Genomic DNA, 55,355 nt, shown 5'->3' on the forward strand with positions numbered 1-55,355 from the left:
CTGGCCGGCGTGCTGGACGTCGAGCACGTGCCGGTGGACGCCAACTTCTTCCACGACCTGGGCGCGGACTCGCTGGTCATGGCGCAGTTCTGCGCCCGGGTGCACAAACAGCCGGACCTGCCGCCGGTGTCCATCAAGGACATATACCAGCACCCAACAATCTCGGCGCTGGCCGTGGCCCTGGCACCGGCGGAACAGACATCGGCGACGTCCAGCCAGCCTGCGGTTGCCTCTACACCGACGTCACGCGTAGCAGGACCGGAAACGTCATCCGCTCTCGCGTCCACAGTGACCTCTGCGAGCGAAGCACGGCGTGAGCGCCATAGCGCTCTCCCCGCGGTGGGGGCACCGGCCACGACGACCGAGTACGTGGCATGCGGCACACTGCAGGTGCTGATATTCCTTGCCTACACCTATGTTTACGCAGTGCTCTTCGAGGGCGGGCTGGAGTGGGTCTGGACGGGCCCGACTTTGCTCGACATCTACGCAAGGGGCGCTGGCTTCGGTGCCGTCACCTTCGTGCTCATGTGTACGCTGCCCATCCTGGCCAAATGGGTACTCATCGGACGCTGGAGGCCTCAGGAGATCCGCATCTGGAGCTTGGCCTACGTGCGGTTCTGGTTCGTCAAGACAGCAGTGATGGCCAACCCGCTGGTCCTCTTTGCCGGCTCCCCGCTGTACCTGCTCTACCTGCGTGCCCTGGGAGCCAGGGTCGGGAAGGGCGCGGTCGTCTTCACACGGCACATGCCCGTCTGCACCGACATGCTCACGATCGGCGAACACACGGTCATCGACAAAGACACCTTCCTCAGCGGCTATCGCGCGATCAACGGCGTGATCCAGACGGGTCCGGTGTCCATCGGAAAGAACGTACTCATCGGCGAGAAGGCGGTGCTGGATATCCGCACCTCGCTCGGCGACGGGGCCCAATTGGGCCACGCCTCGTCCCTCCACGAGGGCCAGACAGTACCGGCCGGGGAGAGCTGGAACGGGTCGCCCGCGGGGCGCGCGAGCACCGACTATCGGATGGTACCCCCGGCTCAATGCGGCACCTGGAGGAGGGTGAGGTTCGCCGTTCTGCAGCTGGCGAACCTCCTGCTCGTGACGCTGCCCCTGGGCTTCACGTTCGTGGCTGTGGTCAGTACCTACGTGCCCTGGGTCGGCGACCTCCTCGAGACCCAACACCTGTCACTCAGCTGGTCGTCCCTGAGTGATGTTCTGGGGCTGTCCGTGACGCTGTTCTGGGGAATCATGCTCTTGAGCCTGATCTTCGCCATGACCGTCCCTCGGCTTCTGAACTTGGCGCTCAAGCCGGATCACGTTTACCCGTTGTACGGGATCCACTACGTCGTGCACCGGACGATCGGGCGCATCACCAACCGGAAGTTCTTCAACACGCTCTTCGGTGACAGCTCCTTCGTTGTTCACTATCTGCTGTCCCTCGGATACAGGCTCTCCCCGGTGGTGCAAACCGGTTCCAACTTCGGCAACGAGGTGAAGCACGACAACCCGTACCTGAGTGTGGTCGGTCGTGGAACCGTCGTCGCCTCCGGTTTGTCGTTTATCAACGCCAACTACTCCAGCACGTCTTTCATCGTTTCCCGGAGCACCATCGGAGCGAACAGTTTCCTCGGCAACGACATCGTCTATCCCTCCCAGGGCAAGGTGGGCGATAACTGCCTCATCGCCACCAAGGCTCTCGTCCCGATCGACGGAGAGGTCCGGGAGGGGGTCGGCTTGCTCGGCTCACCTGCGTTCGAGATCCCCCGGACAGTGCAGCGGGACAGCGTCTTCATCCGGATGGCACACGCGAGGAAGCTCCCTCGCCGACTTGCCGCCAAAAACAGGCACAACTTGGTGACCATGGCGCTGTTCCTGCTGTCGCGCTGGACTTACTCCTTCGTCGTGCTGCTGTCCACGCTGACCGCCGCGGACCTGGTCCAGCAGTTTGGTGCATTCGCGATCATGGGCCTCCCCCTCGTGCTGCTGGTGTTCACCGTGCTGTATTCCGCCTTCGTCGAGCGAGCATCCACGGGATTCCGGGGAGTGCGGCCAAAGCACTGCTCGATCTATGAGGTCGACTTCTGGCGCACCGAGCGTTTCTTCAAGCTATGCGCCCGGGCTAACGTGCACAGGCTGTTAAGCGGCACACCCTTCAAGGCCCTCCTGTGGCGGCTCGTCGGGGTCCGCGTGGGCAAGCGGCTTTTCGACGACGGGGCCGGCATGTCCGAGAAGAACATCATCACCCTGGGAGACAACGTGATCCTCAACGCCGGGTCCTTCATCCAGTGCCACTCCCAGGAGGACTACGCCTTCAAATCCGACGCCACCACGATCGGTTCGGGCTGCACCCTCGGTGTGGCGACGATGGTGCACTACGGGGTCACCATGGACGACGGCGTGGTGCTCGCGCCGGACTCCTTCCTGATGAAGGGTGAGGAGATCCCGGCTTTCGAACGTTGGGGAGGCAATCCTGCCGAAGCATTGACCGATTCGATATCTGGCCGGCACCCGCGGACACTCGTCGCTGGCTCGCCAGTGCCGAGCGGCGGAGCCACAGACCCAGTCGCAACGTACTGATACAGGAGAGCAAAACGTGGACATGCCGATTACCCAGCAACGCGACTTTTGGCGGGGCATGCTCGACGGGGGCGGACTGGCTATGATCCCGCGATGGACCCTGGATCCCCATCCCGGCGTCGGCGAGCACCAAGAGAACATCCCCGGCGATCTGGTGGGGTCGTTGCGCCGCTTGGCCGACAGCCTGGGGACGACCCTGGACGCGGTGCTGCTGACCGCTCACGCCAAAGTGCTCGCCGCGTTGGCAGGGGAGCGGGAGGCAGTAACCGGGTATGCCGCAGCTCCTGGGCGCCAGCCGCTGCCATGCCGGCTGACGACCGAGCCGACTTCTTGGCGCGCGCTCCTGACAGATGTGGGCCGCCTGGAGCAGGAGTTCCGGCGGCACACGGGGAACGCCGAGTACGAAGATCCCCTCGACGGGCTCCGCCGAGAGCTGAACCTGAACCGACCGCTCTTTGAGACTGTTTTCGACCCGTGGGATGCCTTGAGGGAGCCGGTCGAGAGCACGGTCCTGCAGGTGGCAATGTCGTTCGACGTCACCGGCGCACAGTTGCGGCTGCGGTATCGCACCGATGCGCTCGACGCTGCCGCCGCCGCGCGCATTGCCGGCTACCACGTGGCTGCCTTAAAGGCGATGGCGGCGGACCCCGACGCAGAGCACGCTCGTGCGTGCCTGCTTGCCCCGGAGGAACTGCGCTTCCAGTTGGAGAAGCTCGCGGGTCCGAAGCGTGAGCTTCCGGACCTCCGCGTGCACGAGATTATCGAGCAACGGGCGGAGTCTGACCCGGAAGCGGTCGCTGCTATTCATGGTGGCAACCGCCTGACATACCACGAGCTGAATGCCCAGGCGAATCGGCTGGGCAGGGCGCTACTGGCCCGGGGACTTGACCGAGAGACCGTCGTCACCGTGGTGATGGAGCGCAACTTGGACTGGTTGGTGACCGTCCTAGCGATCTGGAAGGCCGGCTTGACCTACCTGCCGCTCGAACCGCATTTCCCGCCCGGGCGCATGTCCACTGCGATCTCCCAGGCGGAGTCGCCCTTGGTCGTCACCGAACGCGACAGTACTGCCACACTCGACCAAGCGCTGGCCACCCTGCACGGCGTCAAGGAGCTCTTCGTCGGGGACCTCGCTGCGGAGGACCACCCCGAGGGAAACCTCGGCGTGGACGTTGCCCCGGACCAGCTCGCCTACATCCTGTTCACCTCCGGGTCGACTGGACAGCCCAAGGGTGTGATGTGCGAGCACGCCGGGATGCTGAACCACATTTATGCCAAAATCGACGACCTCGGAGTGCGCGAAGGCGAAGTCATCCCCCAAACCGGTCCGCAATGCTTCGACATCTCGGTGTGGCAGCTGGTGGCAGCCCTGCTCATCGGCGGGCGGACCCTGTTCGTCGACCAGGACGCGATCCTCGACGTCGAGCAATTCGTTGACACGGTCGTGGATGGGCGGGCGGGCGTGATCCAGGTTGTTCCGTCATACCTTGAAGTCATCGTGTCTTACCTGGAGCAAAACCCACGGAAGCTGCCGGACCTGCACTGCGTGTGCCCCACCGGCGACTTCCTGAAGAAGGAGCTCGTCCAGCGCTGGTTCGCGCTCTACCCTGATGTTCCGGTCGTCAATACGTATGGGCTCACCGAGACGTCGGACGACGCCGTCCACGAGATCATGGAACGGGCCCCGGCAGGGCCACGGGTTCCCCTCGGAAGACCGATCAACAATGTACACGTTGACGTGGTCGACGAGTTCGGCAGCCCGGTACCGCTCGGCGCGCCTGGGCTGATTGTGTTCTCCGGCGTGTGCGTGGGCCGCGGGTACGTCAACGATGCAGAGCGAACCGCCGCGATGTTCGGCGCCGATCCGAACCGCGCCGGTGAGCGCGTCTGCCGTACCGGTGATTACGGCCGGTGGATGCCGGACGGAAAGCTCGATTTCCTAGGACGGCGCGACAACCAGGTGAAGATCAGGGGATTCAGGATCGAAATCGGAGAGATCGAGAATGCCCTGCTTCGAGTGCCTGGAGTGCGCGACGGTGCCGTCGTCGTGGGTGAGGGCGCCGATCAGGTCAAGTTCCTCGTGGCGTTCTACACGGGCAGACGGCCAATCAAGATCGCCCAGTTGCGCAAGCAGATGGCGTCGCAAGTACCGGACTACATGGTCCCGTCGGCGTACCGGTGGCAGGAGAGCCTGCCTCTGACCGGCAACGGGAAGATCGACCGGAAATCCCTGGCCAATATGGCGCAGGAAATCGTTCCCGAGGCCGGCAACGCCACTGACGCCCTGTCGGCCACCGAGCAGCGGCTCGCCGAGGCCTGGGCGACGGTGCTCGGAATGCCTGGAGCCAGGATCGGCGGACAGGACTCCTTCTTTGCGCTGGGTGGGACCTCGCTGTCCGCAGTGAAACTCGCTGTGCTGCTCAAGCGTGCAGTGTCGATCAAGGACATCATGCAGACGCCCGTCCTGTCGGACCTGGCAGCCCTCCTCGAGGCCTCCTCCTTGGCAGACCCTGCCGTTCCGTCCGCACCGCGTCCGGCGCCAGCCGCGGCGAAACCCGACTTCAAGGCCCCGGTGGGAGCACCGGTGTGCCATTTCCACCCGCTGCCCGTGAAACGAAAGGACCTCTGATGTCGTCGCCTTCACCCAGAATTGAGTTCGACCTTGAACGCCAAGCCGGCCAGCCACCAATGCTTGCCGTGGAATACGGCCACGACCCCGTCCAGTGGGCCGAGCAGCACCAGGAGTCCCTGCGTATGGCGGTAGCGGAGCACGGCGCTGTGCTGGTACGCGGTCTCGCCCTCCGAGATCCGGCCGAAGTTGCGGATGTCTTTCAACGGCTGGTCCCGGGCGGCCTCATGCCTGACCGGGAGGCCTTTGCCGCTAGGCAGCCCTATCTCGACGGCGTCTATTCTTCCCTGAAGTGGCCTGCTAACCAGCCCATGTGCATGCACCACGAGCTCAGCTATGCGCTCGAGTTCCCCGGTCTGATGCTCTTCGCCTGCCTTCAGGCTCCGAGCGCCGGTGGCGTGACCGGGGTGGCGGACTCCCGCGCAGTGCTCCATGCCCTGCCCCTGGACATCGTCGAGCGGTTCGAAAGCGAGGGGTGGCTGCTCGCGCGCAGCTACAACGAGGACATCGGGTCCAGCTACGAGGAAGCGTTTGGGGTGGGCGACCGCGCCGCCGTCGAGGAGTACTGCCGCGCCCACGCCATTGACTTCGAGTGGCAGTCAGACGGAGAGCTCCGCACGCGGCAGCGGCGCCCCGCCGTAGTCCGACACCCCCTGACGGGCGAGCGCTGCTGGTTCAACCAGATCGCTTTCTTGAGCGAATGGACGATCGCCCCCGAGGTGCGGGAGTACCTCGTCGACGTCTACGGTGCCGACGGGTTGCCGTTTAATACCCGCTTCGGCAACGGGGAGCCAATTGGCGAGGACATTGTTGCCCTTTTGAACGACGTCTATGAGGCTAACACGCTGCGGACCCCTTGGGAGCCCGGGGACCTCATGCTGGTCGACAACGTCCGCATGGCCCACAGCCGGGAAGCCTATGAAGGGCCTCGGGAGGTGCTGGTCGGCATGGCCGAGCCGCGCAATGTATTTGATCTCGTTAAGGAGGATGGTGCCCAATGACTGACTACGCGATTTCCCCGGCCGTTCCCGGGTCGGAGCCGAAGACGGTCCCGCCGTTCGCGGTCGTTTCCGGGGCACAGGTACAGGAGGTACTCAGGGGCCGGGAGAAGCAGGTGGTGGAGCTGGTCGAGCAGACTTACCGGACGCACGCGGCCGGCGACTCGGTAAACCCTCCGTCATATTTCCTGCGCTTTCCGGACCGGCCCTCCGCGCGCATTATCGCCCTGCCCGCCTCGGTTGGAGGCGACGTAGGAGTGGACGGCATCAAGTGGGTCTCCAGCTTCCCGGATAACGTGGCCTCGGGGATACCCCGCGCCTCAGCGGTTCTGATACTCAATGATCCGGTGACGGGCTACCCCTTCGCCTGCATGGAGAGCTCCGTCATCAGCGCCTCCAGGACGGCGGCGTCGGCCGCCGCAGCCGCGGACTGGCTCAGCCGCGGACGGGGACGTCCACGGAGCATCGGGTTCTTCGGGGTCGGCCTCATTGCCCGGTACATCCACACCTTCCTGGACGCAACCGGCTGGTCCTTCGACGACATCGGGGTGTATGACCTATTGGGCGCAAGCGCGGAGGGATTCAAGGGCTACCTTGAACGCAGCGGCACGGCATCCCGCGTGACGGTTCATGATGGTCCCGAACAGCTGATAAGGAGCAGCGACATGGTCGTGTTCGCCACCATCGCGGGCCAGCCGCACGTGCACGAGGTGGCGTGGTTCGAGCACAATCCGCTGGTACTTCACGTGTCCCTGCGCGACCTTGCCCCGGAAATCCTGTTGGCGTCGACCAACATCCTTGACGATGTCGACCACTGCCTGAAAGCCGGTACGTCTGCCCACCTCGTGGAGCAGATGGTCGGTCACCGGGACTTCGTGGACGGCACTCTGGCCGATGTCATGGCCGGCAGCGTCTCGCTGGCGGACGACCGCCCGGTGGTGTTCTCGCCGTTCGGCCTGGGCGTGCTCGACTTGGCGGTGGGTAAGTACGTCTACGACGAAGTTGCCCGTAGCGGCAAGCTCGGCGTGATCGAGGATTTCTTCTCGGAGCTGCGTCGGTATGGCTGACGTGAAACGCTCGGACACGCGGGAGGAGGCGCACCCGGCATGGGCAGAGTGACAGGCTCAGTACGCACCTACGGTTGCGAGTGGCTGCAGTACGACTACGGTCCCGGCTTGGTTCCGGAAGAGGCGCCGGGACCATTCACGATGTGGCGGTACCGCCACCTTCTGCCCATGTCTGACGGGCCGGTGCGTTATCCCCTGCCCATCGGAGGCACGCCGCTGCTTCCGGCCCCCGCGCTGAGGGGCGCGTTGGGCACACCGTCCCTGTGGGTCAAGGACGAGACCCGCGGCCCGACGGCGTCGAACAAGGACCGGGCCACGGCGCTGGTAATCGAGGACGGGCTGCGGCATGGTCTGGACACCATCACGACGGCCTCGACGGGCAACGCGGCAGTTGCGACGGCGTTCGGGGCGGCAGCTGCGGGAATGCGCGCAGCTATTTTCGTATCGATCGATTGTCAGGAGGACAAACTCGCACTGATGACCCAGGCCGGGGCATGGGTGTTCCAAGTACCCGATGGCTACGCGGCCGCCGTCGACCTGTCACGCGCAGCGGTGGAGGAGTTCGGCTGGGTGGACCGGAACACCGGGGTGAATCCCCTGACGACCGAGGCCAAGAAAACCGTGGCGTTGGAGGTCTGGGAGCAACTTGGCCGCCGGATGCCGGACGTGATGGTCGCGCCGGTGGGGGACGGCCCCACCCTCGTCGCGCTTGAGAAGGGCTTCGCCGAACTGGTTGCCTGTGGAGTCGCCGCCAGGAAGCCTCGTTTGGTCGGTGTGCAGGCTCGAGCGTGCCAACCGCTAGTGCGCGCATGGCAGGGGACCGATCCAGCACCCGATGAACTCGACCCGATGTCCACAGCCGCCGACGGGATCGCCGTGCTGCGGCCTGCGATCGGCGATGCGGTGCTCCGAGCCGTACGTTCCAGCGACGGCGCCATGGTCGCGGTGAGCGAATCGGAGCTCATGGAGGCCGTCGGTTTGCTGGCCTCGACAGCGGGCGTCGGTGCGGAGCCAGCCGGCGCCGCGTCGGTGGCTGGCTTGCGGAGTGCTCTGCGTGAGGGCTTGGTGGACCGCGATGAGACGGTCGTCGTGCTGGTTACCGGCCGCGAGATCAAGGCCGCCGGCCCCCCGAGCCGGGACAGGGTGACCGTGGCCGACCGGCTGGATGACGTGCGGCAGGCATTCGGAAGGGTTCCCCTGCCAATCCAGTCCCATCAATTCGTGCCCATCCGGGCGACGATCGAGCAAACCGAGGAGTGACACAATGCTCTCCCTACCGCAGATGCTGGGGAATGTGTCCAAGGCCTACGTCCAGTCCCCTGAGGACTGGGCCCGGTCGGTCACCGACGTCCTGCGGGACGCCGCGATCTACCACCAAGCCGCAAACGGCTTCTACCGCGCCCAGTGTGACGCCCTGGGAGTCGACCCCGCCACGATCAAGGACCTCAACGACCTGCAATCCCTGCCACTGTTGCCGGTCGGCATGTTCAAGCGTCCCGACGCCAAGGTGCTGCTTACTTGCTCCCTGGCCGACGTCGAGACCGAAACCCGCTCCAGCGGAACCCGCGGTGTCCCTTCCGTCATCCCCCGCAACAGCGAGACAATGACCCTGGCGCTGGTCGCCCTGCTCGGCACCTACCGGGCGTTCTTCAGCCTGTCCGGGGGCGCGGGACTTTTCTTGAACCCGTCGGACCCGGAAGCCTCGGAGATGGGACTGCTCAAGGACTTAAACATCCTGAACAGCGTCTTCGACCACCACGCATATCTCGTTGCCGACCAGGCGTTCGACGCCGGGGAGGCCCTGGAGCACCTGCACCGATGGGAGGGACATATGACACGCCACATCGTCAGTCCGCCGTTCCTCATCGGCCGGCTCCTCCGGTTCCTTGAGCGGGAGAATATCAGTGCGCGCTTGGACCCGTTCAGCATGATCATCACTCTCGGGGGCTGGAAGCGGCACACAGCCGAGGCCATCCCTAATGAGAGTTTTCGGGAACGGTGCCACGACTTGCTCGGCGTGCGTGCGGTGAACGTGCGCGACATGTACGGGATGATCGAGTCGAACATGCTCGCTGTCGAATGCCACCTGCATCGCAAGCACGTTCCGCCATGGTGCTACATCTCCATCCGGGACCCTGGCCAAAGCGCCAAGGTGATCGCCCCGGGGGAGACCGGCACCATCGCCGTACTGGACGCCCTCAGCACCAGCTACCCCGGTTTCCTCCTCACCGACGACATGGGCGACGTCGAGACCGGCACCTGCGGGTGCGGCAGAACCGGCCAGGTCATCAACTTCCGCCGCCGGGGGCAGGGCGGCGGGCTTGGCCGCTGCCCAGTCAGCATCGAGCGCTACCTCGGTTCGGGCACTACCGCGGACGATGAGACGCCGGCGCTTGTGAAGGCCTAACTTAGGAACCGCAAGCAGGTCCTCGACATTGAAAGTCATCAACGGGAAGGGCCATACCGTGCGGCCAGCCGCCGGGCGCCGACGCAGTCATTTCGGAATCAGAGGCGATCCCCTCCCCAGACGAGACGCCTTCACTTAGCTGCTCGTTAGGCTGGCAGACATGGATCTAACCAATAGCGCGGCAACAGTTGAAAGCCCTAAGGCTGCTCTTCATGATGATGTTCGCCCTGGTTGGTCGGCGGACACAATCTCGTGGCTGTTAGGGTCACCCTCGCCAGGACACCGACTAGCAGTTCTTGACCTGGGTGCCGGCACCGGACTGGGAACCCGCACCATCGCAACCCTCGGACACGACGTCACCGCCGTCGATACAGCGAGCGACATGCTGTCCGTGCTCAAAAGCGTACGTGAAGAGCTGCCGCATCCAGTCGCGCGGCGGATCACTACGGCTACTGGCTCGGCTGAGGACATCCCTCTAGAAAATCAGAGTGTCGATGCCATCACTTGTCTGCAGGCCTGGCACTGGGTAAACCCCGCACGGGCGATAGCTGAATGCGATCGTGTACTCACTGCAGACGGCGTGGTTGGTCTTGCTTGGCACACTTGGGACCGCAGCAGTGACTGGGTGAAGGCACTGACTGCCATCGTTGAGCCGGACGGAGCGCCCGCTGACCAAACCCGCAGCGTACCTGCAGAGTTTGCTGGACGCGGCACCTTTGAACGCAAGCTTTTTCCTTCAACTACGAGCTGCAGGTTGACCAACTCGTGCAACTTGCCAGCTCATGGACTTTCGTCTCGCACCGCTCGGACCAAGACAGGGTTTTAGCCAGAATACGTAGCCTGGGCGAAGAAGCAGCGTCACCTGAAACAGGCATTGTTCGATTTCCTCACATTACGGCCGCATTCCGCTTGCAAGGCCCGCCTGAGTTGCCCTGACGTAGGGTTCGGCTGGTGTCCTGCTACTAACGTCGGTTTGTGTCGCGTAGGGGTTGTTCAGCGGGACGCCGGATGGTGTCGCTGCGTTGAAGGACTAAGCGTTTTGTTGGGCGATGGTGTGGGCCAGCCGGTAGGAGTCGGTGCCGGTTTCGATGATGGTGCCGTTGAACGTGAGGCTGTCCACGATCGCAGCGCACAGACGGGGGTCGGTGAAGGTCTTGGTCCAGCCTTTGGAGAACTCGAGGTTGGTGGTGATGATGAGGCTGCCTTTTTTCGTAGCCGTCCGCGATGACTTGGAACAGGAGCCTGGCTCCTTCGGTGTCGATCGGCAAATATCCCAGTTCATCAATTGAGATGAGCTGGTTTTTTGCCAGGGAAGCGACGAGCTCCTTATCCAGCCGGTCCTCGTCCTAGGCGCGGCGGAGCATCATGACCAGGGCGGAGGTAGTGAAGAACCGCGCCGGGATGCCTTGCCGGCAGGCGGCTGCGACCAGGGCGGTGGCCATGTGGGTCTTACCGGTTCCGACATCCCCGTATAGAACCAGGTCCTGGGCCCGGGTGATGAACTCCAGGGATTCGAGGACTCGCGGCCGCAGTCCTCGGGGAACCTGACACTGGTGTAGTCGAATCCTTTGAGTGTTTTCAGGGCCGGGAGCCTGGCGGATTTCAGCAGCCGCTGGCGCCGTGATTCGAGCCGTGATTCGTGTTCGGCGAGCAGGACCCCGTGGAGGTATTCGTGACCATCGGTGATGACTGCGCACTCAACGAGGGATCGCTCATCCAGGGCCATTCCATGGAAGACGGAACGTTCAAGTCCGACCGCACTGTCCTGGGCAATCGCTGCACCCTGGGCGTCACAGCCTTCGTCCACTATGGGGTGACGATGCACGACGGGTCGACCCTCGGGGCTGACGGCTTTCTGATGAAAGGCGAAGACGTCCCCGAAAACGCTGTCTATGTCAGCGACCCGGCCCGCGAAGTGAGTTCGCCGCGTGACCACCGCCCAACCCCCCCCGCGGGCCCCGCCACCGGGCCGCGACGGCAACCCCCAGGAGGCCCCTGCCGCTGGCGTTGGCCGGCGCTGCGCACGGGGCACGTGCCCCGCGCCGCCACAAGGCGGTCCGGATCTGACGCGACCAGCGGCCTTTAACGCGAGCCCGAGGGGACCCGTGCGTCGTCGGGAACGTCGTCCGGAAAGTCATCGGGGACGGCCCCGGGGGCGGCCCGGCGGCCCCGCCTACGGGAACGGGCGGCACCCGCCCCTTCCTCCGCGCCGGTTCCGGCAACCGGCCCGGCCTTGGCCAGTGCTTTCCGCTCGCGCCGTCCTTCCACGAGGCGGTACAGCACCGGCACCAGGACCAGGGTGAGCGCGGTGGAGGAAATCAGGCCGCCGATCACCACGATGGCGAGCGGCTGCGAGATGAAGCCCCCGCCGCCGGTCAGGCCCAGGGCCATTGGCGTCAGCGCGAAGACGGTGGCCAGCGCTGTCATCAGGATCGGCCGCAGGCGCTGGCGGGCGCCGTGGGTGATCGCGTCCGCCACGCTCATCCCGGGTTCGCCGTTCTGCGGCCGGCGGTACTGGTTGATGAGGTCGATGAGCACAATCGCGTTCGTCACCACGATGCCCACCAGCATCAGCATGCCAATCAGTGACGGCAGGCCCAGCGGCACGCCGGTGATGAGCAGCAGCCCGATGGCACCGGTGGCCGCAAACGGCACCGAGACGAGCAGGATCAACGGCTGGATCAGCGACTTGAACGCGGCCACCATGATCACATAGACGATCGCGATGGCGGCGAGCAGGGCGAGGCCGAGCTGGGCAAAGGATTCGGCCTGTTGGGTCGTGGCGCCACCGATCTCCGCCGTGACGCCGGGCGGCAGCTGGACAGTCTTGAGCCGGGCCTGCACCTCGGTGCTGACCGCACCGAGGTTGGCGCCCGACGGCGTGATGGACACGCGCGCGGTCCGCTGCCCGTTGCTGGCGGTGATGGAGACGGGGACGTCGACCTGTTCCACGGAGGCGATGCTCACCAGCGGCACGGGACCGGCCGGCGTCGGCAGCGGCGTCTGGCGGACGGCGTCGATGCTGGTAAAGCGGGTGCCTTCGCCGATGCGGACCGGGTAGTCGTTGGTGTCGATCCGCACGGTCCCGGCCGGGATGGGGCTGATGGTCGAGGCGAGCACACCGGCCACCTGTTCCTCGCTCAGGCCCGCGGCGACGGCTTTGGCCCGGTCCACCCTGACCTGCACCACAGGCTGGCTGGCGGCCAGGTTGGTGGCCACTTCGGAGGAGCCGGGGACGCCGTCCATGGCCTGGACCATGGCATCGCTGGCGGTCCGGAGATCGGCGGTGGTGGCAGCCTTGAGGGTGATGTCCACGGTCGAGGACGTGCCGAAGCCGCCCTGCTGCGAGCCCACCGTGAGCTTGCCGGCGTCAGGGATGCCGGCAAGTTCGCTGCGGACCGTGTCCTTGAGTTTTTTCTGGTTCGCCTTTTCCTCCGTCACCACGGTGAAGCTGGAGTTTGAGGCCCCGGCCGACAGCAGCGCCGAGAAGCCGGTCTGGGCGTTGCCGGTGGTGACCTGGACGTCCTTGATGCCGTCGATCTCCCGCAGGACTTCCTCGACCTTGACGGCGGAGGCGTTGGCCTCGGACAGGCTGGCGCCGGCGGGGAGCGCCTGCCGGACGGTCATGCTGTTTTCGCCGGAGTTGCCCAGCAGGTCGGTGGCCAGCAGCGGGGTCATGGCGGCGGTGCCGCCCAGGACCAGCACGGCTGCGATCAGGGTCACCACCGGGTGCTTCTGCGTCTTGGTCAGGATCGGGAGGTAGCCGCGCTGCAGGACGGTGCGCTGCTCCGCCTCGTGGGCCTTTGCCGCGATTTCCCGGGCAGAGAATTCCCGGCCTGTGCCTTCCCCGCCTGTGTCAGCCTTGTCGGCGGGGTTCCGCAGGAACCAGTACGCCAGCACCGGCACGATGGTCAGGGAGACCAACAGCGAGGACAGCAGTGCGATGGTGACGGTCAGCGCGAACGGGCGGAACAGCTCACCGGCCAGGCCGGCCACGAAAGCGATGGGCAGGAAGACGGCCACGGTGGTGAGGGTCGATGCCGTGATGGCACCGGCGACCTCCCGGATGGAGGCCTGGATCGCCGTGATCTTCGCCTCGCCATAGCTCAGGTGCCGCTTGATGTTCTCGATCACCACGATCGAGTCGTCCACCACGCGGCCGATCGCGATGGTGAGCGCGCCCAGGGTCAGGATGTTCAGCGAGTAGCCGGTGGCCGAAAGCCCGATGAAGGTGATCAGCAGGGAAAGCGGGATGGAGACGGCCGTGACCAGGGTGGCGCGGACGGACATCAGGAACACCAGGATCACCGCGACGGCGAAGCCCAGCCCCAGCAGGCCCTCGGTGGTGAGGTCTTTGATGGACTTCTCGATGAACGGTGCCTGGTCGAAGATCGGTGTGAACCGGGCATTGGAGCCGAGCTCGGCCTCCAGCTCGGGGATGGAGTCCTTCACCGCGTGGGAGATGCCCACGGTGTCACCTTCAGGCTTCTTGGTGACGGACAGGGCCAGGGTTTCCTCGCCGTTGGTCCGGGTGATCGAGGTGCGCGCGTCCTCGGTGATGCTGACGTCGGCCACGCTGCCGATGGTCGCGGCGTTCCTGGAGCCGCCCAGCGGCAGCGCCTTGATGGCGTCGAGCGAATCGACCGGGCTGCCGATCTGCAGCGACAGCGTCTTGCCCTGCTCCTCGATGGTGCCTGCCGGAACAAGCGCCCCGTTGTTGCTCAGGGCCTCGCTGATCGACTGGATGCTCGCACCGGAGGCCGCCATGGCCTCGGGGCGGGGAAGGATCTTGATGTGCTGCGTGGCGCCGCCGGTCACCTCGGCGCCGCGGACGCCGTCGAGCTTCTGCAGCCGCGGGACCGTGAGCCGGGCCAGATCGGCATTCAGTTCACTGAGCGGCTTGTCCGAGGAGACGGCGAGGAACACGATCGGGAAGTCGCTGATGCTTCCGGCGATCGCCTGGGGCTGGACGTCGTCCGGCAGCGACCGTTTGGCATTGGAGATGGCGCGGTCGATCTGGTTCCGGGCACGGTCCAGGTTCGAACCATAGGTGAACACCATGCTGATCTGGGAGACGCCGTTGCGCGAGGTGGACGACGTCGACTCCAGGCCTTCCACGCCCTTAAGCGCGGTCTCCAACGGGCTGCTGATCTGCTTGTCCACGACTTCGGGGGAGGCGCCCGGCATCGACGTGAGGACCGTGATCTGCGGGAACTCGATGGACGGGATGAGTTCCTGCTTGAGCGAGGACATCGTGATCACGCCGAAGACCGACGCGAAGACGGTCACCAGCGCAATCAGGGCCCGGTTGGCCAGTGACAGCTTTGCGAGCCGGAACATCTCAAGGTCTCCTGATGGGTTGACGGACGTGCTTCCAAGGGATCAAACCGGCCGCAACCCGGAGCGGGAGTCAGTTGCGCTTGGCGCTGACCGGTTCCAGCTGCAGTGCCTTGGCCGTGTCGGTTTCGAGCTGGGCGGCGAGGTCCGGGTTCTCGTTGAGCTTGATGCCATAGCCGGGCATCATCTCCTTGAACCGGGGCTGCCAGCCCTTGAATTGCTTCGGGAAGGACTTCTGAAGCAGTTCAATCATGATCGGCACCGCCGTGGACGCGCCGGGGGACGCGCCGAGCAGGGCGCCGATGGATCCGTCGCGGCCGGCGATGACCTCCGTGCCGAACTGCAGCACGCCGCCCTTCTTCGGGTCCTTCTTGATGATCTGTACACGCTGGCCGGCGGTGATGAGTTCCCAGTCACCGTCCTGAGCGGCAGGGTAGTACTCGCGCAGGGCCTCGACTTTGGCACCGTGCCGCTTGGCGACTTCCTTGATCAGGTAGGCGGTGAGGTCCATGTTGTCCTTGCCCACGGCCAGCATCGGGACGATGTTGGAGGGCCGGATGGAACGCGGCAGGTCCAGGTAGGAGCCGTTCTTCAGGAAGTTCGTGGAGAAGCCGGCGTAGGGGCCGAACAGCAGGGAACGCTTGCCGTTGACGAAGCGGGTGTCCAGGTGCGGGACGGACATGGGCGGGGCGCCCACGGAGGCCTGGCCGTAGACCTTGGCGCTGTGCTGGCGCGCGAGCGTCTCGTCGGTGCAGCGGAAGAACTGGCCGGAGACCGGGAAACCGCCGTAGCCCTTGCTTTCCGGAATCCCGGAGGCCTGCAGCAGGTGCAGGGCTCCGCCGCCGGCGCCCACGAAGACGAATTTCGCGTGGATGGAGCCGTGTTCTCCGGACTGGGGGTGCTTGAGCGAAAGGTCCCAGCCGCCGTCGGACGCGCGCTTGATGCCGGAGACGTTGTGGCCGTAGTTGACCTCCACGCCGTTGTTCCCGAGGTAGGTGGTCAGCTCCCGCGTCAGGGCACCGAAGTCGACGTCGGTGCCTTCCGCGGCGCGGGTGGCGGCGATCCGCTGCTTCGGGTCGCGGCCCTTGACGATCAGCGGGGCCCACTTGGCGATCTGCGCGTGGTCCTCGGAGTATTCCATCGAGCGGAACAGCGGGTTCGGCTTGAGCGCCTCGTATCGGGTGCGCAGGAATTTGGTGTTGTCCTCGCCGATCACGAAGCTCATGTGCGGAACGGTGTTGATGAAGCCCTTGGGGGAGCCGATCATGCCGTTCGTGACGAGGTGGGACCAGAACTGGCGGGACAGCTGGAACTGCTCGTTGATGAGGATTGCCTTGGCGGGGTCCACCGAGCCGTCTTTGGCTGCGGGGGAGTAATTAAGCTCACACAGCGCGGCGTGTCCGGTGCCGGCGTTGTTCCAGGGGCCGGAGCTCTCCAGACCCGGCTCGTCGAGCTTCTCGAACAGGGAAATCGTCCAGTTCGGCTCAAGCTGCTTCAGGAAAGCACCGAGTGTGGCGCTCATGATGCCGCCGCCAATCAGGACGACGTCGGCATGTTGGGTCTTGGAAATGAAAGTCACAATCAGTCTCCGATAGCAGCGGGTCTGGCTGTCACAGAATATCCCCGGACCCGCCTCATACTGAAATTGGCTGCGTCCGTCAAGGCTTTAGCTCCACCTTCGTGAAAACTTCATTCAGAACGGGCGACGCCGGGTACTTCAGCACACGGTCCGATAGGGCCAGGGCCGAGATCGGGAAGGCGATCGGCACGGCGGGGACCGTGGCGGCGATCTGCGCGTTGATGGTCTGGTACTGTTCCGTCCGCTCCTTGCCGTCCGGCAGGCCGCGGGCCCGGGCGATCTTGGAAAAGACCTGCGGGTCCTGGTAGCCGAACTCGCCGGTGTTCTCGCCGAAGAGCGGCCCGACGAAATTGTCCTGGTCGGAGTAGGAGCCGTTCCAGCCCAGCAGATGGAGGGCATGGTCGCCGGGGGAGGTGACCTGCTGAAGATAGCCTTCGGACCAGTCGACCGGCACCGGCTTGATGTTCAGCCCGACGGCGGTCAGCTGCTTGCTGATTTCGGCATAGACCTTTTCCGGCGTCGGGAGGTAGGGCCGGGTGACGTTCAGCGGATAGTAGAACTTCAGCTCCTCGCCCTGGTAGCCGGCCTCGGCGAGCAGTTCCTTGGCCTTTGCCGGATTGTGGCCCAGGGACGGGGCGTTGTTGTTGAAGCCGCTGAGCTTGGGCGGGACGAACTGCGTCGCCTGTGCGGTGTTATCAATGAAGAACCTGCGGATCAGGGTGTCCTTGTCCAGGGCCATTTCGATGGCCTGGCGGACCTTGAGGTTCTGCAGGATGGGCACTTCCTGGTTCATGCCCAGGTACATGACGGAGAAGGGATCCCGCTGGATGATCTGCTGGCCGCGCTTCACGAGCTGGTCGAAGTTGCCTATGGTCACCGCGTCGTAGGCGTCGATCTTGCCGTCGAGCAGGGCCTGCATCCGGGTCTGGGTGTGATCGTAGGTGACGAAGTTGATCGTGCCGATCTGGCCTTTGTCCCCCCAGTAGTCCTTGTTGCTGGCGAGGGTGATGCTGTCCGGGTTCCAGGAGCTGAAGACGTACGGGCCGGTTCCCACCGGGTGGAGCCCGTAGGCGGAGACGGGCTGGCCGTCACGGCTCTGGTCCAGCTGGTCGGCGTTCCCGGTTGCGAGGGCCTGGGGCGAGGAAATGGCGAAGGCGGGGAGCGTGAGGGCCTGCAGGAACCCGGTGAAGGGCTGGGTCAGCTCGATCGTCACGTTGTCCGGAGCCGCGGCGGTGCAGCCCTTGTAGATGGAGAGCGACGCCTGACCGGCGTGGGCCTTGAAGACGCCCTTGAACGTCGTGCCCGGTGCCTGTTGCCGCAGCGTGTCGGGGAAGTTGAACCAGCGGTTGAAGTTGCTGCAGACGGCCGCGGCGTCGAACGCGCTTCCGTCCTGGAAGGTCACCTGCTCCCGGAGCTTGAAGGTGTAGGCGCGGCCATCGTCGCTGGATGTCCACTCGGTGGCCAGCAGCGGCGTGGGTTCTCCGGTGGTCTGGTCGACACCGACGAGTCCCTCCAGGACCTGGCGGGTGATCCGGTAGGACTCGATGTCGGAAACGACGGCGGGATCCAGCCCGAGCGGCTGCGAGGCGGTTCCGAAGGTGAACACGGCGCTGGGAGCGGCGGCGGTGGAACTGGCCGCGGCATCAGTGGAGCCGGCCGAGCCGGGGCCCGGTCCGGGGGTGCCGGTGCAGGCGGCGAGCGGCAGCATCAGGAGCACCGCACCGACACCGGCCGCGACGCGGCGCACTGCACGGGTCCGCACTCCGTTGGCCCGCGCTGGGCTGGCATTGCTGGGGCGCGCGGTACGGCTGGACACTGTACTTTTGGGCACTCGGGTATCACCTCGGGGGACTGGATGTACCGCCGGCTGCGGAACACGGCCATTGTAGTTGACCGGCCCGGGCGCTTGCTGTGAGCCGGGCAGGGCCGTGCCCGGAGCCCTGCCCCAGCCGTGCGCAGGCGCCACCCACGTGGCAGCCCGGAGAGCTGCCCGGAGGGAAAAACGAAGGCCCGCACCACCGGTGCGGGCCTTCGATTCTCCTAGGTGGTCCAGTGAGTCAGGCTGGAACCGCAGCAGGAGCGTTTGGTGCTGCCTACTTGGGCATCAGGACGGAGTCGATCATGTAGACAGTGGCGTTGGCGGTCATGACGCCGCCGCAGACGACGTTGGCGTCGTCGACCTTGAGGGCGTCCTTGGAGCCGGTGACCGTGACGGAACCACCCTGGACCGTGGCGTGCGTGCCGACGATCTCGTCCGGGCTGATCTTGCCCGGAACAACGTGGTAGGTCAGGATCTTGCTGAGCAGGGCATCGTCCGTCTTCAGCGTTTCGATCGTGGCGGCGTCAATCTTGGCGAAGGCGTCATCCGTCGGTGCGAAGACAGTGAACTCGCTGCCGTTCAGGGTGTCGACCAGGTCAACCTTCGGGTTGAGCTTGCCGGACACTGCCGCGGTCAGGGTGGTAAGGATCGGGTTGTTGGACGCCGCGACCGCTACCGGGTCGAGGGCCATTCCGGAGACGGAGCCGGCGCCGCTGGGGACCTGGGCGGCGTAGCCCGCGCAGCCGGCCCCGGCGAGGTTGGCGGCCGGGTCCATGGCCGCTGCCGAGCTGGCGGACGGCGACGGTGCCATGCTTGATTCCATCGGCTTGGCGGCAGGAGCCGAGGAAGCGGGTGCCGTGGTGGCTGCTCCGCCACAGGCCGTGAGGCTGAGCATGGCTGCAGCAGCGATTCCTGCAACGGAAAGAGTCGTGCGCTTGATGGTCTGCATTTCGGTTTCTCCTTTGTTGTGCCGATCGTTGCCAGCGGCGAACTGTTGCCGCTTTGGCCCTTTTCCGACTTGTTGGGCACCGACCCTTGGTTGGTGTCTCAATGGGTATTCGCGGGGTCCGGGGAAACGGATGGGTGCAGGATGAATTTCTTTTTTGTGCGCACGATTTGCCGCGGATCAGGCAGCTTAAAAGGAAGGAGCCCCGGTCCGAAGACCGGGGCTCCTTAGTGTGCGCAAGGGGGGATTTGAACCCCCACGCCCGAAGGCACAGGAACCTAAATCCTGCGTGTCTGCCAATTTCACCACTCGCGCGCGGCGCCGTCATCTCCACGGTCCTAAGACCGTCGAGGGCGGATGCCAGCCTCCATTGTACATTTCGCAGGACACGGAGCGTCCGCCGGGGCATTACGAAGAACGGGCGTCCACGCTGATATAAAACGGCAACTAGAAGCCTGCGAGGCGACGCCGGCCGCGATGCCGGAGATCAGTTCCTTCGGATTGACCGCGGTCAATCCTGTGCGCAGGGCCCCGTACTCCATCCGGTGACGCCAGGGAGGCCTGGACTTTCCGTTGAACGAGTGCCTCTACACGTCGATTTTGAGGTCCCGGCGGAGTTTGGCGACATGCCCGGTGGCCCGGACGTTGTATTGCGCGACGGCGACCCGGCCGTCGGGGTCGACGACCACCGTGGACCGGATCAGGCCTTCATAGGTCTTGCCGTAATTCTTCTTCTCACCCCAGGCGCCATAGGCCTCGGCGACGGTGTGGTCCGGGTCTGACAGCAGGGGGAAGGTGAGTCCCTCCGCGGCCGCGAACTTGGCGAGCTTGTCCACCGGGTCGGGGGAAATCCCCACCACGTCGTAGCCGGCCTGCTGCAGCGACGCCAGGGAATCCCGGAAATCGCAGGCCTGCTTCGTGCACCCCGGGGTGGCAGCTGCCGGGTAGAAATAGACAACGGTGCTGCGGCCGCGGAAGCCCTCGAGGGAGACGTCCTGCCCTTCCGGGTTCTGCAGCGTGAATGCCGGCGCCGTGTCACCGGGGATGAGTCGTTCAGACAAGTTGTGCTCCTTCTCGGGGTGGACACCGGGCGGTCCCAGGGTGGCCAAATACCAGCTTAATGAGCGTCGGTGGCGGCGCCGAATCGTACGCTCGCTATACTCTTTGGTATGCCTGATATGGATCGCTGGCCCACTGGGCGCCTATTGTCCACGGCAGCACGCCTCGTTGAACACTCCTGGAACGAAAAATTGGGGGCCATTGGCCTGACCCATGCCGGGGTTATCGCAATGGAAGTGCTCTCCGTCAACGGACCGATGACCCAGGCGCAACTTGCCCAATTGGTGCGCGTGCAGGCGCAGACCATGGGCAAGACCCTCAGCCGGCTGGAAGCCCACGGCCACATCTCCCGGCAGCGGAGCACCTCCGACCGCCGCAGCCATGTGGTGTCCTTGACCGACCGGGGCCGCGAGGCCGTTGCTGAAGCCGCGGACATGGAACGTGCCGTCCTCGCCGCCGCCTCCATTGACCCCGATGTTTTGCGGCAGGAACTCCAGGCAGTCGTCAGGGAGCTGGCAACCAGGATTTCCTCGACTGACGTGAAGACGATCGTCACCGCCGGGGAACCCAGCCTGCCGGTCGAGGCCAACTAGGTCGCGGTTGCGGCCAACGCAAGACCCGCCCGGGGTTTCTTCACCGGCACACTTTTTCGTCTGATACCGGTAATCGAACGTCGGAAACAAGTACAGGCTACTGGTTTCCAACGCGGGTTGACGGGGGACCATGGGCCTATGGCACGCTACGTCCTCGAAGCCAGATCCCTGGAGCATCGCTGTCAGTGTTGCGGTGAGATTGCTGACACGGTGTTCTGCGAAGAATGCGACCCGGCCACGGCGGAAACCAATGCATCAGCGCAATCGCCGGCTGGATCACCCCGGCACACAGCCTGGCAGCAGTCCCGATCCCGTCGCGGACGTTGAGTCCGGGCCCCACTGATCCGGGACGTCCCGTGTCCCTCGGCGGACCGGGCGCCGGCTGCGCATAGGCTCAAGGGATGGACACAAACCCGACCGTTCAGCTGGAAGGGCAGACCTCGATCAACGAGCTGCTCGACGAGCCCGTCGGGGCGTCGCCCGTGCAGCTGACGCTGCCCATCCATTTCCAGCTCGCAGCAGCGCTCCGGCGTGAATCCTGAACGGACGACGGTGATGCCGGGCCTGGATGAGCTCCTGGAGGCGAGCGGCACGACCCTGAAGGAACTCTAAGCAGGTCGAATAGGACCGGTTCGTCCGGCGGGCCGCTACGGAGCCGTCAGCCTCACGGGACGGTGATGACGATTCCGGCGACCGCCCCGGTCCAGGCCCCGGTCGGATCTTGGCGGGTCAATTGGGCACTGACGGAGCCCTTCTGCAGTTCGATGGTCTGCGTCTGGGCTCCCGAGCAGTCGACCTTAAGCACCCTGTGCTCGGTACCGCCCTTGACGTCCTGGGAAAGGAATATCTGGGTTTGCTGCGTTCCCACGCATGCCGCGATGACGGTGTGAGGTCCGGCGGTCAACACGGCTGCCGTTTTGCGGAACCCGACCCCAGGCCCGTCAGCCGGGCCGGAGTCGGTCAGGAGCACAGACCCGGGTGCCTTGGCCAGGCGCTGATGCAGCTCAGCGTAGTTGCGCGCTTCGACACCCAGAACTCCGGGGTCCTTCGCAGGGACGGCGGACGCAGACCGGCGGCCTTGCCCGGCCACCGTTGGCTGCAGGTCGTCCCCGCCATCGTAGGCGCACGCGGCCAGGCCGCCGGCCAGCAGTATGACAACAATGAGTGCCGCCGTGCAGCGGACTGTTCGTGTTCCCCCGGGGCCAGCCATGCGCCGAGTCTACGTACCGACAACCGAATGGCAAGCCCTCGGCTGTGACCTCCCCTTGAGGAGATTCTGGACAGAACAAAAAACCCCGCCTTCCTGGCCTAGGACCAGTGAAGACGGGGTTTCTTTGGTGGTGCACCCCCCGGGACTCGAACCCGGAACCCATTGATTAAGAGTCAATTGCTCTGCCAGTTGAGCTAGAGGTGCATCTGTTGTTTTCGCTTACCGCGGACTTTTTGTTCCCGCGTTGTTCTCCGCAACGACATGAAACTCTACACGAGTTTTGCCGGGGTGTGAAATCGAACCGGAAGGCGGCCCGGGAGCTAATCCGGCAGCTGCAAAACCAGCACAAAATCAGGGTTTTTGTTATTGCTTAGCACCCACAGGCGTCCGTCACGGGCCAGCGAGACGTCCCTGATCCTCCCGTACACCCGTGTGAAATAGCTCACGGGATCACCGGCGAATTCGCCGTCCAGGGGAACCGCCCAGAGCCGCTGGCCGCGGAGCGCACCGAGGTAGGCCGTATCACCTACGATCTCTAGCCCGCTGGGAGATGACTCCGACGTCGATGGCCACACCACCTTCGCGTTGATAAAACCTTCGCGGCGCGGGGCACCGGTGACCTCCGGCCAGCCGTAGTTGCCGCCGGGCACGATCAGGTTCAACTCGTCGTCGACGTCGGGCCCGAATTCGCTGGCCCACAGCCGGCCGGCGCTGTCCCAGGCGAGCCCCTGCACGTTGCGGTGGCCCAGGCTGTACACCGGGTTGTCCGGGAACGGATTGTCCGGCGCAGGGCGCCCCTCAGGTGTGATGCGCAGGATCTTGCCGCCGAGGGCATTCACGTCCTGGGGCTGCCCCCGGCGCTGCGAATCGCCGGTGCCGACATAGAGGAGGCCGTCCGGTCCGAACCGGATCCGCCCGCCGTTGTGTGTGGAGGCCTTGGGGATTCCGGAGAAGATGACCTCCGGCGGGCCCAGCTCCAATCTTCCGGCACGCTCCTCAAGGCGCAGCCGCGCGATCCGGTTGTCACCCGCGGAGGTGAAGTAGGCGTAGAGGTACCGGTCGCTCGCGAAGTCCGGGGAGAGCGCCAGCCCCAACAGCCCGCCTTCGCCGCCGGATACGACGTCGGGCACCTGGCCGATGGTGCCGGCCCGCCCGCTGCCTGACCCGGGCGGGATGCTCCGGAGCCGGGCGGTCTCGCGTTCGGAAATGACGGCTGTGCCGTCGGGCAGGAAGACCGTGGACCACGGCACCTGCAGTTCGGCGTCGATCTTCTGGGCAACCGTCGGCTGGTCGACGCCGGGCCCGTTCCCGGCGGGGGAGGTCCCCTCCGGGCCTGGGGACGCCATGCCGCCTCCGGCCGGGGGAGCGGTTGCGGGTGCGGTGCTGCCGCCCCCGTCGCCCGGGGTGCAGCCGCTCAGCAAAATTGCGGCGGCCACCGGAAGGCCCGCCCACCGCCCTGCTCCTGTCCCCATCATCGGTGTCCCGGCATCCGTTCCCCGGGTTCCGGCAGCAAGATCACCGGGCTACTGCCGCGTCCGCCGCGGCGGACGGAATCCCGCAGCCTCGGCATGCGCGGCGGACAGGAACCAGACCTCGGCGCGGGTTTCCTCGAAGGCGGGGCTGGTCTCGTCGTGGTACACCATCGAGGAGGCGTTGCCCTTGACGGTGAAGCCCTCGGGTCCGCTGCCGTCCGGCGCCGGTGCCGCCGATCCCTCGCCATACGGCTGGTCGACGGCGAGATGACCGGCGGGTTCACCGGTGTGACCCACAGCCGTCTCGGACGCCGCCGAGGACATGGCCGCCCGCCGGGTCTCGGCCTGGGCGGGGCCGGGTTCGGCCGGTGCCCGCGTCGCCGGCGGTACGGGCACGGAGGCCCCGCCTTCGGCCTTCGTGTCCAGGCCGGCCTCCGTCTCAGTCTCCGCCGCGGCGGATTCGGCGCCGGGCAGGGTGGGGGCGTGGGGCTCGGTATATTCAGGGCGGTGCACGGGAACGGCTCCGGCGGGTGCCGGGCCGGCCGCGGAGGCTTCCGTGACGTGGGCACCGGCGTCGGCGCCTTGCACAGGCTCGTGGTGGTCAGTCGCCGGGTGACCGCCGGCATGGTGTTCTGCCGGCGGCGTCTCCGACCACTGGGTTTCCCATTCCGTGCCTTCTGTCGGCGGAGTTTCGGCCGGGGCCGCTTCGCCGGCGCCCGCCGCCGCAGTGCCCGCCGCCGCAGGGCCCGGCTCCTCAGAGCCCGGCTCCTCAGAGCCCGGCTGCTCAGTGCCCGGCTCGGCAGCGCTCGCCGCCATGGCCTCCGCCCGTCGCTTCGAGCGGGCCTCGGCGGCCGCTGCATCCTCGGCTGTGGCGCGGGGGTCGGGCTCGGGTTCCGGTCCGGCTTCGGGTTCGGCCTGATTAAAACCGGCAGCCGTGGGCATCCAGGCAAGGCCGGCCGCCGACGCGGAAGCTGCAGACCCGCCGCCCGAAAGGGCGCCACGGTGGGAGGCATCGTGGTCGACGTCGTGCAGGTGGGGAGGGGCGGAATCGTGGGTGGCGGCGGTCCCGCTTTCCGCGGAGCCGGAGCTGCGGCGGGAGCTGTTGCGGTTGAGTAGCCACCAGACGATGGCGACAATCGCCACGATGACGACGAGCCAGATAATCCAATCCATAGCAGAGCCTTTCTGTCCATGAGGCAAGGTTGCCGTCGCTTGACGGTACGTCTGCCCGAAGGGGGCTGTCCAGCCTCCACGTCGCCGCCCTGTAGCCTCATTTCATGGATTTCAAGAGACTGCGTATCCTCCGCGAGCTCGCCGCCCGCGGCACGGTCGGCGGCACGGCGGAGGCCATGAACGTGACGCCCTCCGCCGTCTCGCAGCAGCTCAAGACCCTGCAGGAAGAGCTGGGGGTTGTCCTGGTGGAGAAGTCGGGCCGGGGGGTGCGCCTCACCGAGGCCGGTCTCGCGATGGCGGGGGCGGCTGCCGAGGTTTCCACCGCCATGGCCCGTGCGGAGGCGACCATCGACACCTACCGGCGCGGCTGGCAGACCCACGTCAAGGCCGCATTCTTCCCGAGCGCCGCGGAGATGTTCCTCCCCGGACTCCTGCACCGCGTCAAGTCCATCGATGGTCTCCGCTTCCAGGCTCACTTCGAGGACCCCAACGTGGCCGGATTCGCGGGCCTGACGTCCGACTATGACATCGTGCTGGCACACAGCGTCGATGGGCCCGACGTCTTTGCCCGGCTGGGACTGACAGTCGTGCAGCTCCTCGACGAGCCGCTCGACGTCGCCATCCCCGAGGGCCATGCGCTCGCGGGAAAGACGACGCTGCGGGCCGAAGACGTCATCGGCTTCCCGTGGATGGGGGTTCCCGAGGGGTTCCCCTTCGACACGGTGCTGCGCCAGATTGAGGTGCAGGCCGATTCCCCGGCGGTCCGCGCGCAGACGTTCCCCGACCTGCGGGTCCTCGAGGCCCTGGTCAGCGCCGGCCACGGGCTTAGTCTGCTGCCGCGCTACACCGCCCTGAAGAACCAGGGCCGCGGCTTCGTGCTGCGCCCGCTGGCCGGGGTCAAGGCCAGCCGCAGCATCGTCGCGCTCGCGCGCCCCGACGTGGCGGCCCGGACCACCATCCAGCAGGTGCTCACCTTGCTGAAAGCCGAAGCGCAGTCCGTCGCGGAAGCACCGGAACTCCGTGACGCCGCTCACCTCAATTGAGCCGCCTCGCGACCATTAGTCCAGCAGGTGAGACGGACGTCCACTATTTGGTCGAAACATTCCCGGTTTTGCGCTTAATGCGCCCGTCCGGGTCGTTGGGCCCCGCAACGGAGCCCTAGACTTTGTCCCATGAGTGAGGACACCCAAACAGCGACAGACACAAAACCGGACATCAAGCCCCGCAGCCGGGTCGTGACCGACGGAATCCACGCCGCGCCCGCGCGCGGGATGTTCCGGGCGGTCGGCATGGGCGACGACGACTTCGCCAAGCCGCAGATCGGTGTGGCCAGCTCGTGGAATGAAATCACTCCCTGCAACCTCTCCCTGAACCGGCTTGCCCAGGGCGCCAAGGAAGGCGTGCACGCCGGCGGCGGGTTCCCGATGCAGTTCGGCACCATCTCCGTCTCTGACGGCATCTCCATGGGGCACGAGGGCATGCACTTCTCGCTGGTGTCCCGCGAGGTCATCGCCGACTCCGTGGAAACCGTCATGCAGGCCGAGCGCATCGACGGCTCCGTGCTGCTGGCCGGCTGCGACAAGTCCCTGCCCGGCATGCTGATGGCCGCCGCCCGCCTGGACCTCGCCGCCGTCTTTCTCTACGCCGGCTCCATCATGCCCGGCTGGGTCAAGCTGGAGGACGGCTCCGAAAAGGAAGTCACCCTCATCGACGCCTTCGAAGCCGTGGGCGCCTGTGCCGCCGGCAAGATGAGCCTTGAAGACCTGACGCGCATCGAAAAGGCGATCTGCCCGGGCGAAGGAGCCTGCGGCGGCATGTACACCGCCAACACCATGGCCTGCATCGGCGAAGCGCTGGGCATGTCCCTGCCCGGTTCGGCCGCTCCGCCGTCGGCGGACCGCCGCCGCGACGAGTTTGCCCGCAAGTCCGGTGAAGCGGTGGTCAATCTCCTGCGCAAGGGCATCACCGCCCGCGACATTATGACCAAGAAAGCGTTCGAAAACGCGATCGCCGTGACCATGGCCTTCGGCGGCTCCACCAACGCGGTGCTGCATCTGCTCGCAATCGCCCGCGAGGCCGAGGTCGAGCTGACCCTGGATGACTTCAACCGCATCGGCGACAGGATTCCGCACCTGGGGGACCTGAAGCCGTTCGGCCGCTACGTCATGACCGACGTCGACAAGATCGGCGGCGTCCCGGTCATCATGCGGGCGCTGCTCGACGCCGGCCTGCTGCACGGGGACTGCCTCACCGTTACGGGCAAGACCGTCGCGGAGAACCTCGCGGCGATCAACCCGCCGGACCTGGACGGCAAGATCCTCCGCGCCATGGACAACCCGATCCACAAGACCGGCGGCATCACCATCCTGCACGGCACGATGGCTCCCGAGGGTGCCGTCGTGAAGAGCGCGGGCTTCGACGCCGACGTCTTCGAGGGCACCGCCCGGGTCTTCGAACGCGAGCAGGGTGCCCTGGACGCGCTGGACAAGGGCCAGATCAAGGCCGGCGACGTCGTCGTCATCCGCTACGAGGGCCCCAAGGGCGGACCGGGCATGCGCGAAATGCTCGCCATCACCGGCGCCATCAAGGGTGCGGGCCTGGGCAAGGACGTGCTGCTGCTGACTGACGGCCGCTTCTCGGGCGGCACCACGGGCCTGTGCATCGGCCACGTTGCCCCGGAAGCCGCCGACGGCGGGCCCATTGCCTTCGTCCGGGACGGCGACCGGATCCGCGTGGACATCGCCGCCCGCAGCTTCGACCTCCTCGTCGACGAGGCGGAGCTCGACTCCCGCAAGGTCGGCTGGGAGCCGCTCCCGGCCAAGTTCACCAAGGGTGTGCTCGCCAAGTACGCCAAGCTCGTCCACAGCGCCTCAACCGGCGCCTACTGCGGGTGATTCTCTAGGCGCGGGTGACCAGGCTTAATAAGGGATGACACGAGGGGCCCCGAATGTATGGCGCCGGCGCCATACATTCGGGGTAGGGACTCCCGCCAGCCGTGGAAGGTTGCGGGGTCACCGAGGGACCACGTGGGTCCCAGTCTGTGGACAATGAGGTCCAGATAGTGAGACAGGTCGCAGGCTCGTTGACACACGTCTCACTAAGAGGGAAAACTGAACGCATGACTGCATTCGTTACCGCCGGCGCCACTGCAGGTGTCTCCGTCGTCCTTACCAAGCGCGTGGCTCCATAGCCCGACTGGTAACGAACCGTCACGCGCAAACCCCTCGAAGAGCCGCCAGGCTGAGGGGTTTTTTTATTTCCGCACCACCGGTACACCAGCATCACCCAGCACCAGCAGTACCCGATCACCGAAGATCCAACCGAAGATCCACAAAGGAAGAGTCCGATGAGCAAAGGATCGCCGATCAGCCCCTCGCTGATGGCCACTAAGTCCGCTGGAGCCCACAAGGCTTCGGAACGCGTCGAGCGTACGGCTGACGCCGGCGTCGACACTGCTGCCGTCTCTCCTGTCCTTGGACCGAACAACGTCGTACCCCCGACGGTGATGACCGGTTCACAAGCAATTGTCCGCTCGCTCGAAGAACTCGGCGTGGACGATATTTTTGGTTTGCCCGGTGGCGCGATCCTGCCCACCTACGACCCCTTGATGGCTTCCCGAATGAACCACATTCTGGTCCGTCACGAACAGGGAGCCGGCCACGCCGCGCAAGGCTACGCCATGGTCACCGGACGGGTGGGCGTTTGCATCGCCACCTCGGGTCCGGGTGCCACCAACCTCGTCACCGCCATCATGGATGCCCACATGGACTCCGTGCCGATGGTGGCCATCACCGGCCAGGTCGCCAGTGGAGTCATCGGCACCGATGCATTCCAGGAAGCGGATATCGTCGGCATCACCATGCCGATCACGAAGCACTCCTTCCTGGTGACCGACCCCAACGACATCCCGCACGTCATGGCCGAGGCCTTCCACCTGGCCTCGACCGGCCGCCCGGGTCCCGTCCTGGTCGACGTCGCCAAGGACGCCCAGCAGGGTCAGATGACCTTCTCCTGGCCGCCGAAGATCGACCTGCCGGGCTACCACCCGGTGCTCCGCGGCCACAACAAGCAGGTCCGCGAGGCCGCCCGGCTCATAGCGGCAGCCAGCAAGCCCGTGCTCTATGTGGGCGGCGGCGTCGTCAAGGCGCACGCCTCGGCGGAACTGCTGGCGCTCGCTGAACTCTCCGGCGCCCCCGTGGTCACCACCCTGATGGCCCGCGGCGTTTTCCCGGACTCGCACCCGCAGCATGTCGGGATGCCGGGCATGCACGGCACGGTCTCCGCCGTGACCGCGCTGCAGCAGTCCGACCTGCTGATCACGCTCGGGGCCCGTTTCGATGACCGGGTGACGGGGGTCCTGAAGACCTTCGCCCCGAACGCCAAGGTCATCCACGCGGACATCGACCCGGCCGAGATCTCCAAGAACCGCACCGCCGACGTTCCGATCGTGGGCTCCGTCAAGGAGATCATTCCGGAACTCAGTGAGGCCCTGCGCGCCGTGTTCGCCGTTTCCGGCACGCCGGACTACACCAACTGGTGGGCCTTCCTGAACAACCTCAAGGAGACCTACCCGCTGGGCTGGACCGAACCCGACGACGGCCTCAGCGCCCCGCAGCGGGTGATCGAACGCATCGGTGCCCTCACCGGCCCCGAAGGCGTGTACGTCGCCGGAGTCGGACAGCACCAGATGTGGGCCTCACAGTTCATCAAGTACGAACGCCCGCATGCCTGGCTGAACTCCGGCGGGGCCGGCACCATGGGCTACGCCGTACCGGCCGCCATGGGCGCCAAGGTGGGCAACCCGGACCGCGTGGTGTGGGCCATCGACGGCGACGGCTGCTTCCAGATGACCAACCAGGAACTGGCGACCTGCGCGATCAATAAGATCCCGATCAAGGTTGCCATCATCAACAACTCCTCGCTGGGGATGGTGCGGCAGTGGCAGACCCTGTTCTACGAGGGCCGCTACTCCAACACTGACCTCAACACCGGACACGACACCGTCCGGATCCCGGACTTCGTCAAGCTGGCGGACGCCTACGGCTGCGCCTCGTTCCGCTGCGACCGCGACGAGGACATCGACGCCACCATCCAGAAGGCCCTGGAGATCAATGACCGCCCCGTGGTCATTGACTTTGTCGTCAGCCCCAACTCCATGGTGTGGCCGATGGTCCCCTCCGGAGTAAGCAACGACCAGATCCAGGTTGCGCGCAACATGACCCCGGAATGGGAAGAGGAGGACTGAACATGACCCGCCACACACTGTCCGTACTGGTCGAAGACAAGCCTGGTGTGCTGACCCGCGTCGCCAGCCTTTTCGCCCGCCGGGCCTTCAACATCAACTCCCTGGCCGTCGGGCCGACCGAAGTTCCGGGCATGTCCCGGATGACCGTCGTCGTCGACGCCGACGGTGAGCTGATCGAACAGATCACCAAGCAGCTGAACAAGCTGGTGAACGTGATCAAGATCGTTGAGCTCACCCCCGAATCTTCCGTACAGCGCGACCACATCCTGGTCAAGGTACGTGCGGATGCCGCAACACGGCTGCAGGTCACCCAGGCTGCAGACCTGTTCCGCGCATCAGTGGTTGACGTCTCCACCGAGTCCGTGGTCATTGAGGCAACGGGCCATCCCGACAAGCTCACCGCACTGCTCTCAGTGCTGGAGCCTTTCGGCATCCGCGAAATCGTGCAGTCCGGCACCCTGGCCGTTGGGCGGGGATCCCGCTCCATGAGCGACAGGGCTTTACGCTCCGCGTAAGGCAGCACGTAAGACACCAATTTTCACCGACAAGCACCACCCAAGAATCCACTCAAAAGGAGACACCCCAGTGACTGAAATGTTCTACGACGACGACGCCGACCTGTCGATCATCCAGGGCCGCACCGTCGCCGTTATCGGTTACGGCTCCCAGGGCCACGCCCACGCCCTCAGCCTGCGCGATTCCGGCGTTGACGTCCGCGTCGGCCTTAAGGAAGGCTCCAAGTCCCGCGCCAAGGCCGAGGCCGAGGGCCTGCGCGTCCTGAACGTCGCGGAAGCCGTCGCCGAAGCCGACCTGATCATGGTCCTCACCCCGGACCAGGTCCAGCGCCACGTATACGCCGAGGACATCGCCCCGAACCTGCAGCCGGGCGATGCCCTGTTCTTCGGCCACGGCTTCAACATCCGCTACGGCTACATCAAGCCCCCGGCAGACGTCGACGTCGCCCTCGTCGCCCCCAAGGGCCCGGGCCACATCGTCCGTCGCGAGTTCGAAGCCGGCCGCGGCGTGCCGGACCTGATCGCCGTCGAGCAGAACCCGTCCGGCAAGGCCAAGGAACTGGCCCTGTCCTACGCCAAGGCCATCGGCGGCACCCGCGCCGGCGTCATCGAGACCACCTTCACCGAAGAGACCGAAACGGACCTGTTCGGCGAGCAGGCTGTCCTCTGCGGCGGCGCTTCCCAGCTGGTCCAGTACGGCTTCGAGGTCCTCACCGAGGCCGGCTACAAGCCCGAGGTTGCCTACTTCGAGGTGCTCCATGAGCTCAAGCTCATCGTTGACCTCATGGTCGAAGGCGGCATCGCCAAGCAGCGCTGGAGCGTCTCCGACACCGCCGAGTACGGCGACTACGTCTCCGGCCCGCGCGTGATCACCCCGGACGTGAAGGAAAACATGAAGGCCGTCCTCGCGGACATCCAGGACGGCACCTTCGCCAAGCGCTTCATCGACGACCAGGACGCCGGAGCCCCCGAGTTCAAGGCGCTGCGCAAGAAGGGTGAGGACCACCCGATCGAGGCCACCGGCCGCGAACTGCGCCAGCTGTTCTCCTGGATCAAGAACGAAGACGACTACACCGAAGGCTCAGTAGCGCGCTAGGCACTGACCGGCAGGGAAGCCGGACACCATTACTGGGGTCCGGCTTCCCTGCTGTAGCGCACCACCCTTTGCACCAAAATCCCCACCTGATACACAAGAGAGCTAAAGAGGTCACCGGTGACAAGCACCAAACCTGTAGTACTCCTCGCTGAGGAACTTTCGCCCGCCACGATCGAGGCCCTTGGCCCGGACTTTGAAATCCGGCAGACCGACGGCGCCGACCGTTCCCAGCTGCTCTCTGCGATCGCCGACGTCGACGCGATCCTGGTCCGCTCCGCCACCCAGCTGGACGCCGAAGCCATCGGCGCCGCGAAGAACCTCAAGGTGATCGCCCGCGCAGGCGTCGGCCTCGACAACGTCGACATCAAGGCCGCCACCCAGGCCGGTGTCATGGTGGTGAACGCCCCCACGTCGAACATCGTCTCCGCCGCTGAACTCACCGTCGGCCACATCCTGAGCCTCGCCCGCCACATCCCGCAGGCCAGTACCGCGCTCAAGGACGGCGAGTGGAAGCGCTCCAAGTACACCGGCATCGAACTCTTCGAGAAGAAGATCGGCATCATCGGCCTGGGCCGGATCGGCGCCCTGGTCGCCGCCCGCCTGAAGGGCTTCGACACGAAGATCCTCGCCTACGATCCCTACATCACCTCGGCCCGCGCCGCCCAGCTCGGCGTGCAGCTGGTGACCCTGGACGATCTGCTCGCGCAGTCGGACTTCATCAGCATCCACATGCCCAAGACGCCCGAGACCGTCGGCATGCTCGGCGCCGAGTCCTTCAAGAAGATGAAGAGCACCGCGTACGTCGTCAACGTGGCCCGCGGCGGCCTCGTCGACGAGGAGGCGCTTTACGCCGCGCTGGAGTCCGGCGAAATCGCCGGAGCCGGCGTCGACGTCTTCGTCAAGGAACCCAGCACCGATCTGCCGTTCTTCAAGCTCGACAACGTTGTGGTCACCCCGCACCTGGGCGCGTCCACGGACGAAGCGCAGGAAAAGGCCGGTGTCTCGGTCGCCAAGTCCGTCCGCCTGGCCCTGGCCGGGGAACTGGTGCCCGACGCGGTCAACGTCGCCGGCGGCGTGATCGCCCCGGACGTCCGCCCGGGTATCCCGCTGATGGAGAAGCTGGGCCGCATCTTCACCGCCATGACGCACGCCTCGCTGACCCAGTTCGACGTCGAGGTCGCCGGGGAAATTTCCTCCCTCGACGTCAAGGTGCTCGAACTCGCGGCGCTCAAGGGCATCTTCGCCGACATCGTGACCGAGCAGGTCTCCTATGTCAACGCCCCCGTGATCGCCGAGCAGCGGGGCATCAACGTCCGCCTGATCACGACGCCGGACACCGAGTCCTACCGCAACGTCCTGACCCTCCGCGGCGCCCTCAGCGACGGCACGCAGATCTCCGTCGCGGGTACCCTGACCGGGCCCAAGCAGGTCCAGAAGCTCGTCGGGATCAACGGCTTCGAGGTGGAGATCCCGATCAGCGAACACCTCGTGGTGGTCGCCTACTCGGACCGCCCCGGCGTGATCGGCACCATCGGCCACATCCTGGGCATGAACAACATCAATATCGCCGGCATGCAGGTCGCGCGGCAGGATGAGGGCGGCCAGGTGCTCGCCCTGCTGACCATCGACAGCTCCGTCCCGCAGCAGGTCCTGGAAGCCATCAAGGCCGGAATCGGCGCTGACATGGTGCGCGAGGTCGATCTCGAGGACTGATGTCTTCACCGTGGACACCGGCGGCGGTCAATCCGCCGGTGTCCACGGGCACATGGCTGGTCTGCGTACAATGGCTACGTCCGAATTCCGGATCCGGCCGGCAGCCCGGCCATTACTTTTGCACACCCCTGGCAGGGGTCGCCTTCACTTCCGCATGGAATGAACTTCGGTGTGCGCACGCAATCCAGCTTTCAGGAGCCCAATGAACGCCGTCCAGAGGTTCATCAGAAGCCGAGTGCTTCTGCTGACCGCGTCCATTTTGATCGCGGCCATGTGCCTTTCGGTCCTCGTGCAGGGTCAGTCGCAGGCCGCTTTGAACCGGACCGTCGACCAGAACTCGCGCGGGCTCTACGACATTCTTGTCCAGGCCAAGGCCGACGACAACGGCGGGCTCATGCAGCCGGACATCGCCACCGGCCAGGGCGGAATCAGCTTCGAGCAGCTGGACTCCCTCCGCCAGCTCTCCGGCACATCCGTGGCGGCCCCGATCAGCCTCGTCTCCCGCGTCACTCAGAACCTCGAGTCCCCGCGCCTGGATGCCACCGACTACCTCGGCTTCAACGCCGGGCTCGTCGGCACCGCCGGGGACCCCAGCGCCACTGATCCGGTCGAATGGCCGGCCGCGGAATCGGTCCTGTCCGACACGCCGAAGAACTACCGGCTCACCGCCAGCGCCGTCAGCTCCGACGGCCAGTCCGACCACACCCTGTTCAAGACCATGGCCGAAGGATCCCTCGGCAAGGCCAAGCTCATTGAAGAGCAGGTCGAGGGCGGCAAGAACGTCCGCATCGCGGGCCCGGAAGGGGAGACCGGCGTGAAATTCCCGGCCCCGGCCGGCGGCTCCGAGCACAGCCTCTTCAACCTCTCCGTGTCCCTGCCGCTCGCCCCGCAGGTGACGGAATCCGTCGTCGCCGTCGACCCCGTCGCCGAGCGTGCCCTGCTCGGCAGCGCCGGCGACTTCCTCGCCCCGCTGGAGAAGGCACCGCCCGCCGATGCCCGCAGCGCCAGCGCGATCGGACGCCACTTCGAAAGCCTTTTCACCACCGGCATCAGCATGGACGAACTCAAGGAAGGCCCCGATTTTCTCGGCGTCAAGCTCAAATACTGGGCCCCCCTGATGAGCCAGTACCAGCAGGCCAAGCGCGACGGCCAGCTGACCGAAGACTCGCAGGCCATCCCGCTCATTGTCCGCTCCGGCACTTCCCTGGACCTCGAGTACTCGGTCAAGATCGAGGAAATCGACGGTTCCGGGAACGTCGTCAATGATGTCGGGACCGTGACCCGCTCGCTGGACAAGGACTACCTGCCGTTCGTCTCCAAGTCACCGTTCGCCTTGGCCTGGCCCGGGTCCAAGGACCTGGCGCAGCTGCTCGGCGACACCGGAGGCTTCAGCCAGGGCCTCTACAACCCCGCCACCTGGAGCACCGACTTCGCCTCAGCGCCGAAATACCAGGACGGCGAGACCGCAGGCAACGGCGGCGTGGACAAGAGCGCCACCCCCGGCGACTGGGTCACCGTGAACCGCCTCCCGGAGAAAGCCCCCAACGGCGCCCCCGTGGACCAGACACAGCGCAAGCCCGTGGATGAGCGCGCCTACCGCGAAGACCTCGAGACCGGCCAGAAGCTCGCCGCGCCGCTCGCCATGGTCTACGGAACGTTCGACGCCGAGCAGGTCAAGGACGTGGCCGGAGACGTCAACCGCCTGCCCCTGGGCGGCTATGACCCCACGCCGTTCACGCTGACCAAGGACGCCTCCGGCAAGGACGTCAAGAACACCGAGCTCAAGCCCTCGCTGAGCGCCACGGGCCTGGCCAGCCAGTCTGCCGGCGCCATCACCGACTATTACGGCCTCGCCGCCGCCCGCGGCTACGAGGACAACGCCTCCGTGATCGACGCCGTCCGGGTCCGGGCCAAGGTGCCCGGCAGCTGGAAAGAGGCGCAGCCCGAGGTGGAGAAGCTCGCCAACGAGATCCGGGACATGGGCCTGCAGGCAACCATTGTGGCCGGTTCGGCCCGCGAGGACGCCAGCATCTTCGTCCCCGGCTACTCCAAGGACGACGCCGGCAAGGAATCCCCGCTCGGGACCGTGCAGCAGTCGTGGGTCCGCCAGGACGCCGCGGACGCCGTCTCCGGTTCGCTCACCGGCACTAACCTGACCCTGCTGTTCCTGACCCTGATCGGTGCCGCCCTGCTGACCGGCGCGTCCACCGTCAGCTACGTCCGCAAGCGCCGCAGCGAGGCCGGGACCCTGCGCGCCATGGGCTGGACCCAGGGACGGATCCGGTCCTGGGTGCTGGCCGAGTTTGCTGTCGGAGCGGCCCTGCTGGCCGTTGCCGGGATCGTCCTGAGCCTGCTCAGCTGGAACCCGGCCACGGCGATCGTCTCGGCCTCCGTGCTGGTGCTCTATGCGGGGGCGGCCTTCTTCGCCGCCCAGCAGCTGCGCCACCGCGACGTGGTGGACCAGGAACCGCAGCACGACGAACGGCTGATCGCCGTTGACTCCCCGCTGACCTTCGCCAACCGGCAGTTGAGCACCAACAAGTTCAACACCATTTCCGTGGCCGTCGCCGTCGGCGTCTTCGCTGCAGCTGTCGGCGGAATGGTCGCCCTGCTGATCGACATCCCCCGGGCCGCCGGAGCGAGTGCGCTCAGCGGGCTGGCTGCCGCCAGCATCACGCTGCCGAGCATCATTCTCGGTCTGTCCGGGGTGGCCGTCGGCCTGCTGCTGACGATGGTCACCGGCCGTTTCGAGCTGCAGGCCAAGCGCCAGTATCTCGGCACGCTGCAGGCCATGGGCTGGAACCCGGACATGCTGGGCCAGGTCCGTTTCTTCGAAAACGCCATGGTGGGGACGGTGGCGCTGCCGCTGGGCGTCCTCGGCGCCCTGGGCGTGGGTCTCCTCCTCGCCCCCTATGCCGCGCTCTGGGCTGCCGTCGCCGGGCTCGTGGCTGTACTTTGCTGGATTCCAATTGCAACGAAAGTGGTCCGATGAACAACGACCTGAACCTTGACCGTGAGGCTCACGAGCGGATGACGGCGAGCACCCGCCGGGGTGGCCACCAGACACGTGCCAACACGATCGTGAAGGCTGCGGACCACGCCACGCCGCTGGAGCTCAGCAACATCACGATCCACTACGGTGGCGGCAAGGGCGGCGCCGAAGCCGTCAACGTCGTGGATGACTTCAACCTGACGCTGCACGCCGGCGAGATGCACTGCGTCGCCGGCCGCAGCGGCTCGGGCAAGACCAGCATCCTGACGGTCGGCGCGGGACTGACCCTGCCGACGTCGGGCCGGGTGTTCTGGGAGGGCGATTCGCTCGAGACCATGGGCGACGACGAAATCGCCGACCGCCGCCGTGCCCTGATCGGCTACGTCGACCAGGGCGGTGCCCTGATCGACGGCATGAGCGCGCTCGAGAACGTGCTGCTGCCCGCCGTGCCCGACGGCGAGGTGGACCAGCGCCGCGACATGGCCAAGGACCTCCTGGACCTCGTCGGCCTGGGCCGGCGCATGCGCCACCGCCCGGCCCAGCTTTCCGGCGGTGAACGCCAGCGCGTGGCGATCGCCCGGGCCCTGATCCTCGGTACCCGCGTGCTGATCGTCGACGAGCCGACCGCCAGCCTGGACCGGGCCTCGGCCAACCGCATCATTAGCATCCTCAAGGACACCACCTCGGACGGCATTGCCGTTCTGGTGGCTTCACATGACCACGAACTTGTCCGCCAGAGCGATACCCTCACCGAACTGATCTAGGTTAAAGCTGTGACAACTTCTGAAAAGACCCCGTTCTACATCACCACCGCCATCAGTTACCCCAACGGTGTGCCGCACATCGGCCATGCCTACGAGGTCATCGCCACCGATGCGATGGCGCGCTTCAAGCGCCTGGACGGCTACGACGTCTTCTTCATGACCGGTACGGATGAGCACGGCCTGAAGATGCAGCAAACGGCGGAAAAGGAAGGCATCCCGGTCAAGGAGCTTGCCGACCGCAACTCCGCCGCCTTCCGCCAGATGAGCGATGACCTCGGCATCTCGCTGAGCCGCTTCATCCGCACCACGGACCCGGACCACTACGAGGCGGCCAAGGCGCTCTGGCAGCGGATGGAAGCCAACGGCGACATCTACCTCTCCAAATACACCGGCTGGTATTCGGTCCGCGACGAGCGGTACTTCGTGGAGGACGAAACCGAGGTGCAGGCCGACGGGCTGCGCTACGCGTCCGAAACCGGCACCGAGGTGACCTGGACCGAAGAGGAGAGCTACTTCTTCAAGCTCGCCTCCTACCAGGACAGGCTGCTGGCCCTCTACGCGGACCACCCGTCCTTCGGAGCCCCGCACAACCGCTTCAACGAGGTCGTCAGCTTCGTCAAGGGAGGGCTCGAGGACCTGTCAATCAGCCGCACCTCCTTCGACTGGGGCGTCCCCGTCCCGGGGAACCCGGACCACGTCATGTACGTCTGGGTGGACGCACTGACCAACTACCTGACCGGCGTCGGCTTCCCCGACACCGAGTCCGAACTGTTCCGGAAGTACTGGCCGGCGGACGTCCACGTGATCGGCAAGGACATCTCCCGGTTCCACGCGGTCTACTGGCCGGCGTTCCTGATGTCGGCCGGGATGGAGCTGCCCAAGCGCGTCATGATCCACGGGTTCCTGCACAACCAGGGCGTGAAGATGTCCAAGTCGCTCGGCAATGTGGTGGCGCCGGCGGACTGGGTCGCCCAGTACGGCCTGGACCAGGTGCGTTTCTTCCTGCTCCGCGAGGTTCCGTTCGGGGCGGACGGCTCCTACAGCCACGACGCGATCGTGGGCCGGATGAACGCGGACCTCGCCAATAACTTCGGCAACCTGGCGCAGCGTTCGCTGTCCATGGTCGCGAAGAACTGCGACGGCGCCGTCCCCGTCCCCGGGGCTTTCACCGCCGAGGACGCCGCGCTGCTGGGCCAAGCCAACGGGCTGCTGGATATCGCCCGCGCCGCGTTCGAGAAGCAGGAGTTCAGCCGCGCCCTGGAAGCAATCTGGACTGTCCTGGGCGACACGAACGCGTACTTCGCCGAGCAGGCTCCCTGGGTGCTGCGGAAGACCGACGTCGAACGCATGAACACCGTCCTGTACGTCACGCTTGAGGTGCTGCGGATCGTCGCCATCCTCGCGCAGCCGGTTATGCCGGCGGCAGCGGCGGCCATCCTGGACACCCTGGGCCAGTCGGAGGGGCAGGCGCGGGAGTTCACCGCCCTGGGCTCGCCGATCGCAGCCGGAACTCCGCTGCCGGCCCCCGCGCCGGTCTTCCCGAAGTACGAGGAGCCCGCCGAGGCATAACCGCCTGGCCGCCGCCGAGGTGACACTTCGCGCCCATGTGCTGCGACGCGATGGGCGCGAAATCTCACTTCGGCGCCGTTAACATCATGTGGGGCATTTCAGATCAATACAGAACGTGACCAGCATGTGGATCCTTGGCTACGCTGAAAACATGAGCGCATTCGAGTAGTCACCTTGCAAGAACAGGTGCAGTCTGGCCCAAAGCGGGCAGTAACTACTCGGGACTCGGGCGCACGCCCCGCAATAGCCTGACAGCGTTAGCGGACTGACGAAACTGCTGGGGCGCAACTAACATCACTTCATTCTCGCTGTAGAAGACCTCGAACTCTCTGTTCCATGGTCTCAAGAGTTTGCTCCAAGCGGTCCGGTCAGGTCGGAAATCGACTCGTGATGGAGCGACCAAAGATGAGACGTACTATCGCAACAATGGGGATCTTAGGACTCGCCCTGCTGGGGACGGCAGCGACCGCAAACGCCGCACCGCCCAGCGATCCGGCGGAGGTGCACGCCGCCAGCACGGCTACTGCTCCTGACTCCGCTGAGAACCAGACCAAGCCGGACTGGGGCCACTGGCCGGGCAAGGGTGACAAGCCGGACAGGGGCAACTGGCCGGGCAAGGGCGACAAGGACGATTGCGAGGAACCGGAAAAGCCTCCGGTTGTGGAACCGGAAAAGCCTCCGGTTGTGGAACCGGAAAAGCCTCCCGTGGAGGAACCGGTGACGCCACCGGCTGAGGCCGTGACGCCACCGGCTGAGGCCGTGACGCCGCCGGCCCAGGCCGTGACGCCGCCGGCCCAGGCCGTGACGCCGCCCGCTGGCGCCGCTAAGGGACAGGCCGCGGTGGTCAACATGGGTTACAACGTCCAGACGGCGGCCGCAGGAACTGTGGATGCCGGAATTCCGCTGTGGCTCTCTGTTCTGACCGGACTCCTGACGGCAGGGGCCGCGACGGTTCTTCTCCGGGGCATGGCCCGTACAAGGAACGCCGACAGCTAGGAAACTTGCGGGCCGGCCGCCGCTGCGCGGGCGGCCCGCACCACGTCGCCCTTGAGCCACAAATTCCCCAGGAGCGCCCCATGGCCCGTCGCCGGAAAGCCCGTCCATCCGTCGAGGCAGCCCAGCGTGGACTGCTTCTTCGCAGCCGGGACAGACTTCTGCTGGTGGCCTGCATTGTCGGGCTGCTGGCAGCGTGGCTCGTCTACGCATCTTTCGGCGTCAATGCCGGGAAGGACGGAACCGCCGGGCTCATGGCAGGATCCGCGGCAACGGCAACGGCAACGGCAACGGCAACGGCAACTCCGCAAGGTCTGGAATCTCCGATTCCGTCCTCCGCCGGGCAAAGCACCGCCACCACGCCGAAGCATCCAGCGGCCTCCGCGCCGCAGCGTATTTCATATCCCGCAGCGCAAATGGACGTCGTCGTTCATCCCCTGCAACCGGACAAGGAAGAGGCAGCAAGCCAGAGCATTGTGCCGCCCGAGACGATGGACGGTTACTGGCTCGTCCCCTTCGGCATCCCGGGCGCGGGGTCGGTGAATACCACCTATGTCGTCGGCCACAGCTGGGAGGGCATTGAGACGCCCTTCAACCGCCTGAGCACCGCGGCCGCGCCAGGGGACCGATTGACGGTGCAGACGGAAACCGGGGAGATCGCCTACAAGGTGGATTCCGTGACCACTTACCTGAAGTCGACCCTGAAGGACAGCCCCATCTGGAATGTGGTTCCCAACAGGCTCGTGCTGATTTCCTGTTACACCGGCGACCTCTACGGGAAGAACGTGGTCGTGGTCGCGTCGCCGATTGGTGCCAGCTCATGAGCCCATGCTGATCATTTCGAATAGTGAGACAACTTGACCAGCATGTGGATCTCTTGGCTAGGCTGAAAACATGAGCGCATCCACGATTGATCTGGCTGTTATTCCCGGCGACGGCATCGGCCCCGAGGTCACCGCCGAAGCCCTGAAGGTCCTTGCGAAGGCTGCCGCCGCCGAGGGCATCGTGCTGCAGCAGACCCACTACAAGCTCGGCGCGCAGCACTGGATCGAAACGGGGGAGACCCTGCCGAAGGAAACCCTCACCGATCTCCGCACCCGGGATGCCATCCTCTTCGGTGCGGTCGGAGCATCCCCGGGCGACACCAGGATCCCCTCCGGCATCATCGAGCGCGAACTGCTGCTCAAGCTGCGCTTCAGCCTGGACCACTTCGTCAACCTTCGCCCGTCCCGCCTCTACCCGGGCGTCGCCAGCCCGCTCGCCAACCCCGGCAACATCGACTTCATCGTGGTCCGCGAAGGCACCGAGGGCCCCTACGTGGGCAACGGCGGCACGCTGCGCGCCGGCACGCCGCACGAAGTCGCCACCGAGGTCTCGCTCAACACGGCCCACGGCGTCGAACGCGTGGTCCGGGATGCCTTCCGGCGCGCCAACGACCGCCCGCGCAAGAAGCTCACCCTGGTGCACAAGCACAACGTCCTGGTCTTCGCAGGCCACCTCTGGAAGCGCACCGTGGAGGCTGTGGCCACGGAGTTCCCCGAGGTCGCTCACGACTACCTGCACATCGATGCCGCCACGATCTTTATGGTCACCGACCCGGCCCGCTTCGACGTGATCGTCACGGACAACCTCTTCGGCGACATCATCACCGACCTTGCCGCCGCGGTCACCGGAGGCATCGGCCTCGCCGCGTCCGGAAACATCAACATGGAACGCACCGCGCCGTCCATGTTCGAACCGGTCCACGGCTCGGCGCCGGACATCGCGGGCCAGCAGAAGGCGGATCCGACGGCGGCCATCCTCTCCGCCGCGCTCCTCCTGGACCACCTCGGCTACGCCGCCGCCGCCCGCAAGATCGAAGCAGCCGTAGTCGCCGACGTCGCGGGCCGCGGCACCGCGGTCCGCAGCACCAGTGCGATCGGCGACGCCATCGCCGCCGCTCTCTAGGCCCGTCAGCGGCGCGGGCCGGCAGCCCCGCCAACGGGCGTAAGCTTGTTTCGAATCACCAATATGCTGCCGTGGTCCGACGCTGAACCACGTTCACACGCCAGGCAGCCGACCGTGGAGGAACCATGACTCAGACTGCCCATGGCGTCGAATTCACCCAGCATCTTTCGGCCACCCCGAAATCCGCTGAAGAACGTGCTGCCATCCTGGTGAACCCGGGTTTCGGCAACTACTTCACCGACCACACGGCCATCGTCGACTACAGCGTCGACGCCGAGGGCAAGGGCGGCTGGCACGATGCCCGGGTTGAGGCCTACGGTCCGATCTCCCTGGACCCCTCAGCCGCGGTGCTCCACTACGGCCAGGAAATCTTTGAAGGACTCAAGGCCTACCGCCACGCCGACGGCTCCATCTGGACATTCCGCCCCGAGGCCAACGCCGCCCGCCTGAACAAGTCGGCCCGCCGCCTGGCACTCCCGGAACTCCCGGAGGAGTACTTCCTGGGCGCCATCCGCGAACTCGTCTCGGCGGACAAGGATTGGGTCCCCTCCGGCGATGGCGAGGCCCTGTATCTGCGGCCGTTCATGATCGCCACCGAAGCGTTCCTCGGCGTCCGCGCCGCCCGCGAAGTATCCTTCCGCGTCATCGCGTCCCCGGCCGGGAACTACTTCGGTGGCGAACTCAAGCCGGTCTCCATCTGGATCTCCCGCGAATACGCCCGCGCCGGCCGCGGCGGCACCGGTGCGGCGAAGTGCGGCGGCAACTACGCCGCCTCACTCATCGCGCAGCAGGAAGCCGAGGCCCACGGCTGCAAGCAGGTGCTCTTCCTCGACCAGTTCAACGACAACGCCGTGGAAGAGCTCGGCGGCATGAACGTCTTCTTCGTAATGACGGACGGCTCGCTCGTTACGCCCGCCCTCAGCGGAACCATCCTGGAGGGCATCACCCGGATGTCCGTCATCCAGGTCGCGAAGGACATGGGCCGCGAGGTCACCGAACGCAAGATCACCCTGGCTGAATTGCGCGACGGCGTGGCCTCCGGCGAGATCGCCGAGGTCTTCGCCTGCGGCACCGCCGCCGTGATCACCCCGATCGGCGTGCTCAGGGACGACACCGAATTCATCGGCTCCGAGGACGCGAAGGCGGGGGAGACCACCATGGCAATCCGCGAGCAGCTTCTGGGCATCCAGACCGGAACCATCGAGGACACCCACGGCTGGCTGACCCGCCTCGCCTAAGCGGCGGCGCCTCCCTCAGCAGCAGCGTCCGACGGCGGCTCCCACCTTCCGGTGCGGGGCCGCCGTCGTCGTTAAAGGCCGGGCAAGGCCCTGCAAAAGGCCCGGCAGTAGGACCGGTGCGTCCGGCCTCTGGGGAGTGGGCGCGATCGTTGGCGCCCTCATGCTGACGGGGACGGAGCCGGCAGCGGGTCGGGTGCTGCTGCTCTTCACGAGCCTGGGCCACGTGCTGCTGGGCATCATCCTGGTGCTGTCGGAGCGGCGGCTGTGGGCGAGCGGCATCGCCGAGGCCCTCCTGCCGGCGGTCATCGCTGTCCTGCTGCTCCTGTGACGGCCGCTCGTGCGGCTGCCGCTTCGGTGGGAAGATGGAACTGTGATCCCTGACGACCCCCGCGCCATGGTGCGCAGCACAGAACTGACCCGCTTCAGGCTGGCCCCCAACCCGGGGCCGATGAGCCTGCACGGGACCAATTCCTATGTGATTGCGGCCCCCGGGGCGGCCGGCACCGTCGTCGTGGATCCCGGCCCGCTGGATGAGCCGCACCTGCAGGAACTGGCCCAGGCCGGCGCCGTCGAGCTCATCCTGATTACGCACCGGCACGCGGACCACACCGCCGCCGCCGCCCGGTTCGCCGAACTGACCGGAGCTCCCGTGCGCGCCAAGGATCCCGCGCACTGCCATGGAGGCATCCCCCTGGTGGATGGCGAGGTCATCCGCGCCGCCGGGGCCGAGATCCGGGTCCTGGCGACGCCCGGCCACACCTCCGACTCGGTCTGCTTCCACCTGCCGCAGGACGGCGCCCGGGGCTCGGTCCTCACCGGCGACACCATCCTGGGCCTGGGAACCACGGTCCTGGACTATCCCGACGGCACCCTGGGCGACTACCTGGCCTCGCTGGACCGGCTGGAATTGCTGGGCCCGGCCACCGTCCTTCCGGCCCACGGACCGATGCTGCCCGCCCTGGACAGGATCGTCCGTGCCTACCGGGACCACCGCCAGGACCGCCTCGGGCAAATCCGCTCCGCCCTCGAAGACCTGGGGTCCGGCGCCGAGGTGGCCGAGGTGGCCGATGCCGTGTACGCCGCCGTCGATCCCGCCGTGCGGCCCGCGGCGGAACTCTCCGTTGCCGCCCAGCTGCATTACCTGCGCCTGGACAGCGGCACGTCCTAGCCCGGTGGAGACGGTACGCTTGGAGCCATGCGTATCGCCCGGTTTGTAGTCGATTCTGATCCCCTCTACGGCATTGTTGAAGGTGAGCCCGGCAGTGAGGAAGTCACTGTCATCCACGGCGACCCGTTCTTCCACGGCGTGGAACGCACGGCCGCGCGGCACAAGCTGGAGGACGTGCGCCTGCTCGCCCCGATCATCCCGCGCAGCAAGGTCATCGGCGTCGGCCGCAACTTCGTCGAACACGCCCGGGAACTCGGCAACGAGGTTCCCAAGCAGCCGCTGCTCTTCCTCAAGCCCAACACCTCCGTGATCGGGCCGAACGATCCGATCGTCCTGCCGGAGTTCTCCGAGGAAGTGTCGTTTGAAGCCGAGCTGTGCGTCGTGATCGGCCGGATCTGCAAGGACGTCCCCGAGGAGCGCGTCGACGACGTTATCTTCGGCTACACCTGCGGCAACGACCTCACCGCCCGCGACGTCCAGAAGACGGACCTGCAGTGGGCCCGGGCCAAGGGCTTTGACACCTCCGCGCCCCTGGGGCCGTGGATTGAGACCGAACTGAACACCGAGGACCTGCAGATCCAGGGCCGCCTCAACGGCGAGCTGCGCCAGGACGGAAGCACCAGCCAGATGATCCGCGGCGTCCGCGAGCTCGTCTCCATCGTCTCGCAGGCCTTCACCCTGCTGCCCGGCGACGTCATCATGACCGGCACCCCGGCCGGCGTCGGGCTGGTCCAGGCCGGTGACCGCTTCGAGGTCGAGATCGAGGGCATCGGCCGCCTCTCCAACCCGGTCGTCCGCCGCTAGGCGGTCAGCAACGATGATCATTCGTGCGTTAATCCGCGCCCTGCAGCGTTCCCGGAGCCGCCGTTCCTTCGTGCTCTTCGCCCTGGGCTCGATCGGCACGTTCTCGATGGCGGCACGCGCCGTCAACTGGCTGGACGGGCCGCTCTGGCTGGCGCTGGCCTTCCTCGCGGCGGGCCTGGTGTTGGCCGGATATTACCTGGTGAAGGCGCTGTCCGGTCCGCAACCGGCGCGTGGCCGCAAGCGGTAAAGCCTCTGGCGGCAGGCGGTAAAGTTGGAGTCACTATGACTACTCCCTCTGCGCCCGACGCCGTCTCCAGCTCCGCCCCCAGCTCCGCCCCCAGCGTGATTCGCGAAGTCACCGCCGACACCCCGGTCCGTGTCCGGTTCTGCCCGTCGCCCACCGGCACCCCGCACGTCGGCCTGATCCGCACCGCCCTGTTCAACTGGGCCCACGCCCGCCACACAAAGGGCACCTTCGTGTTCCGGATCGAGGACACAGACGCGGCGCGGGACTCGGAGGAGAGCTACCAGCAGCTGCTCGAGGCCCTCAAATGGCTCGGCATCACCTGGGAGGAAGGCGTGGAGGTCGGCGGACCGCACGAGCCGTACCGCCAGTCACAGCGCCTGGACCTGTACAAGGACGTCGTCGCCAAGCTGATCGAGGCCGGCTACGCCTACGAGTGCTACTCCTCCCCGGACGAAGTCGAGGCGCGCCACCGCGCCGCCGGCCGCGACCCCAAGCTCGGCTATGACAACTTCGACCGCGCGCTTACCGAGGAGCAGCTGGCCGCGTTCAAGGCCGAGGGACGCCAGCCCGTGCTCCGGGTGCGGATGCCCGATGAGGATGTCACCTTCACCGACATGGTCCGCGGCGACATCACCTTCAAGGCCGGCAGCATCCCGGACTACGTCATCGTCCGCGCCGACGGATCCCCGCTGTATACCCTGGTCAACCCCGTCGACGACGCGCTGATGGGCATCACCCACGTGCTCCGCGGCGAGGACCTGCTCTCGTCCACGCCCCGCCAGGTGGTGCTGATCCGCGCGCTGATGGACATCGGCGTCGCCAGCTACCTGCCCGTCTTCGGCCATCTGCCGTACGTTATGGGCGAGGGCAACAAAAAGCTTTCCAAGCGAGACCCGCAGTCGAACCTGTTCCTGCTCCGGGACCGCGGCTTCATCCCGGAGGGCCTGCTTAACTACCTCTCGCTGCTCGGCTGGAGCCTCTCCGCCGATGAGGACATCTTCACGGTGGACCAGCTGATCGAGCACTTCGACGTCAACGACGTGCTGGCCAACCCGGCCCGCTTCGACATCAAGAAGGCCGAAGCCATCAACGGCACGCACATCCGGATGCTCGGCGCCGAAGACTTCCGCGGCCGGCTGGTCCCGTACCTGCGCACCGCCGGGTTTGTCGGCGACACCCTGACCGCGCGCCAGGAGGAGATCCTCGCCGAGGCTGCCCCGCTGATCCAGGAGCGCATCTCGCTGCTGGGCGAGGCCCCCGAGCTGCTCGCCTTCCTGTTCAAGGCCGACGACGCGATCGACGTCGCCGACGACGCCCGCAAGGGGCTTCCGGAGAACCTCACGGAGGTGCTCGACGCCGCCCTGGCCGCCCTGGAGCCCCTGGCCGACTGGAATGCCGGGAGCATCCAGGCTGCACTTAAGGAGGCCCTGGTGGAGGGCCTGGGCGTCAAGCCGCGGCTGGCGTTCGGCCCGGTCCGCACGGCCATCTCCGGCCGCCGGATCTCGCCGCCGCTGTTCGAATCCATGGTGATCCTGGGCAAGGACTCGTCCTTGGCCCGGCTGCGCGCATTCCGCGGCTGATGATGATTACTCCCTCAGCGCAGGACAACGTCAGGACCAGCGCCCTGGCCGCCGGCCTGGGCGGTATCCGCGGCGTGCTGTTCGACATCGACGACACGCTCGTGGACCTCGAATTCGCCATGACGACGGCGCTTCGCGACGTCAGTGAACACCTCCTGCCCGGCCTGGACCAGGCCGGGTGGGAGAAGTTCGGGCGGATCTTCACCCGCGAGACCACCCATTTCTACGACCGGTACCTGGCCGGTGAACTGACCTTCAACGAACAGCGCCTGCTCCGCGGCCGGGCCGCCCTGGGGCACTTCGGCGTGGAGCTGGAAGAGGGCGAGCAGGCCCACCACTGGGTCAGTTCCTACGCCAGCCGGCAGCACGGCTACATCCGCGCCTTCGACGACGTCACCCCAATCCTGGACGCACTGGATTCCGCCGGCATCCCCTACGGCGCCGTGAGCAACAACGTCCACGACTACCAGCGGGTCAAGCTGGATGCCGCCGGGCTGGCGCGCGTCAGTGTGCTGGTGGGAACGGACACCGTCGGTGCGGCGAAGCCGGATCCGGCCATCTACCTGGAGGGGGTCCGTCGGCTCGGCACCGGCGCCGGCGAAACGCTCTATGTGGGGGACAACCGCCTCCTCGACGCCGACGGCTCGACGGCTGCAGGACTCCTGGGCGTCTGGCTGAACCGCGGCGGGGAACCGGCCCCAGGTTTTGCCGGCCGCGAGATCGGTTCCCTGCTGGAGCTGCTCGCGTAACTGCGGACACTGTGGCTGTGATGCAGATAACGCCGGTAGTCGGCACGCAGAACTGCCGTTGCGGCCGCGGGGCGTGTCGTCTGCGGCGCCCGGTCGGGCTGCGGCCAGGGGCCGCGGCGGCGGATTCGCGGGGATTTTTCGGCCCCCGGAGCGTTGCGGGCCCGCCGCGGCCGACGCGGTGCACCGATCCGGGGGCGGGGCGGCACGATTTGTGCAGATGAAAACTCTCGGGTAAAGTAATTACTCGTGCTGAGGCGCCGGGAGCGCGGGTTTAGACCCACGGATCCGGCCCGAAAGTTCCATTGGGATATGGTGTAATTGGCAACACTACGGTTTCTGGTACCGTCATTCTAGGTTCGAGTCCTGGTATCCCAGCTCTGAATAATCCGTGGATTTCCGCGGCTGATCAGGGGTTTCAGCTCGGTTCGCCGATTTGAAACACTTGCTGAGTGTATGAAATAATCGCTTAGCGCGAATGGCAGTAATGCCGTTCTGGAGAGTACGCGGCCCCATCGTATAGCGGCCTAGTACGCTGCCCTCTCACGGCGGTAACGCGGGTTCGAATCCCGCTGGGGTCACCATAGAAACGGTCCCGGGCATCAGTCCGGGGCCGTTTTTCGTTGTCCGCACCGCGGCGCTCCACCGGCAGCACGCGGAACTGGCATGATGTTGCGGTGAGCCCCGACGAAACCACCGGCCCGGCCGTTGACCTGCTGGAAGCCGTCCACCGCGACTTGGCCGCCGCCGCCCTGCCCCTGGCGCTGCCCGGTGCGGCCGATGCCCGGCGGGACATCCGCAACGCCCTTGCCCAGCTCGAGGACTACATCCTGCCGCGCTACCGGAGCCTGGACGCACCCCTGCTGGCCGTCGTGGGCGGTTCCACCGGCGCCGGGAAGTCGACCCTCGTCAATGGACTCGTCGGGCACGCCGTCACCCGCGCCGGCGCCATTCGGCCCACCACGCGCCAGCCCATCCTGCTGCACCACCCTGCCGACGGGCGCTGGTTCGAGGACCAGCGGGTCCTGCCGAGCCTGAGCCGCGTCCGCGGCACGGTGAACCGCGGGCCGCTGCCCGCCAGCCAGGCCGGTCCCACTCCTGACCCTGCCACGATCACCTCGCTGGTGCTGGTCGCCGATACCGCGGTGCCGCAGGGAATCGCGCTGCTGGACGCTCCCGACGTCGACTCGATTTCCGCCGACAACCGCAAGCTCGCCGGCCAGTTGCTGGCTGCCGCCGACTTGTGGGTGTTCGTCACCACCGCCAACCGCTATGCCGACGCCGTTCCGTGGCGCCTGCTGCTGGATGCGGCGTCACGGGACATCATGGTGGCCGTGGTCCTGGACCGGGTGCCGGCGGCCGCCGAAGCCGAGGTCAGCGCCGACCTGCAGTCGATGCTCAGCAGGGAGGGCCTGGGCGGGGCCCGCCTGTTCGTCGTCCCCGAGGCGGCCCTGGACGGATTCGGAATGCTCCCGCCCGCCGCCGTGGATCCGCTGCGGCTCTGGCTGCAGGAACTCGCCGCGGACGCCGCTGGCCGCGCCGACGTCGCCCGCCGGACGCTCAACGGGACCGTCAAGGCCCTGGGCAGCCGCGTCGAGGCGGTGGCGCACGCCGCCGACGACCAGGAACACGCCACCGACGTCCTCGCCGGGGACGCCCGGGACGCCTACCGGGACGCCGTGGCGAGAATCCTGGAGGCCACCCGTGACGGCGCCCTGCTGCGGGGCGAGGTCCTGGCCCGCTGGCAGGACTTCGTGGGCACCGGCGAGTTCTTCCGGGCCCTGGAGCAGAACGTTGGCCGCTTCCGCGACCGGGTCGGCGCCTTCTTCCGGGGCGAACCGGCACCGGCGGTTCGGGTGGAGACGGCGATCGAAACCGGCCTGCAGGCCGTCATCATCGATGAGGCCGCCAACGCCGCCGAGGATACGGACGGGCGCTGGCGCTCCGATCCGGCCGGCCGTCAGCTCCTGGGCAGCGACGACCTCTCCGGAAACTCCGATGGTTTCGCCGAGAAGGCTGCCGCCGAGATTCGGGCCTGGCAGGGGAGCCTCATGGAGCTGATCCGGACCGAAGGCCAGGGCAAGCGGACCCAGGCCCGCTGGCTGTCCTTTGGCATCAACGGCCTCGGTGCCGCCCTGATGATCGTGGTTTTCTCCATGACCGCCGGACTCACCGGACTGGAGGTCGGCGTCGCAGGCGGAACCGCTGTCGCCGGGCAGCGGCTGCTGGAGGCGGTGTTCGGTGAGGACGCCGTGCGCCGGCTGGCCAAGACGGCCCGCGAGGACCTCCACACCCGCTGCCAGAGCCTGCTCCAGGACGAGCAGCAGCGCTTCCTGGCCCGGCTCGAGATCTCCGGCGGGGTCGCCCCTGCGGTGCTCGCCGGCCATGCCGCGGCGCTGCGCCGTCTGGCGGCCACCGCATGAGCCGCCATGGCGCCGCCGCCGAAACCTCCCGGCTGGACCGCCGGCTTGAGGCCCTGAACGAGGCCCGCGAACTGGCCGACGGGGCGCTCCCGGACGACGTCCTGGACAATGTGCTCCAGGTGCTGGAGCGGGCCAGTTCCCGCCGTTCCCTGTCCGGGGACCATACCGTCGTCGGATTTTTCGGGGCGACCGGCAGCGGCAAGTCGTCCCTGTTCAACGCCGTCAGCGGCGAGGACATCGCGACGGCGACCGCCCGGCGGCCGACGACCTCCGAGCCGCTCGCCGGCATCTGGGGCGCCGAGGGCAGCGACGAGCTGCTGGACTGGCTGGACGTGCGCAACCGGCACCACGCCAGCCCGGTACCCGGGTTCGCCGACGACGGCACCGGCCTGATCCTCCTGGATCTCCCCGACTTTGATTCCACCCGCGCCGCCAACCGCGAGATCGTGGAGCGGATGGTGGGACTCGTCGACGTCCTCGTCTGGGTGCTTGATCCGCAAAAGTACGCCGACGCCGCGGTGCACAACGATTTCCTCGCCCCGCTGGCCTCCCACGGCGCCGTCACCCTGGTGGTGCTGAACCAGATCGACCGGCTCCCGGACCGGGACATTCCCCCGGTGCTGGAGTCCCTGAAAGGCATCCTGGCGCGGGACGGGCTGGGCAAGGTGCAGGTCATTGGCGCCTCCGCCGTCGTAGGAACCGGCGTGGACAAGGTCCGGGCCGCCATCCGCCAGGTGGCCACGCAGCGCCAGGCCCAGTCCCAGCGCCTTGGTGCCGATGTCACGCGGGCCTGCGCCCGCCTTGCCGAGGCGTCCGGAGCAGGCGGGGCGGCCGGGGTCAGGGCGGCGTCAAAGGCCCGCCTGGCCGAGGAACTGGCGGTCGCGGCCAACGTCCCGCTCGTGGCGGAAGCCGTCGTCCTGTCGTACCAGCTGGAGTCGACCCGCCGCACCGGCTGGCCCGTCACCCGCTGGCTGGTCCGGTTTCGTCCCGATCCGCTGCGGCGGCTCAACCTGCGCCGGGAGGGATCCCGGCCAGAACTGAACCGCACCTCGCTGCCGCCTGCCGGCGCCCCGGAACGGGCCCGCACGGATGCCGCTGTCCGGGAATTTGCCGATGCAGCATCTGACGGCGCCCCCGGCCCCTGGCGGGCCGTTATCCGCGGCGCCGCCCGGGAGGGCCGCGACCAACTGCCCGATGCGCTGGACCAGGCCATCGCATCCACGGATCTGAAGGCAGCGGGCAAGGCGTGGTGGTGGACGCCGTTCAACACCGTGCAGTGGCTGGCGCTGCTGACGGCCCTCGGCGGTTTCGCCTGGCTCGGGGTGCTAGCCGCGCTGGGCTATTTCCAGCTCCCCGTCCCGGAAGTCCCGCTGGTGCAGGGCTGGCCCGTGCCGACCGTGATGATCGCCGGCGGCGCACTGCTCGGCATCGTCCTGGCCATCCTGGCAAAGATCATCGCGGGAGCCGCTGCCCGGGCACGGGGAGCGGCGGCGCGGAAGCGGCTCAAGGCGTCGATCGCGGCCGTGGCGGAGGATCTTGTGGTCGAGCCGGTGGATCTCGAGGTCAGCCGGCTGGCGTCCTTCAACAAGGCCCTCCAGGCTGCGGCGCGCTGACCCGTCCCCGGCGGTGCCGCGCAACCCTGCCGCGCCATCGTGCCTCGCCTACGCCCGCGCCGCGTCTGCCGCTGTGCTGCGCTTACTTACAGCAGCGCCGCGGCGTCACGGACCTTGATCATGGTGCGCAGGTTGCGGGTGGTGGTGGACGCCTTGTATTTCGGCTTCGAGGAGAGCTTGCTGAACGGACTGTCCAGCGTGCCGCCGGCGGGCGCCAGCCAGGCCAGCGCCTCCGGTCCCAGCATGGTCACCTGTGCGCCGTCCAGGGCGCTGCCGGCGTCATGCAGCCCGGCCAGCAGCTCGGGGTCGGAGCCGAGCGTGAGGTAGGTATGGGTGGACGCGTCGTCCGCGGGGTAGGGGCACGCCGCCACCAGTTCGCCCACCCGGTCCGCGGCCAGGACCACCACCCACGCGTCGTAGCCGAAGGACTCCCGGAGGCAGGATTCGAACTCCTTCTTCACGGCGGCGGGGGACAGCTCGCTGGTGAGCACAACATTTCCACTCGCGAGGAGCGTCCTAACGTCCGAAAACGGACGGGACTTCAGGGCTGACTTCAGTTCGGACATCTTGATGGTGATGCCGGCAACGTTGACCCCGCGCAGGAACACCGCATAACTGCTCATGCGGACAGCATATGCCGCTAGTCGTTGGTCTTGCGCAGCGCCTCTGTCAGCACGCGGGCCGCGTTGCAGACCACCTCGGCGTGGAGCCGGCCCGGCTGGCGGGTCAGTCGTTCGATCGGCCCGGAGATCGATACTGCGGCAATCACCCGGCCGGACGGACCGCGCACGGGAGCCGACACGGAGGCCACCCCCGGCTCGCGTTCGCCAAGGCTCTGACCCCAGCCCCGGCGTCGTACGCCGGCAAGGACGGTGGGGGTGAAGCGGGCGGCCTGTAGGCCTTCCAGGAGCCGGTCGTGGTCTTCCCAGGCGAGCAGTACCTGGGCGGCGGAGCCGGCCTTCATGGACAACTGGGTGCCGACCGGAATGGTGTCGCGCAGGCCGATGGGCCGCTCGGCGGAGGCCACGCAGACGCGCCAGTCACCCTGCCGGCGGAAGATCTGGGCGCTTTCGCCGGTGGCGTCGCGCAACTGCATCAGGACCGGTCCGGCGGAGGCGATCAGGCGGTCCTCGCCGGCTGCGGAGGCGAGCTCCACGAGGCGGCTGCCCAGGACAAAGCGGCCCTGGATGTCGCGGCTGACCAGCCGGTGGTGGACCAGCGCCAGCGCCAGCCGGTGCACCGTCGGCCGCGCCAGCCCCGTGGCCGCAACAAGCTGCGCCAGAGTGGTAGGGCCAGCCTCAAGTGCGTCAAGCACATGGGCCGCTTTATCGATGACACCGACTCCACTAGAATTGTCCATGTAATGATATTGCCGTCTCATTATCTGAGATGCAAGTCAACTCGCTGGCGCGTTATGCGGAAGTGCTGATTCAGTGGAGAGAACAAGCCGACAAGTACGGACACCGCAGTGAAGGGAGCAGGCCGTGGCAAAGACACTGGCCGAGAAAGTCTGGGACGCGCACGTGGTGCGCAAAGGCGACGGCGAAGGAGCCAACGCCCAGCCCGACCTTCTCTTCATCGACCTCCACCTGGTGCACGAGGTGACCTCACCGCAGGCCTTTGAGGGCCTCCGGCTGGCCGGGCGCCCGCTGCGCCGGCCCGACCTCACCATCGCCACCGAGGACCACAACACTCCCACGCTGGACATCGACAAGCCAATTGCCGACCTCACCAGCCGCACGCAGATCCAGACCCTGCGCAACAACTGCCAGGAATTCGGTGTCCGCCTGCATTCGCTCGGCGACGCCGAGCAGGGGATCGTCCACGTCGTGGGCCCGCAGCTGGGCCTCACCCAGCCCGGCATGACCGTGGTCTGTGGCGACTCGCACACTTCGACCCACGGCGCGTTCGGTGCCTTGGCGATGGGCATCGGCACCTCCGAAGTGGAGCACGTCATGGCCACCCAGACGCTGTCGCTAAAGCCTTTCAAGACCATGGCCATCAACGTCGAGGGCACCCTGCGTCCCGGCGTTTCCGCCAAGGACATCATCCTGGCCGTGATCGCCAAGATCGGCACCGGCGGAGGCCAGGGCTACGTGCTGGAGTACCGCGGCTCCGCGATCCGGGCGCTGTCCATGGAGGCCCGGATGACCATCTGCAACATGTCCATCGAAGCCGGCGCCCGCGCCGGACTCGTCGCCCCGGACCAGACCACCTATGACTACATGTTCGGCCGTCCGCATGCGCCGCACGGTGCCGAATGGGATGCCGCCGTCGAGTACTGGAATACCCTGCGCTCCGAGGACGACGCGACATTCGACGTCCAGGTGGACCTCGACGCCGACACGCTGGAACCCTTCGTGACCTGGGGGACCAACCCGGGCCAGGGTGTGTCCCTGTCCGCCAAGGTGCCCTCGCCCGAGGACTTCGGCGACGAGAACGCCAAGGCCGCGGCGGAACGCGCGCTGCAGTACATGGGGCTGGAAGCCGGCACCCCGATGAAGGACATCCGGGTGGACACGGTCTTCCTGGGCTCCTGCACGAACTCCCGGATGGAGGACCTCCGCGCCGCCGCGGACATTATCCGCGGCCGGACCAAGGACCCCAACATCCGGATGCTGGTGGTGCCCGGCTCCGCCCGCGTCCGCCTCGAGGCCGAGGCGGAGGGCCTGGACAAGGTCTTCAAGGATTTCGGCGCCGAATGGCGCTTCGCCGGCTGCTCCATGTGCCTGGGCATGAACCCGGACCAGCTGGAGCCGGGGGAGCGCTGCGCGTCCACCTCGAACCGCAACTTTGAGGGCCGCCAGGGCAAGGGCGGGCGCACCCACCTGGTCTCCCCGGTGGTGGCAGCGGCGACGGCGGTGCGCGGCACGCTGAGCTCGCCGTCGGACCTGGACCCCGCGCCCGAGTCCGCCGCGGTCCGTTCCGACGCCGCCTAGCGCGCCCTGCCCAAATCCACACTGCTCAGATCCACACAGCCTAGAAGGATCCGTCATGGAAAAGTTCACCACCCACACCGGCATCGGCGTTCCGTTGCGCCAAAGCAACGTCGACACGGACCAGATCATCCCTGCCGTCTACCTCAAGCGCATCACGCGCACCGGCTTCGAGGACGCGCTCTTTGCCGCCTGGCGCAAGGATCCGGCATTCATTCTGAACCAGGAGCCGTTCAACGCAGGCTCCGTCCTGGTGGCCGGTCCTGACTTCGGCACCGGATCCTCCCGCGAGCACGCCGTCTGGGCGCTCAAGGACTACGGCTTCAAGACCGTGCTGTCCTCACGCTTCGCCGACATCTTCCGCGGAAACTCCGGCAAGCAGGGCCTGCTCGCCGCGGAACTGGCCCAGGATGACATCGAACTCATCTGGAAGGAACTGGAGAACGCCCCGGGCACGGCGGTCACCGTCGACCTCCTCTCCAAGACCGTCCAGTGCGGCAACATCGTGGCGCCGTTCGAGATTGACGACTACACCCGCTGGCGCCTGCTCGAGGGCCTGGACGACATTGGCCTGACCCTTAAGCACGAGGAAGACATCACCGCCTTCGAGGCCACCCGGCCGGCGTTCATGCCCAAGACCCTGCCGGCCAAACTGTCCTGACCGTCCCGCCCCACCGCACTTTTCTGCAACGCGGGGTCGCTGACGGCAAGTCCCGCTTGCCGGGACCGGCCGTACGTGACCCCGCGTTGCTTTTGTTTTCGACGGTGCGGCATCAATTCGCGTAGGCCTGGAGTTCGGCGAGGCCGACGTTTTTGGTGGTGCCGCTGACGGTGGTGACGGTGAGGCGAAGGCTGGTGGTGGCGCGGTCGGGGAAGCTGACCGTGGTCGCCTTGCCG

The 55,355-nt window shown here is 66.7% G+C and carries 44 protein-coding genes, 4 tRNA genes and 1 pseudogene; 34 read left to right on the plus strand and 15 right to left on the minus strand.

Going from position 1 to position 55,355, the window contains the following annotated elements; translation table 11 throughout:
* From ACZYZ5_RS19075 to ACZYZ5_RS19105, 7 genes are all read left to right on the plus strand, one after another.
* The coding region (locus tag ACZYZ5_RS19075) for a Pls/PosA family non-ribosomal peptide synthetase (RefSeq protein WP_463903851.1) at window positions 1-2,580 on the plus strand (2,580 nt) is incomplete at its 5' end.
* 22 nt (window positions 2,581-2,602) lie between these two features.
* The gene (locus ACZYZ5_RS19080; RefSeq protein WP_463903852.1) at window positions 2,603-5,209 is read left to right on the plus strand and encodes a non-ribosomal peptide synthetase; all 2,607 of its coding nucleotides are present in this window, start codon (window positions 2,603-2,605) and stop codon (window positions 5,207-5,209) included.
* The gene (locus ACZYZ5_RS19085) at window positions 5,209-6,210 is read left to right on the plus strand and encodes a TauD/TfdA family dioxygenase (RefSeq protein ID WP_463903853.1); all 1,002 of its coding nucleotides are present in this window, start codon (window positions 5,209-5,211) and stop codon (window positions 6,208-6,210) included. The genes ACZYZ5_RS19080 and ACZYZ5_RS19085 overlap by 1 nt, the downstream gene beginning before the upstream one ends.
* Entirely contained in the window at window positions 6,207-7,274 is a 1,068-nt protein-coding gene (gene sbnB, locus ACZYZ5_RS19090) for a 2,3-diaminopropionate biosynthesis protein SbnB (RefSeq protein WP_463903854.1), read from the plus strand. The genes ACZYZ5_RS19085 and sbnB overlap by 4 nt, the downstream gene beginning before the upstream one ends.
* A gap of 168 nt (window positions 7,275-7,442) precedes the next feature.
* On the plus strand, window positions 7,443-8,534 hold the full coding sequence (locus ACZYZ5_RS19095) for a threonine synthase (RefSeq protein WP_463903855.1): 1,092 nt from the start codon (window positions 7,443-7,445) through the stop codon (window positions 8,532-8,534).
* A gap of 4 nt (window positions 8,535-8,538) precedes the next feature.
* On the plus strand, window positions 8,539-9,681 hold the full coding sequence (locus ACZYZ5_RS19100) for a LuxE/PaaK family acyltransferase (protein ID WP_463903857.1): 1,143 nt from the start codon (window positions 8,539-8,541) through the stop codon (window positions 9,679-9,681).
* A 160-nt stretch (window positions 9,682-9,841) separates the two neighbouring features.
* On the plus strand, window positions 9,842-10,507 hold the full coding sequence (locus tag ACZYZ5_RS19105; protein WP_463903858.1) for a class I SAM-dependent methyltransferase: 666 nt from the start codon (window positions 9,842-9,844) through the stop codon (window positions 10,505-10,507).
* A 204-nt stretch (window positions 10,508-10,711) separates the two neighbouring features.
* On the opposite strand, the gene ACZYZ5_RS19110 is transcribed toward ACZYZ5_RS19105, so the two are convergent.
* From ACZYZ5_RS19110 to bcp, 8 genes and pseudogenes are all read right to left on the minus strand, one after another.
* On the minus strand, window positions 10,712-10,963 hold the full coding sequence (locus tag ACZYZ5_RS19110; protein ID WP_463903860.1) for an ATP-binding protein: 252 nt from the start codon (window positions 10,961-10,963) through the stop codon (window positions 10,712-10,714).
* Window positions 10,944-11,378, minus strand: a pseudogene (locus ACZYZ5_RS19115) (ATP-binding protein); the annotation flags it as partial. The pseudogene ACZYZ5_RS19115 and the gene ACZYZ5_RS19110, both read right to left, overlap by 20 nt.
* Before the next feature lie 385 nt (window positions 11,379-11,763).
* Window positions 11,764-15,021 (minus strand): efflux RND transporter permease subunit, encoded by a 3,258-nt coding sequence (locus tag ACZYZ5_RS19120; RefSeq protein ID WP_463903861.1) that lies wholly within the window; start codon window positions 15,019-15,021, stop codon window positions 11,764-11,766.
* 70 nt (window positions 15,022-15,091) lie between these two features.
* On the minus strand, window positions 15,092-16,597 hold the full coding sequence (locus ACZYZ5_RS19125) for a malate:quinone oxidoreductase (protein WP_463903862.1): 1,506 nt from the start codon (window positions 16,595-16,597) through the stop codon (window positions 15,092-15,094).
* Window positions 16,598-16,676: 79 nt separating this feature from the next.
* A complete protein-coding gene (locus ACZYZ5_RS19130) occupies window positions 16,677-18,305 on the minus strand; it encodes an ABC transporter substrate-binding protein (protein WP_463903902.1) in 1,629 nt (542 codons plus the stop codon).
* Window positions 18,306-18,690: 385 nt separating this feature from the next.
* Window positions 18,691-19,365, minus strand: a complete 675-nt coding sequence (locus ACZYZ5_RS19135) for a fasciclin domain-containing protein (RefSeq protein WP_463903863.1) — start codon at window positions 19,363-19,365, stop codon at window positions 18,691-18,693.
* Window positions 19,366-19,595: 230 nt separating this feature from the next.
* Window positions 19,596-19,677, minus strand: a tRNA-Leu gene (locus tag ACZYZ5_RS19140).
* 272 nt (window positions 19,678-19,949) lie between these two features.
* Window positions 19,950-20,423: a thioredoxin-dependent thiol peroxidase gene (bcp, locus tag ACZYZ5_RS19145; RefSeq protein WP_463903864.1), complete on the minus strand. Its 474-nt coding sequence runs from the start codon at window positions 20,421-20,423 to the stop codon at window positions 19,950-19,952.
* Window positions 20,424-20,540: 117 nt separating this feature from the next.
* Between bcp and ACZYZ5_RS19150 the strand changes: the two genes are divergently transcribed.
* A complete protein-coding gene (locus ACZYZ5_RS19150; RefSeq protein WP_463903904.1) occupies window positions 20,541-21,014 on the plus strand; it encodes a MarR family winged helix-turn-helix transcriptional regulator in 474 nt (157 codons plus the stop codon).
* 401 nt (window positions 21,015-21,415) lie between these two features.
* Window positions 21,416-21,556 carry a hypothetical protein gene (locus ACZYZ5_RS19155; protein WP_463903865.1) on the plus strand — a complete coding sequence of 47 codons (141 nt, stop codon included), beginning with the start codon at window positions 21,416-21,418 and terminating at the stop codon, window positions 21,554-21,556.
* 122 nt (window positions 21,557-21,678) lie between these two features.
* On the opposite strand, the gene ACZYZ5_RS19160 is transcribed toward ACZYZ5_RS19155, so the two are convergent.
* From ACZYZ5_RS19160 to ACZYZ5_RS19175, 4 genes are all read right to left on the minus strand, one after another.
* Entirely contained in the window at window positions 21,679-22,224 is a 546-nt protein-coding gene (locus ACZYZ5_RS19160; protein ID WP_463903866.1) for a hypothetical protein, read from the minus strand.
* A gap of 128 nt (window positions 22,225-22,352) precedes the next feature.
* A tRNA-Lys gene (locus ACZYZ5_RS19165) sits at window positions 22,353-22,428 on the minus strand.
* Window positions 22,429-22,544: 116 nt separating this feature from the next.
* Window positions 22,545-23,699, minus strand: a complete 1,155-nt coding sequence (locus tag ACZYZ5_RS19170; protein WP_463903867.1) for a PQQ-dependent sugar dehydrogenase — start codon at window positions 23,697-23,699, stop codon at window positions 22,545-22,547.
* Window positions 23,700-23,747: 48 nt separating this feature from the next.
* Window positions 23,748-24,869 carry a sunset domain-containing protein gene (locus ACZYZ5_RS19175; RefSeq protein ID WP_463903868.1) on the minus strand — a complete coding sequence of 374 codons (1,122 nt, stop codon included), beginning with the start codon at window positions 24,867-24,869 and terminating at the stop codon, window positions 23,748-23,750.
* Between the two features lie 104 nt (window positions 24,870-24,973).
* Here ACZYZ5_RS19175 and ACZYZ5_RS19180 point away from each other — a divergent pair, with 104 nt between their 5' ends.
* From ACZYZ5_RS19180 to ACZYZ5_RS19290, 23 genes are all read left to right on the plus strand, one after another.
* On the plus strand, window positions 24,974-25,912 hold the full coding sequence (locus ACZYZ5_RS19180) for a LysR family transcriptional regulator (protein ID WP_463903869.1): 939 nt from the start codon (window positions 24,974-24,976) through the stop codon (window positions 25,910-25,912).
* 129 nt (window positions 25,913-26,041) lie between these two features.
* Entirely contained in the window at window positions 26,042-27,763 is a 1,722-nt protein-coding gene (gene ilvD / locus ACZYZ5_RS19185; RefSeq protein WP_463903870.1) for a dihydroxy-acid dehydratase, read from the plus strand.
* Between the two features lie 452 nt (window positions 27,764-28,215).
* Window positions 28,216-30,114, plus strand: a complete 1,899-nt coding sequence (locus ACZYZ5_RS19190; RefSeq protein WP_463903871.1) for an acetolactate synthase large subunit — start codon at window positions 28,216-28,218, stop codon at window positions 30,112-30,114.
* A gap of 2 nt (window positions 30,115-30,116) precedes the next feature.
* On the plus strand, window positions 30,117-30,629 hold the full coding sequence (gene ilvN / locus ACZYZ5_RS19195) for an acetolactate synthase small subunit (protein ID WP_463903872.1): 513 nt from the start codon (window positions 30,117-30,119) through the stop codon (window positions 30,627-30,629).
* A 70-nt stretch (window positions 30,630-30,699) separates the two neighbouring features.
* Complete coding sequence (ilvC, locus tag ACZYZ5_RS19200) at window positions 30,700-31,725, plus strand: ketol-acid reductoisomerase (protein ID WP_463903874.1); 1,026 nt, start codon at window positions 30,700-30,702, stop codon at window positions 31,723-31,725.
* A 117-nt stretch (window positions 31,726-31,842) separates the two neighbouring features.
* Window positions 31,843-33,438 carry a phosphoglycerate dehydrogenase gene (gene serA, locus ACZYZ5_RS19205; protein WP_463903875.1) on the plus strand — a complete coding sequence of 532 codons (1,596 nt, stop codon included), beginning with the start codon at window positions 31,843-31,845 and terminating at the stop codon, window positions 33,436-33,438.
* A 202-nt stretch (window positions 33,439-33,640) separates the two neighbouring features.
* Window positions 33,641-36,430 (plus strand): FtsX-like permease family protein, encoded by a 2,790-nt coding sequence (locus ACZYZ5_RS19210; RefSeq protein ID WP_463903876.1) that lies wholly within the window; start codon window positions 33,641-33,643, stop codon window positions 36,428-36,430.
* Complete coding sequence (locus ACZYZ5_RS19215) at window positions 36,427-37,194, plus strand: ABC transporter ATP-binding protein (RefSeq protein WP_463903878.1); 768 nt, start codon at window positions 36,427-36,429, stop codon at window positions 37,192-37,194. The genes ACZYZ5_RS19210 and ACZYZ5_RS19215 overlap by 4 nt, the downstream gene beginning before the upstream one ends.
* Before the next feature lie 9 nt (window positions 37,195-37,203).
* Window positions 37,204-38,763, plus strand: a complete 1,560-nt coding sequence (gene metG, locus ACZYZ5_RS19220; RefSeq protein WP_463903879.1) for a methionine--tRNA ligase — start codon at window positions 37,204-37,206, stop codon at window positions 38,761-38,763.
* A gap of 426 nt (window positions 38,764-39,189) precedes the next feature.
* On the plus strand, window positions 39,190-39,759 hold the full coding sequence (locus tag ACZYZ5_RS19225; protein WP_463903880.1) for a hypothetical protein: 570 nt from the start codon (window positions 39,190-39,192) through the stop codon (window positions 39,757-39,759).
* 80 nt (window positions 39,760-39,839) lie between these two features.
* Window positions 39,840-40,580, plus strand: coding sequence for a class F sortase (locus ACZYZ5_RS19230; RefSeq protein ID WP_463903882.1), 741 nt, complete (start codon window positions 39,840-39,842; stop codon window positions 40,578-40,580).
* A 70-nt stretch (window positions 40,581-40,650) separates the two neighbouring features.
* Window positions 40,651-41,703, plus strand: a complete 1,053-nt coding sequence (locus ACZYZ5_RS19235) for a 3-isopropylmalate dehydrogenase (RefSeq protein ID WP_463903884.1) — start codon at window positions 40,651-40,653, stop codon at window positions 41,701-41,703.
* A 125-nt stretch (window positions 41,704-41,828) separates the two neighbouring features.
* Complete coding sequence (locus ACZYZ5_RS19240; protein WP_463903885.1) at window positions 41,829-42,941, plus strand: branched-chain amino acid aminotransferase; 1,113 nt, start codon at window positions 41,829-41,831, stop codon at window positions 42,939-42,941.
* A gap of 136 nt (window positions 42,942-43,077) precedes the next feature.
* Window positions 43,078-43,269 carry a hypothetical protein gene (locus ACZYZ5_RS19245; RefSeq protein ID WP_463903886.1) on the plus strand — a complete coding sequence of 64 codons (192 nt, stop codon included), beginning with the start codon at window positions 43,078-43,080 and terminating at the stop codon, window positions 43,267-43,269.
* Between the two features lie 66 nt (window positions 43,270-43,335).
* Complete coding sequence (locus ACZYZ5_RS19250; RefSeq protein ID WP_463903906.1) at window positions 43,336-44,109, plus strand: MBL fold metallo-hydrolase; 774 nt, start codon at window positions 43,336-43,338, stop codon at window positions 44,107-44,109.
* Between the two features lie 27 nt (window positions 44,110-44,136).
* Entirely contained in the window at window positions 44,137-44,913 is a 777-nt protein-coding gene (locus ACZYZ5_RS19255) for a fumarylacetoacetate hydrolase family protein (RefSeq protein ID WP_463903887.1), read from the plus strand.
* A 13-nt stretch (window positions 44,914-44,926) separates the two neighbouring features.
* A complete protein-coding gene (locus ACZYZ5_RS19260; protein WP_463903888.1) occupies window positions 44,927-45,160 on the plus strand; it encodes a hypothetical protein in 234 nt (77 codons plus the stop codon).
* Window positions 45,161-45,195: 35 nt separating this feature from the next.
* Window positions 45,196-46,740 carry a glutamate--tRNA ligase gene (gene gltX, locus ACZYZ5_RS19265; RefSeq protein WP_463903889.1) on the plus strand — a complete coding sequence of 515 codons (1,545 nt, stop codon included), beginning with the start codon at window positions 45,196-45,198 and terminating at the stop codon, window positions 46,738-46,740.
* A complete protein-coding gene (locus ACZYZ5_RS19270) occupies window positions 46,740-47,489 on the plus strand; it encodes an HAD family hydrolase (protein WP_463903890.1) in 750 nt (249 codons plus the stop codon). Before gltX ends, ACZYZ5_RS19270 begins: the two co-directional genes overlap by 1 nt.
* Window positions 47,490-47,792: 303 nt before the next feature.
* Window positions 47,793-47,864 (plus strand) — tRNA-Gln (locus ACZYZ5_RS19275).
* Between the two features lie 130 nt (window positions 47,865-47,994).
* Window positions 47,995-48,070: transfer RNA gene (locus ACZYZ5_RS19280), tRNA-Glu, on the plus strand.
* Window positions 48,071-48,163: 93 nt separating this feature from the next.
* Complete coding sequence (locus ACZYZ5_RS19285) at window positions 48,164-49,909, plus strand: dynamin family protein (RefSeq protein ID WP_463903891.1); 1,746 nt, start codon at window positions 48,164-48,166, stop codon at window positions 49,907-49,909.
* Window positions 49,906-51,522: a GTPase gene (locus ACZYZ5_RS19290; RefSeq protein WP_463903893.1), complete on the plus strand. Its 1,617-nt coding sequence runs from the start codon at window positions 49,906-49,908 to the stop codon at window positions 51,520-51,522. The genes ACZYZ5_RS19285 and ACZYZ5_RS19290 overlap by 4 nt, the downstream gene beginning before the upstream one ends.
* A gap of 86 nt (window positions 51,523-51,608) precedes the next feature.
* Here the strand turns inward: ACZYZ5_RS19290 and ACZYZ5_RS19295 are convergent, their stop codons facing one another.
* Window positions 51,609-52,145, minus strand: a complete 537-nt coding sequence (locus tag ACZYZ5_RS19295; RefSeq protein ID WP_463903895.1) for a DUF1697 domain-containing protein — start codon at window positions 52,143-52,145, stop codon at window positions 51,609-51,611.
* A 17-nt stretch (window positions 52,146-52,162) separates the two neighbouring features.
* The gene (locus ACZYZ5_RS19300) at window positions 52,163-52,882 is read right to left on the minus strand and encodes an IclR family transcriptional regulator (protein ID WP_056426387.1); all 720 of its coding nucleotides are present in this window, start codon (window positions 52,880-52,882) and stop codon (window positions 52,163-52,165) included.
* Window positions 52,883-53,006: 124 nt separating this feature from the next.
* Here ACZYZ5_RS19300 and leuC point away from each other — a divergent pair, with 124 nt between their 5' ends.
* Both leuC and leuD read left to right on the plus strand, forming a co-directional pair.
* On the plus strand, window positions 53,007-54,461 hold the full coding sequence (gene leuC, locus ACZYZ5_RS19305; RefSeq protein ID WP_463903897.1) for a 3-isopropylmalate dehydratase large subunit: 1,455 nt from the start codon (window positions 53,007-53,009) through the stop codon (window positions 54,459-54,461).
* Between the two features lie 55 nt (window positions 54,462-54,516).
* The gene (leuD, locus tag ACZYZ5_RS19310; protein WP_463903899.1) at window positions 54,517-55,119 is read left to right on the plus strand and encodes a 3-isopropylmalate dehydratase small subunit; all 603 of its coding nucleotides are present in this window, start codon (window positions 54,517-54,519) and stop codon (window positions 55,117-55,119) included.
* 112 nt (window positions 55,120-55,231) lie between these two features.
* On the opposite strand, the gene ACZYZ5_RS19315 is transcribed toward leuD, so the two are convergent.
* The coding region (locus tag ACZYZ5_RS19315; RefSeq protein ID WP_463903908.1) for a DUF7402 domain-containing protein at window positions 55,232-55,355 on the minus strand (124 nt) is incomplete at its 5' end.

The organism is Pseudarthrobacter ribosi (assembly GCF_055412865.1).

Bases quoted from the DNA above. Each gene is read 5' to 3' on its own strand.
- ACZYZ5_RS19080 (WP_463903852.1), top strand. From the start codon at position 2,603: ATGCCGATTACCCAGCAACGCGACTTTTGGCGGGGCATGCTCGACGGG.
- ACZYZ5_RS19085 (WP_463903853.1), top strand. From the start codon at position 5,209: ATGTCGTCGCCTTCACCCAGAATTGAGTTCGACCTTGAACGCCAAGCC.
- sbnB (WP_463903854.1), top strand. From the start codon at position 6,207: ATGACTGACTACGCGATTTCCCCGGCCGTTCCCGGGTCGGAGCCGAAG.
- ACZYZ5_RS19095 (WP_463903855.1), top strand. From the start codon at position 7,443: ATGTCTGACGGGCCGGTGCGTTATCCCCTGCCCATCGGAGGCACGCCG.
- ACZYZ5_RS19100 (WP_463903857.1), top strand. From the start codon at position 8,539: ATGCTCTCCCTACCGCAGATGCTGGGGAATGTGTCCAAGGCCTACGTC.
- ACZYZ5_RS19105 (WP_463903858.1), top strand. From the start codon at position 9,842: ATGGATCTAACCAATAGCGCGGCAACAGTTGAAAGCCCTAAGGCTGCT.
- ACZYZ5_RS19110 (WP_463903860.1), bottom strand. From the start codon at position 10,963: ATGAACTGGGATATTTGCCGATCGACACCGAAGGAGCCAGGCTCCTGT.
- ACZYZ5_RS19120 (WP_463903861.1), bottom strand. From the start codon at position 15,021: ATGTTCCGGCTCGCAAAGCTGTCACTGGCCAACCGGGCCCTGATTGCG.
- ACZYZ5_RS19130 (WP_463903902.1), bottom strand. From the start codon at position 18,305: ATGCTGCCGCTCGCCGCCTGCACCGGCACCCCCGGACCGGGCCCCGGC.
- ACZYZ5_RS19135 (WP_463903863.1), bottom strand. From the start codon at position 19,365: ATGCAGACCATCAAGCGCACGACTCTTTCCGTTGCAGGAATCGCTGCT.
- ACZYZ5_RS19150 (WP_463903904.1), top strand. From the start codon at position 20,541: ATGGATCGCTGGCCCACTGGGCGCCTATTGTCCACGGCAGCACGCCTC.
- ACZYZ5_RS19155 (WP_463903865.1), top strand. From the start codon at position 21,416: ATGGACACAAACCCGACCGTTCAGCTGGAAGGGCAGACCTCGATCAAC.
- ACZYZ5_RS19160 (WP_463903866.1), bottom strand. From the start codon at position 22,224: ATGGCTGGCCCCGGGGGAACACGAACAGTCCGCTGCACGGCGGCACTC.
- ACZYZ5_RS19170 (WP_463903867.1), bottom strand. From the start codon at position 23,699: ATGATGGGGACAGGAGCAGGGCGGTGGGCGGGCCTTCCGGTGGCCGCC.
- ACZYZ5_RS19175 (WP_463903868.1), bottom strand. From the start codon at position 24,869: ATGGATTGGATTATCTGGCTCGTCGTCATCGTGGCGATTGTCGCCATC.
- ACZYZ5_RS19180 (WP_463903869.1), top strand. From the start codon at position 24,974: ATGGATTTCAAGAGACTGCGTATCCTCCGCGAGCTCGCCGCCCGCGGC.
- ilvD (WP_463903870.1), top strand. From the start codon at position 26,042: ATGAGTGAGGACACCCAAACAGCGACAGACACAAAACCGGACATCAAG.
- ACZYZ5_RS19190 (WP_463903871.1), top strand. From the start codon at position 28,216: ATGAGCAAAGGATCGCCGATCAGCCCCTCGCTGATGGCCACTAAGTCC.
- ilvN (WP_463903872.1), top strand. From the start codon at position 30,117: ATGACCCGCCACACACTGTCCGTACTGGTCGAAGACAAGCCTGGTGTG.
- ACZYZ5_RS19210 (WP_463903876.1), top strand. From the start codon at position 33,641: ATGAACGCCGTCCAGAGGTTCATCAGAAGCCGAGTGCTTCTGCTGACC.
- ACZYZ5_RS19215 (WP_463903878.1), top strand. From the start codon at position 36,427: ATGAACAACGACCTGAACCTTGACCGTGAGGCTCACGAGCGGATGACG.
- ACZYZ5_RS19225 (WP_463903880.1), top strand. From the start codon at position 39,190: ATGGGGATCTTAGGACTCGCCCTGCTGGGGACGGCAGCGACCGCAAAC.
- ACZYZ5_RS19230 (WP_463903882.1), top strand. From the start codon at position 39,840: ATGGCCCGTCGCCGGAAAGCCCGTCCATCCGTCGAGGCAGCCCAGCGT.
- ACZYZ5_RS19235 (WP_463903884.1), top strand. From the start codon at position 40,651: ATGAGCGCATCCACGATTGATCTGGCTGTTATTCCCGGCGACGGCATC.
- ACZYZ5_RS19240 (WP_463903885.1), top strand. From the start codon at position 41,829: ATGACTCAGACTGCCCATGGCGTCGAATTCACCCAGCATCTTTCGGCC.
- ACZYZ5_RS19250 (WP_463903906.1), top strand. From the start codon at position 43,336: ATGGTGCGCAGCACAGAACTGACCCGCTTCAGGCTGGCCCCCAACCCG.
- ACZYZ5_RS19255 (WP_463903887.1), top strand. From the start codon at position 44,137: ATGCGTATCGCCCGGTTTGTAGTCGATTCTGATCCCCTCTACGGCATT.
- ACZYZ5_RS19260 (WP_463903888.1), top strand. From the start codon at position 44,927: ATGATCATTCGTGCGTTAATCCGCGCCCTGCAGCGTTCCCGGAGCCGC.
- gltX (WP_463903889.1), top strand. From the start codon at position 45,196: ATGACTACTCCCTCTGCGCCCGACGCCGTCTCCAGCTCCGCCCCCAGC.
- ACZYZ5_RS19270 (WP_463903890.1), top strand. From the start codon at position 46,740: ATGATGATTACTCCCTCAGCGCAGGACAACGTCAGGACCAGCGCCCTG.
- ACZYZ5_RS19290 (WP_463903893.1), top strand. From the start codon at position 49,906: ATGAGCCGCCATGGCGCCGCCGCCGAAACCTCCCGGCTGGACCGCCGG.
- ACZYZ5_RS19295 (WP_463903895.1), bottom strand. From the start codon at position 52,145: ATGAGCAGTTATGCGGTGTTCCTGCGCGGGGTCAACGTTGCCGGCATC.
- ACZYZ5_RS19300 (WP_056426387.1), bottom strand. From the start codon at position 52,882: ATGGACAATTCTAGTGGAGTCGGTGTCATCGATAAAGCGGCCCATGTG.
- leuD (WP_463903899.1), top strand. From the start codon at position 54,517: ATGGAAAAGTTCACCACCCACACCGGCATCGGCGTTCCGTTGCGCCAA.